57 protein-coding genes and 1 other annotated feature (2 of these 58 cut by a window edge) are annotated in these 56251 nt (G+C 49.7%); of the genes, 12 read left to right on the plus strand and 45 right to left on the minus strand.

The window, feature by feature from the left end; translation table 11 throughout:
* Positions 1-338, plus strand: partial view of a Na/Pi cotransporter family protein gene (locus tag MRBLPE1_RS21610; RefSeq protein WP_364149265.1) — the end only. The gene continues 643 nt to the left of window position 1, outside the view; 338 of the gene's 981 nt are visible here — the last part of the coding sequence; its start codon lies beyond the left edge, outside the window; the stop codon is at positions 336-338.
* Here the strand turns inward: MRBLPE1_RS21610 and MRBLPE1_RS21615 are convergent.
* From MRBLPE1_RS21615 to gpr, 18 genes are all read right to left on the minus strand, one after another.
* Positions 335-766 (minus strand): NUDIX hydrolase, encoded by a 432-nt coding sequence (locus tag MRBLPE1_RS21615; RefSeq protein ID WP_364149266.1) that lies wholly within the window; start codon positions 764-766, stop codon positions 335-337. The two genes, MRBLPE1_RS21610 and MRBLPE1_RS21615, sit on opposite strands and share 4 nt — an antisense overlap.
* Positions 767-888: 122 nt before the next feature.
* Positions 889-2280 (minus strand): tRNA (N(6)-L-threonylcarbamoyladenosine(37)-C(2))-methylthiotransferase MtaB, encoded by a 1392-nt coding sequence (gene mtaB / locus MRBLPE1_RS21620; RefSeq protein ID WP_364149267.1) that lies wholly within the window; start codon positions 2278-2280, stop codon positions 889-891.
* A 5-nt stretch (positions 2281-2285) separates the two neighbouring features.
* A complete protein-coding gene (locus MRBLPE1_RS21625) occupies positions 2286-3062 on the minus strand; it encodes an RsmE family RNA methyltransferase (RefSeq protein WP_364149268.1) in 777 nt (258 codons plus the stop codon).
* Positions 3063-3171: 109 nt separating this feature from the next.
* Positions 3172-3846, minus strand: a complete 675-nt coding sequence (locus MRBLPE1_RS21630; RefSeq protein WP_364149270.1) for a site-2 protease family protein — start codon at positions 3844-3846, stop codon at positions 3172-3174.
* Positions 3846-4844 (minus strand): 50S ribosomal protein L11 methyltransferase, encoded by a 999-nt coding sequence (prmA, locus tag MRBLPE1_RS21635; RefSeq protein WP_364149272.1) that lies wholly within the window; start codon positions 4842-4844, stop codon positions 3846-3848. Before prmA ends, MRBLPE1_RS21630 begins: the two co-directional genes overlap by 1 nt.
* 196 nt (positions 4845-5040) lie before the next feature.
* Positions 5041-5253 carry a hypothetical protein gene (locus tag MRBLPE1_RS21640; RefSeq protein WP_364149274.1) on the minus strand — a complete coding sequence of 71 codons (213 nt, stop codon included), beginning with the start codon at positions 5251-5253 and terminating at the stop codon, positions 5041-5043.
* Positions 5253-5408 (minus strand): YfhD family protein, encoded by a 156-nt coding sequence (locus MRBLPE1_RS21645; protein ID WP_364149275.1) that lies wholly within the window; start codon positions 5406-5408, stop codon positions 5253-5255. Before MRBLPE1_RS21645 ends, MRBLPE1_RS21640 begins: the two co-directional genes overlap by 1 nt.
* A gap of 109 nt (positions 5409-5517) precedes the next feature.
* On the minus strand, positions 5518-6648 hold the full coding sequence (gene dnaJ, locus MRBLPE1_RS21650) for a molecular chaperone DnaJ (RefSeq protein WP_364149277.1): 1131 nt from the start codon (positions 6646-6648) through the stop codon (positions 5518-5520).
* A gap of 104 nt (positions 6649-6752) precedes the next feature.
* Positions 6753-8582, minus strand: a complete 1830-nt coding sequence (gene dnaK, locus MRBLPE1_RS21655) for a molecular chaperone DnaK (RefSeq protein WP_364149278.1) — start codon at positions 8580-8582, stop codon at positions 6753-6755.
* A gap of 82 nt (positions 8583-8664) precedes the next feature.
* The gene (gene grpE, locus MRBLPE1_RS21660; protein ID WP_364149279.1) at positions 8665-9210 is read right to left on the minus strand and encodes a nucleotide exchange factor GrpE; all 546 of its coding nucleotides are present in this window, start codon (positions 9208-9210) and stop codon (positions 8665-8667) included.
* 58 nt (positions 9211-9268) lie between these two features.
* Entirely contained in the window at positions 9269-10294 is a 1026-nt protein-coding gene (gene hrcA, locus MRBLPE1_RS21665; protein ID WP_364149280.1) for a heat-inducible transcriptional repressor HrcA, read from the minus strand.
* Between the two features lie 260 nt (positions 10295-10554).
* Positions 10555-10830 (minus strand): hypothetical protein, encoded by a 276-nt coding sequence (locus MRBLPE1_RS21670; protein ID WP_364149282.1) that lies wholly within the window; start codon positions 10828-10830, stop codon positions 10555-10557.
* A 261-nt stretch (positions 10831-11091) separates the two neighbouring features.
* Positions 11092-11562, minus strand: a complete 471-nt coding sequence (locus MRBLPE1_RS21675; protein WP_364149284.1) for an N-acetyltransferase — start codon at positions 11560-11562, stop codon at positions 11092-11094.
* Positions 11563-11645: 83 nt separating this feature from the next.
* Entirely contained in the window at positions 11646-12815 is a 1170-nt protein-coding gene (gene hemW, locus MRBLPE1_RS21680) for a radical SAM family heme chaperone HemW (protein ID WP_364149286.1), read from the minus strand.
* Between the two features lie 131 nt (positions 12816-12946).
* Positions 12947-14764, minus strand: coding sequence for a translation elongation factor 4 (gene lepA, locus MRBLPE1_RS21685; protein ID WP_364149288.1), 1818 nt, complete (start codon positions 14762-14764; stop codon positions 12947-12949).
* 80 nt (positions 14765-14844) lie between these two features.
* The gene (locus tag MRBLPE1_RS21690; RefSeq protein WP_364149290.1) at positions 14845-15291 is read right to left on the minus strand and encodes a hypothetical protein; all 447 of its coding nucleotides are present in this window, start codon (positions 15289-15291) and stop codon (positions 14845-14847) included.
* 36 nt (positions 15292-15327) lie between these two features.
* Positions 15328-16605 carry a stage II sporulation protein P gene (gene spoIIP / locus MRBLPE1_RS21695; RefSeq protein ID WP_364149292.1) on the minus strand — a complete coding sequence of 426 codons (1278 nt, stop codon included), beginning with the start codon at positions 16603-16605 and terminating at the stop codon, positions 15328-15330.
* A 249-nt stretch (positions 16606-16854) separates the two neighbouring features.
* Positions 16855-17862: a GPR endopeptidase gene (gene gpr, locus MRBLPE1_RS21700; protein WP_364149294.1), complete on the minus strand. Its 1008-nt coding sequence runs from the start codon at positions 17860-17862 to the stop codon at positions 16855-16857.
* Between the two features lie 217 nt (positions 17863-18079).
* On the opposite strand from gpr, the gene rpsT reads away from it, so the two are divergent.
* Entirely contained in the window at positions 18080-18352 is a 273-nt protein-coding gene (rpsT, locus tag MRBLPE1_RS21705; RefSeq protein WP_053376847.1) for a 30S ribosomal protein S20, read from the plus strand.
* A 138-nt stretch (positions 18353-18490) separates the two neighbouring features.
* Here the strand turns inward: rpsT and holA are convergent, their stop codons facing one another.
* The 7 genes from holA to MRBLPE1_RS21740 form a co-directional block, all read right to left on the minus strand.
* Positions 18491-19525 (minus strand): DNA polymerase III subunit delta, encoded by a 1035-nt coding sequence (gene holA, locus MRBLPE1_RS21710; RefSeq protein ID WP_364149295.1) that lies wholly within the window; start codon positions 19523-19525, stop codon positions 18491-18493.
* Positions 19526-19768: 243 nt separating this feature from the next.
* Positions 19769-20809, minus strand: a complete 1041-nt coding sequence (locus tag MRBLPE1_RS21715) for an anti-sigma factor family protein (protein WP_364149297.1) — start codon at positions 20807-20809, stop codon at positions 19769-19771.
* A complete protein-coding gene (locus MRBLPE1_RS21720) occupies positions 20806-21354 on the minus strand; it encodes an RNA polymerase sigma factor (RefSeq protein ID WP_053376850.1) in 549 nt (182 codons plus the stop codon). The genes MRBLPE1_RS21715 and MRBLPE1_RS21720 overlap by 4 nt, the downstream gene beginning before the upstream one ends.
* Positions 21355-21740: 386 nt before the next feature.
* Positions 21741-24332, minus strand: coding sequence for a DNA internalization-related competence protein ComEC/Rec2 (locus MRBLPE1_RS21725; protein WP_364149300.1), 2592 nt, complete (start codon positions 24330-24332; stop codon positions 21741-21743).
* A gap of 114 nt (positions 24333-24446) precedes the next feature.
* Positions 24447-24977 carry a deoxycytidylate deaminase gene (locus MRBLPE1_RS21730; protein WP_364149302.1) on the minus strand — a complete coding sequence of 177 codons (531 nt, stop codon included), beginning with the start codon at positions 24975-24977 and terminating at the stop codon, positions 24447-24449.
* Positions 24978-25035: 58 nt separating this feature from the next.
* Positions 25036-26331 carry a homocysteine synthase gene (locus MRBLPE1_RS21735; RefSeq protein ID WP_364149304.1) on the minus strand — a complete coding sequence of 432 codons (1296 nt, stop codon included), beginning with the start codon at positions 26329-26331 and terminating at the stop codon, positions 25036-25038.
* 87 nt (positions 26332-26418) lie between these two features.
* A complete protein-coding gene (locus MRBLPE1_RS21740; RefSeq protein WP_364149306.1) occupies positions 26419-27003 on the minus strand; it encodes a ComEA family DNA-binding protein in 585 nt (194 codons plus the stop codon).
* 196 nt (positions 27004-27199) lie between these two features.
* Between MRBLPE1_RS21740 and comER the strand changes: the two genes are divergently transcribed.
* Positions 27200-28039, plus strand: a complete 840-nt coding sequence (gene comER, locus MRBLPE1_RS21745; RefSeq protein WP_364149308.1) for a late competence protein ComER — start codon at positions 27200-27202, stop codon at positions 28037-28039.
* A 40-nt stretch (positions 28040-28079) separates the two neighbouring features.
* Here the strand turns inward: comER and leuS are convergent, their stop codons facing one another.
* The 6 genes from leuS to MRBLPE1_RS21775 all read right to left on the minus strand — a co-directional run bounded on the left by leuS (position 28080) and on the right by MRBLPE1_RS21775 (position 34592).
* Positions 28080-30518 carry a leucine--tRNA ligase gene (gene leuS / locus MRBLPE1_RS21750; protein ID WP_364149310.1) on the minus strand — a complete coding sequence of 813 codons (2439 nt, stop codon included), beginning with the start codon at positions 30516-30518 and terminating at the stop codon, positions 28080-28082.
* An 82-nt stretch (positions 30519-30600) separates the two neighbouring features.
* Positions 30601-30846 (minus strand) — a binding site (T-box leader).
* 65 nt (positions 30847-30911) lie between these two features.
* Entirely contained in the window at positions 30912-31235 is a 324-nt protein-coding gene (locus MRBLPE1_RS21755; protein WP_364149312.1) for a hypothetical protein, read from the minus strand.
* A 146-nt stretch (positions 31236-31381) separates the two neighbouring features.
* The gene (locus MRBLPE1_RS21760; RefSeq protein ID WP_364149773.1) at positions 31382-32614 is read right to left on the minus strand and encodes a CynX/NimT family MFS transporter; all 1233 of its coding nucleotides are present in this window, start codon (positions 32612-32614) and stop codon (positions 31382-31384) included.
* A 57-nt stretch (positions 32615-32671) separates the two neighbouring features.
* A complete protein-coding gene (locus tag MRBLPE1_RS21765) occupies positions 32672-33877 on the minus strand; it encodes a GNAT family N-acetyltransferase (protein ID WP_364149314.1) in 1206 nt (401 codons plus the stop codon).
* Between the two features lie 155 nt (positions 33878-34032).
* A complete protein-coding gene (locus MRBLPE1_RS21770) occupies positions 34033-34335 on the minus strand; it encodes a hypothetical protein (RefSeq protein WP_364149316.1) in 303 nt (100 codons plus the stop codon).
* Between the two features lie 62 nt (positions 34336-34397).
* A complete protein-coding gene (locus MRBLPE1_RS21775; protein WP_364149775.1) occupies positions 34398-34592 on the minus strand; it encodes a YwbE family protein in 195 nt (64 codons plus the stop codon).
* A gap of 128 nt (positions 34593-34720) precedes the next feature.
* Here MRBLPE1_RS21775 and MRBLPE1_RS21780 point away from each other — a divergent pair, with 128 nt between their 5' ends.
* Complete coding sequence (locus MRBLPE1_RS21780) at positions 34721-36544, plus strand: DEAD/DEAH box helicase (protein ID WP_364149318.1); 1824 nt, start codon at positions 34721-34723, stop codon at positions 36542-36544.
* Positions 36545-36822: 278 nt separating this feature from the next.
* A complete protein-coding gene (locus tag MRBLPE1_RS21785; RefSeq protein ID WP_364149320.1) occupies positions 36823-36915 on the plus strand; it encodes a YjcZ family sporulation protein in 93 nt (30 codons plus the stop codon).
* A 58-nt stretch (positions 36916-36973) separates the two neighbouring features.
* Here the strand turns inward: MRBLPE1_RS21785 and MRBLPE1_RS21790 are convergent, their stop codons facing one another.
* The 3 genes from MRBLPE1_RS21790 to MRBLPE1_RS21800 form a co-directional block, all read right to left on the minus strand.
* A complete protein-coding gene (locus tag MRBLPE1_RS21790) occupies positions 36974-37771 on the minus strand; it encodes a Cof-type HAD-IIB family hydrolase (protein ID WP_364149321.1) in 798 nt (265 codons plus the stop codon).
* A 76-nt stretch (positions 37772-37847) separates the two neighbouring features.
* Positions 37848-38600, minus strand: coding sequence for a pseudouridine synthase (locus MRBLPE1_RS21795; RefSeq protein ID WP_364149323.1), 753 nt, complete (start codon positions 38598-38600; stop codon positions 37848-37850).
* A 1-nt stretch (position 38601) separates the two neighbouring features.
* Positions 38602-40260, minus strand: a complete 1659-nt coding sequence (locus MRBLPE1_RS21800) for an RsmB/NOP family class I SAM-dependent RNA methyltransferase (protein ID WP_364149325.1) — start codon at positions 40258-40260, stop codon at positions 38602-38604.
* A 140-nt stretch (positions 40261-40400) separates the two neighbouring features.
* Between MRBLPE1_RS21800 and MRBLPE1_RS21805 the strand changes: the two genes are divergently transcribed.
* Positions 40401-40916 (plus strand): thioredoxin family protein, encoded by a 516-nt coding sequence (locus tag MRBLPE1_RS21805; RefSeq protein ID WP_364149327.1) that lies wholly within the window; start codon positions 40401-40403, stop codon positions 40914-40916.
* Positions 40913-41449: a PCYCGC motif-containing (lipo)protein gene (locus tag MRBLPE1_RS21810; RefSeq protein ID WP_364149328.1), complete on the plus strand. Its 537-nt coding sequence runs from the start codon at positions 40913-40915 to the stop codon at positions 41447-41449. The genes MRBLPE1_RS21805 and MRBLPE1_RS21810 overlap by 4 nt, the downstream gene beginning before the upstream one ends.
* An 87-nt stretch (positions 41450-41536) precedes the next feature.
* Here MRBLPE1_RS21810 and MRBLPE1_RS21815 read toward each other — a convergent pair whose 3' ends face one another.
* Both MRBLPE1_RS21815 and MRBLPE1_RS21820 read right to left on the minus strand, forming a co-directional pair.
* Positions 41537-42340 (minus strand): GTP pyrophosphokinase, encoded by an 804-nt coding sequence (locus MRBLPE1_RS21815; protein WP_364149329.1) that lies wholly within the window; start codon positions 42338-42340, stop codon positions 41537-41539.
* A gap of 17 nt (positions 42341-42357) precedes the next feature.
* Positions 42358-43455 (minus strand): quinone-dependent dihydroorotate dehydrogenase, encoded by a 1098-nt coding sequence (locus MRBLPE1_RS21820; protein WP_364149331.1) that lies wholly within the window; start codon positions 43453-43455, stop codon positions 42358-42360.
* 174 nt (positions 43456-43629) lie between these two features.
* On the opposite strand from MRBLPE1_RS21820, the gene MRBLPE1_RS21825 reads away from it, so the two are divergent.
* Positions 43630-43770 carry a hypothetical protein gene (locus MRBLPE1_RS21825; RefSeq protein WP_364149333.1) on the plus strand — a complete coding sequence of 47 codons (141 nt, stop codon included), beginning with the start codon at positions 43630-43632 and terminating at the stop codon, positions 43768-43770.
* Positions 43771-43775: 5 nt separating this feature from the next.
* On the opposite strand, the gene MRBLPE1_RS21830 is transcribed toward MRBLPE1_RS21825, so the two are convergent.
* From MRBLPE1_RS21830 to MRBLPE1_RS21840, 3 genes are all read right to left on the minus strand, one after another.
* On the minus strand, positions 43776-45182 hold the full coding sequence (locus MRBLPE1_RS21830; RefSeq protein WP_364149335.1) for a L,D-transpeptidase: 1407 nt from the start codon (positions 45180-45182) through the stop codon (positions 43776-43778).
* Between the two features lie 154 nt (positions 45183-45336).
* A complete protein-coding gene (locus MRBLPE1_RS21835) occupies positions 45337-45573 on the minus strand; it encodes a ferredoxin (protein ID WP_056627358.1) in 237 nt (78 codons plus the stop codon).
* 62 nt (positions 45574-45635) lie between these two features.
* Entirely contained in the window at positions 45636-46922 is a 1287-nt protein-coding gene (locus MRBLPE1_RS21840; protein WP_364149337.1) for a DNA polymerase IV, read from the minus strand.
* Positions 46923-47124: 202 nt separating this feature from the next.
* Between MRBLPE1_RS21840 and cimA the strand changes: the two genes are divergently transcribed.
* Entirely contained in the window at positions 47125-48741 is a 1617-nt protein-coding gene (gene cimA, locus MRBLPE1_RS21845; RefSeq protein WP_364149338.1) for a citramalate synthase, read from the plus strand.
* Positions 48742-48852: 111 nt separating this feature from the next.
* On the opposite strand, the gene MRBLPE1_RS21850 is transcribed toward cimA, so the two are convergent.
* Complete coding sequence (locus MRBLPE1_RS21850) at positions 48853-49392, minus strand: TlpA family protein disulfide reductase (RefSeq protein WP_364149340.1); 540 nt, start codon at positions 49390-49392, stop codon at positions 48853-48855.
* Between the two features lie 244 nt (positions 49393-49636).
* On the opposite strand from MRBLPE1_RS21850, the gene MRBLPE1_RS21855 reads away from it, so the two are divergent.
* On the plus strand, positions 49637-50083 hold the full coding sequence (locus MRBLPE1_RS21855) for a M67 family metallopeptidase (RefSeq protein ID WP_364149341.1): 447 nt from the start codon (positions 49637-49639) through the stop codon (positions 50081-50083).
* Here the strand turns inward: MRBLPE1_RS21855 and MRBLPE1_RS21860 are convergent.
* Genes MRBLPE1_RS21860 through MRBLPE1_RS21870 form a run of 3 tightly spaced genes read right to left on the minus strand, consistent with a single transcriptional unit; the run spans position 50069 to position 53290 of the window.
* Complete coding sequence (locus MRBLPE1_RS21860; protein WP_364149343.1) at positions 50069-50803, minus strand: 3'-5' exonuclease; 735 nt, start codon at positions 50801-50803, stop codon at positions 50069-50071. The genes MRBLPE1_RS21855 and MRBLPE1_RS21860 overlap by 15 nt on opposite strands.
* Before the next feature lie 12 nt (positions 50804-50815).
* Entirely contained in the window at positions 50816-51883 is a 1068-nt protein-coding gene (locus tag MRBLPE1_RS21865) for a DUF294 nucleotidyltransferase-like domain-containing protein (protein ID WP_364149344.1), read from the minus strand.
* Between the two features lie 42 nt (positions 51884-51925).
* Complete coding sequence (locus tag MRBLPE1_RS21870; RefSeq protein ID WP_364149346.1) at positions 51926-53290, minus strand: ammonium transporter; 1365 nt, start codon at positions 53288-53290, stop codon at positions 51926-51928.
* 520 nt (positions 53291-53810) lie between these two features.
* Here MRBLPE1_RS21870 and MRBLPE1_RS21875 point away from each other — a divergent pair.
* Both MRBLPE1_RS21875 and MRBLPE1_RS21880 read left to right on the plus strand, forming a co-directional pair.
* Entirely contained in the window at positions 53811-54236 is a 426-nt protein-coding gene (locus tag MRBLPE1_RS21875; protein WP_364149348.1) for a MerR family transcriptional regulator, read from the plus strand.
* Positions 54237-54272: 36 nt separating this feature from the next.
* Positions 54273-54953, plus strand: a complete 681-nt coding sequence (locus tag MRBLPE1_RS21880) for a zinc metallopeptidase (protein WP_364149349.1) — start codon at positions 54273-54275, stop codon at positions 54951-54953.
* 82 nt (positions 54954-55035) lie between these two features.
* Here the strand turns inward: MRBLPE1_RS21880 and MRBLPE1_RS21885 are convergent, their stop codons facing one another.
* Together MRBLPE1_RS21885 and MRBLPE1_RS21890 are read right to left on the minus strand one after the other, a co-directional pair.
* Entirely contained in the window at positions 55036-55932 is an 897-nt protein-coding gene (locus MRBLPE1_RS21885) for a LysR family transcriptional regulator (protein WP_364149351.1), read from the minus strand.
* A 34-nt stretch (positions 55933-55966) separates the two neighbouring features.
* A protein-coding gene (locus tag MRBLPE1_RS21890; RefSeq protein ID WP_364149353.1) for a rhomboid family intramembrane serine protease crosses the window boundary here: on the minus strand, positions 55967-56251 show its end. The gene runs 363 nt beyond the window's last position; 285 of the gene's 648 nt are visible here — the last part of the coding sequence; its start codon lies beyond the right edge, outside the window; it ends in the stop codon at positions 55967-55969.

Consider the following 56251-nt stretch of genomic DNA (forward strand, 5'->3'; position numbering starts at 1 on the left):
GCTTCGTATCGCTCGGAGCAATGCCGATCGAGGTTGGAATCGCAGTCGTGCTAGGCGCTAATATCGGCACCTGCGCCACGGCAATTCTCGCTTCGATTGGGGGATCGAAGGCTGGTCAATACGTGGCTTTGTCGCATGTCATCCTAAATGCAGGAGGCGCCTTGCTGTTCATGCCGTTTATCGGCGAGCTGGCGAACCTCTCAGCATGGATTTCCTCATCGACTTCTGGACAAATCGCCCATACCCAAACGATATTCAACATCCTAAGCTCCTTGATTGCGCTCCCCTTCTGCTACCTTCGGGTATTTCGGAAGCTCGATCCAATCCTAAAACACTAATCCGTTTGAAGTCCCAGCAGTTGAAAAGCTCCTGCTACGATACGGTGATTGTTGTCGTAGCCGGATTGCTTTTGACGCTTCCAAGCCTCTTGCGGTTCAAACCAATCGACACCTCTGATTTCCTCTACCTGCGCTTGCAGGGAGCCGCCTACCGCCTCAACCAAATAATAATGAACCTCTTTATCGACGATTCCATGCGCATCATGCTCGTATTGATATTTGATTTGGTCAATCGGAGCGATGATTACGCCTTCAAGACCTGTTTCTTCAACGATCTCCCGCAATGCGGTTTGCTCAATGGTTTCGCCGGCCTCCATCTTGCCTTTGGGCAGAGAAACTTTGCCGTATCGATCCTGAATGAGCTGAATTTGCAGCTTTCCTTCCCCGGTGCGGCGATACACGACACCGCCTGCTGAAATTTCCTTCATGTCCGTTTCCCCCTTGCAGCATTAAATGAATAGTATATGCAGCAAAGGATTCCTCCATCGAATCCCCAAAAAAGGAATCGATGAACAAAGGAATCCCCGCATTTGTTACGTTTTAGATGAATCTACGCTCTCATAGCTTCCGGACGCTCGAGTACAAAGCTGTGCTGCTCCGCTTCGCCTGACGTTGCCGGCATTGCATCCATCACCCGGACGAGCTTTGCACGGCATTCGTTGACTCCGGCTTCCGTAATTTTGACACGGCACAGCTTGCCGATCAGCTCTTCCGTGCCGTCGAAAACAACTTGAATGTAGTTGTCCGTATAGCCCATCACAAGCCCTGTTCCCGGCGCGCCTTTATAATCACGCTCTGGAATGACATCCAATACTTGGCCAACGTATTGCTTCGCATACGCGAGCTGCATTTTCTCGGACAAGTCGATCAGCTTGTGAACGCGTTCGTTTTTCACTTCGTCATCCACCTGTTCATCCATCCGCGCAGCAGGCGTACCTGTACGCTTCGAATAAGGGAACACATGCATTTCGGCAAACTTCAGGTCTTCCATGAATCGGAAGCCTTCTTCGAACATTTCTTCCGTTTCGCCTGGGAATCCGACAATGACATCCGTCGTTATGGCTACGCCGGGCATCGCTTCATGCAGCCTTTTAATTTTTGCGGCAAACTCTGCTGTCGTGTACTTCCGGCGCATCCGTTTCAAAACGGAATCCTCGCCGGCTTGCAACGGAATATGCAGATGTCGGCACATTTTGCTGGAACGGTTTAGAACATCGATCATAGCGTCGTCGATTTGGCTGGCCTCGATCGAGCTGATGCGAATCCGCTCAAGCCCCTCTACCTTATCCAAATCCCACAGCAAGCTTGTCAAATTGTAGTTTTCCATATCATCGCCATAGCCGCCGGTATGGATACCGGTCAATACGATTTCTTTATAGCCGGAAGCAACCAGCTGCTTCGCCTGCTCCAATACGCTTTGCGGCGCACGGCTGCGCGAGAGCCCGCGTGACCAAGGAATGATGCAGAACGTGCAGAAGTTGTTGCAGCCCTCTTGGATTTTTAAGAAGGCCCGTGTGCGTTCTGAGAAATCCGGAACATCCAGCTCCTCGAAATCACGGGTCTTCATAATGTTGCGTACTGCGTTAACCGGCTTGCGGTCATCTTGGATTTGATTGACGAAGGTCATAATTTTCTCGCGGTCCTGCGTTCCGATTACGAGATCCACGCCTTCGATGGCCATAATTTCAGCTGGGGACGTCTGAGCGTAACAGCCCGTCACCGCAATGACGGCATCCGGATTGCGGCGGACAGCCCGTCTAATAATTTGACGGCTCTTCTTGTCACCCGTATTCGTTACCGTACAGGTATTGATCAAATATACATCCGCGGTCGCTTCAAAATCGACCTGCTCATAACCTTCATTTTTGAATAGCTGCCATATCGCTTCTGTGTCATAGAAGTTAACTTTGCAGCCCAGCGTATAAAATGCGACTGTTGGCATAGTTGTTACGCTCCTCCCATTTCTCCGGATTCATATAGTAAGCAGGTTAATCCTACGATCCCCGCTGTTTCCGTTCGTAATATCCGTCTGCCCAATCCGACTAATACGGCTCCTGCCGCTTCTGCTTCTGCCGCCTCACGGTCGGTGAAGCCGCCCTCGGAACCGACGATTAGCAGCACTTTCGGATTGCTGACCGCGTCGATGCGCGAAGCCCACTGTTGAACCGCCGTTCGGATACCTCTGCCATGGGCAAGATGCCCTTCACGCTCGTAGCAAAACAAAACCAGATCATACTCCGCTGCAGATTTCATTAGCTCGCGCCAGCTGTGCACCGGCTCGATGTCAGGAATACGGCTGCGATGCGCTTGTTCTGCCGCTTCCTTCGCTATTTTGCTCCAGCGTTCGATACGTTTGGCTTCCTTCTTGGCATCGTACTGCACGATCATGCGTTCCGACTGAAAAGGAATAAACGCAAAAGCGCCGATCTCCGTTCCTTTCTGAATCACAAGCTCCATCTTATCGGCTTTGGGCAAGCTCTGTGCAATGGTTACAGCCCATTCCGGTTCGCTGCCGTTATCCAGCATCTCGACAATTTCAGCCTTAATAATGGAAGGCGTTGCTTCTAAAACAGATACAAGCGCCGTACGTGACTGTCCATCGCTGACGATGAACTTATCGCCCGGTTTCGTTCGCATGACACGGACGGCATGATGCGCATCCTCGCCAACAATGCGGACTTTGGAGTCGCCAAACTGCTCCGCCGCTACAAAATATCGTTGCATTTTTGTTTTCCAACCACCCTTAAACAAATTCCATCCTTCATAATAGCATGTTTATCTTCCATAAATCTATCAGAAAGGGTTGCCAGCTCATCCGTAAACATGGCAATTTCTAGAAAAACAGTTCATAAGCCATTCTTAACGTGTTGCCCGCCATTGTGTTCCCAATCGACAAGATAGGGTCCAGCGTAACACGGCGAAGTGGCGGTATGAACACAATCAACAGGAAAATGAACATTCCCCATTGGACGTTTTGATCCATTTTATACCGAATTTTAAGCGGCATAAGATCAGAGATAATACGATATCCGTCAAGCGGCGGCAATGGAATCAGATTGAATATAAATAACAAAAAGTTATAAGAGATAAAATAACTGAAAAATCGTTGGATCGCTAGGCTTACGCCCGGTGAGCTTGATTCCATTACACCCGCTGCATCTAGCCCGACATAAATAAATACGCCAATTATCCCTAGCAATAAGTTACTTAACGGCCCTACCACCGTTACAATGATGCTCATTAATCGCGGACTGCTGAATTTACTCGGATTCACCGGAACCGGCTTTGCCCATCCGAAGCCGGCGATGAGAATTAAAAGTGTACCTAAGACGTCTAAGTGCACTCGCGGATTAAGCGTAACCCGGCCGGCATTATAGGCGGTGTCGTCACCGAATTTATAAGCACTATAGGCATGAGCGAACTCATGCACTGTAAATGCAATGATCAAGGCTAATACGATAAACGGCAAATCTTCAAGTGGAAATCGCAAAAAACTTTGCAAATCCATTAAATCACCTGCGGCTTTCTCGCTACGAATGCGATCCATTCCTCATCGCGGCGCTTCTCGATAATTTCAAAGCCTGAGCGAATCAATCCTTCTTCCACATCGGTCTCCTTGTTCTTGTAGACCCCGGAAGCAATGTAAATGCCATTCGGCTTTAGCGCGGCGTATACATCGTCAACAAAGAGCAGGATGATTTCTGCCAAAATATTTGCTACGACCAAATCGACAGGCACCGTAACCGCGGTAGAAGCCAATGCGGAGCCATTTCCTTCTCCTGTTTGGCCTTCCTTGATTACGCCGAGCAAGTCGCTCAGCCTTACTTCTACTTGCTCCGAAAGATCGTTGAGCTTAACGTTCTCAGTAGCGCTCGTTACGGCAATAGGATCAAGGTCAAGCGCAAGCACGCTTTTTGCTCCCAAACGGCAAGCGCCGATCGCGAGAATACCGGAACCCGTTCCGACATCGATGACTTCTTCTCCGCCGCGGATCACCGACTCAAGCGTCTGCAGGCATAGCGCTGTCGTAGGATGCGTGCCAGTACCGAACGCCATACCCGGATCCAGTTCAATAATCCGCTCATCCGGACCAGCCTCGTAGACTTCCCATGTCGGCTTAATCGTCAGCGTGTCCGAAATACGGAGCGGCTTGAAATACTGCTTCCATGCCGTTGCCCAATCCTCATCGTCTACCACGAGCGCCGAGTATTCTACGTTACCGGGATCGATGTCAAACTCACGAAGCTCCTCTACACGCGGCCTGATCTCTGCGATTAAGGCATCCGTATCTGTGTCTTCTCCAAAATAGCCTTTGATTATCGCTTGGCCTTCTGGAATATCATTAAGCGGAAGCTCATACCACTGCCCAAGGGACGTGTCGCGCTGCTTGTTCAAAGTTCCCGATTCTTCGATCGATACGCCTCCCGCACCGAGTTCATGCAAAAAGTTCGATATCATCTCTTGCGCTTCTTCCGTTGTCGAGATCGTAATTTCATGCCATTTCATATGTAATTTCCTCCAGTAACAATCGTAAACGGCCACTGCCGACCGCAATCGGCAAGACAAACGTTTCGCTTTAAAAACCTAACATCTATTGTACACCAGAGTAGTGCCTTTACACAAAAAAATGATACAATAGTACCGATTTTCAATTGTGATCGTGACGTCAAAGAGACTGCAGGCTTTTACGCCTGCAGTCTCTTTATTGTTCATTCAATGTGGTATTGGCATTGCCGCCTATTTGCGAGATAAGATGCAGCGCCCGTTCAGCGACGCTCTCGTCCACGGTAGCCGTCAACAAACCGCTGTCCAGCAGGCCGTTGACTTCAACCGCGCGTAAGGCTTGAAGCTTACGCCATGCTTCCTGAGCAGCACCTTCACCCTCAAAGGATGCTTGAATTTCAATTTGGCTCATTATTCCTGCTCGTTGCGCTGGTCGGCAGCAGCGGCACGCTGAGCGGCTTTGCGGTCAGCTTCGTCTGCAAGCTCCTCGGAAAACTCCACATCTTCATTTTTTCCTACAGGCAAGTTACCAAAGTTTTGCTTTTCCAAATTGTTGTTCTCTGTCATTGTTAAATTACCTCCGATGTTTGTAGATGTATGGTTTTCCTACCCGAATAGAATATGTTTGTCCGACAAAATCTATACAGGACAAAAAAAGAAAAAAAGACGTGCCGGGTTATTCACCGCGGAACGCCTTTTTCATTTTCTCAAATATAGATTCATGATGCTCTTGGTCGTTAGAGACCGCATCGCCGCTTAAACCGCCAAACTGGCGAAGCAGCTCCTTCTGGTCATCCGTTAGGCTTGTCGGCGTTACAATGGTAACCTTCACATGCTGATCGCCCTGGCCATAGCCGCGAAGCTTAGGAACACCTTTGCCTTTAAGCCTAAAGTACGTGCCGGTTTGCGTGCCTGCCGGCACCTTCAGCTTAATCTTCTCCGTTAGCGTAGGAATCTCGATTTCATCCCCAAGCGCTGCCTGAACGAAAGTTAACGGTACCTCGCAATAAATATCATCGCCTTCACGCTCGAAGAACTCATGAGGCTTCACGCGAATGACAATATACAAATCGCCTGCAGGTCCGCCGCGAAGTCCGCCTTCGCCTTCGCCCGACATCCGAATTTGCGCGCCGTCGTCTACGCCCGCTGGAATTCGGATATTGATTTTGCGTTGACGCTTCACTTTGCCGGCGCCGTGACAAGTCGTACATTTATCTTTAATTACGCGGCCCGTGCCGCTGCAATTCGTACAAGCGCGGCGGTTGACCATACGGCCGAACGGCGTATTTTGAACAACCTCCTGCTGTCCGCTGCCTTTACATACCGAACAGGTTTCCGGTTTAGTGCCCGGCTTAGCTCCGTCGCCATGACAGGTATCGCAGGTTTCTGTGCGCGGAATCGTAATTTCGGTTTCCTTGCCAAAAACGGCTTCCTTAAATTCGACAGTCATCGTATATTGCAGATCGTTACCGCGCTGCGGCGCGTTCGGGTCGCGGCGTCCGCCGCCTCCGCCGAAAAACATGTCGAAAATATCGCCAAAGCCGCCGCCGAAATCACCGCCGCCTCCGCCGCCCATGCCTTGGTTCGGATCAACATGGCCGAACCGGTCATACGTCGAGCGTTTGCCGTCATCACTTAAGACGTCGTACGCTTCCTTCACTTCCTTGAACTTTGTCTCCGCATCCGCAGCCTTGTTCACATCGGGATGAAACTCCCTCGCGAGCTTGCGGTAAGACTTTTTAATTTCGTCTGCCGAAGCGTCCTTGCCTACGCCCAGCACCTCATAATAATCGCGTTTGCTTGCCACCTGTTCTCACCTCCGCTATCTATCATATGATTCCTTGCGCATATGCGCACGAAAGGAGGTCAAAGCCAGGTAGCGCCTGTCTTTGACCTCTCGCTCGCTACACTTTATTTATTGTCGTCAACCACTTCATAATCAGCATCGACTACATTATCTTTTCCTTTAGCGGAACCTGCATCAGGCTCTGCGCCTTCGCCAGCTTGCGCTGCTTGTTCATAAAGCTTCACAGAAAGCTGTTGAACGATTTCAGTCAGCTCTTCGGCTGCTTTATTGATTTGTTCAAGATCGTCCGTCGCCAGCGCTGCGGTTACTTTTTCTTTGGCAACGTTCGCTTTTTCAATTTCAGAAGCATCTACTTTATCGCCAAGATCTTTAATCGTTTTGTCAACGGAGTAGATCAATTGGTCAGCGCTGTTTTTAGCTTCTACAAGATCGCGGCGTTTGCGGTCTTCTTCAGCGTTCAGCTCAGCATCCTTCATCATTTGATTGATTTCATCCTCGCTCAAGCCGCTTGAGGAAGTAATCGTAATTTTTTGGCTCTTGCCTGTTCCTTTATCAAGGGCAGATACGTTAACGATACCATTGGCATCGATATCGAAAGTAACCTCGATTTGCGGCACGCCGCGCGGAGCAAGAGGAATATCGTTCAATGTAAAACGGCCAAGCGTTTTGTTGCCTGCAGCCATCGAACGCTCGCCTTGCAATACGTGAATTTCAACGCCAGGCTGATTGTCCGCGTAAGTGGAGTACACTTGGGATTTGCTCGTAGGAATTGTCGTGTTGCGGTCGATCATTTTCGTGAACACGCCGCCGGCTGTTTCGATACCAAGGGACAATGGAGTTACGTCAAGCAATACAACGTCCTTCACGTCGCCAGTTAGAACGCCCGCTTGAACAGCTGCGCCAAGAGCAACAACCTCGTCCGGGTTAACGCCTTTATGCGGATCTTTGCCGATCAATTTTTTAACCGCTTCTTGTACGGCCGGAATACGAGTAGATCCGCCTACAAGCACAACTTTATCGATATCGTTAGAAGTCATGCCGGCATCGCTAAGCGCTTGGCGAGTAGGTCCAAGCGTACGCTCTACGAGTGCGGCAGCAAGCTCTTCGAATTTTGCGCGGGTAAGGCTGAGCTCCAAATGCTGCGGAACGCCGTCAACCATTGTAATAAATGGCAGCGAGATTGCAGATGTCAACGTACCGGAAAGCTCTTTTTTCGCTTTCTCAGCCGCATCTTTCAGACGTTGAACAGCCGCTTTGTCTTTGGAAAGGTCAATGCCTTGATCCTTTTTGAACTCGGCAACCAGGTGGTCGATAATAACTTGGTCAAAATCATCGCCGCCCAGCTTGTTGTCGCCGCTTGTCGCTTTAACTTCGAAGAATCCATCGCCTAGCTCAAGAATGGATACGTCAAAAGTACCGCCGCCAAGGTCATAAACAAGAATCGTTTGGTCTTCCGTTTTCTCAAGTCCGTATGCCAGTGCTGCAGCCGTTGGTTCGTTTACGATACGAAGAACTTCAAGACCGGCAATTTTACCAGCGTCTTTTGTTGCTTGGCGCTGGCTGTCGTTGAAATATGCCGGAACCGTAATTACCGCTTGCGTTACCGGTTGACCTAAGTATGCTTCCGCATCGGATTTCAATTTTTGCAAAATGATTGCAGAAATCTCTTGCGGCGTATAGTCTTTATCGTCGATTTTTTCTTTGTGATTCGTACCGATATGGCGTTTGATCGAGCTGATCGTACGATCAGGGTTTGTGATCGCTTGACGTTTTGCCGTTTCGCCGACAACACGCTCGCCATCCTTTTTGAAACCTACTACCGAAGGTGTCGTACGGTTGCCTTCCGGGTTAGGGATAACGACAGCTTCGCCGCCCTCCATTACTGCTACGCAAGAGTTTGTTGTACCAAGGTCAATACCAATTACTTTACTCATAGCTATTTTTCCTCCCAGATCCATTTGTATTTAACGGGACATCAGCTGACTGCGCCACATTATCGTATAAAATCATTGCAGCTTAGCTGCTAACTTTCACCATTGCAGGCCGCAATACCTTGTCTTTCAAGATATAGCCTTTCTGTACTTCTTCCACTACGATGCCTTCTTCATGCTCATCGGATTCGACTTGCATAATAGCTTGGTGGAACTCCGGATTGAAAGGCTCGCCGACAACGTTCATGGCTTTAAGGCCTTCCTGCTCCAGCGTCTGCTCCAATTGGCGGAAAATCATATCCACGCCTTTCGCAAGCGATTCAAAATCACCATTAACGGAGGCAGCGGCAACCGCGCGTTCAAAATTATCTACAACCGGCAGCAGCTGACCAATCAGCTTCATCGATGCGTACTGTCCGAGTTCTTCTTTTTCCTTCATTGTGCGGCGGCGGAAATTGTCGAAATCCGCTTGCGCGCGCAAGAAACGCTGCTGACTTTCTTCCGCTTGCTTCACAAGATCCGCATAACGCGTATCCTCTTCTAGGACTTCGGATGCTTGCTCTGATTGCTCAGCAGATACCACTTCTTCCGCAGCTTCAACCGCTTCATTATGTTGCTCTTTCGTACTCATGCAATCACCTCCTTAAAAATTACGAATTGAAGTTGGCACGGTTGCATCGGCATAAAAACTATTTATACCAGCGGCCGAGAAGCACCGCCATATCCTTGGAGATCATATCCAAGAGACTGATAACTTTGCCGTATTCCATTCGTGTAGGTCCAAGAATGCCGATCGTTCCCAGCGATTGGCCATCAATAGCATAGGTTGCCGTAATAAGACTGCAATCGCTAATTGCCTTATGGTCATTCTCTGTCCCGATACGTACTTGTATACCTGACGGAAGACCGGTAAACATTTTCATTATAGCCGGGGTCTCGTCAAGCAGATCCAAAATCGTTTTTACTTTGTCAACATCCTTGAACTCAGGCTGGGTAAGCATGTTTGTCGTTCCGCCGAGGAAGATCCGATGCTCATCTTCGCTCTGCAGCGCATGGTCCAGTACCTGCAGCAGCTGTTCGTAATGATCAACATGCCGTTCAAGCTCTTGCCCAACTTCGGTGTAAAGCTTTGATCTTAACCGGACAAGCGGTACGCCCACCAATTTGGTGTTCAAAATGTTAACGACCTTTTCCATATCCTCCATTTTGAGGCCGTCAGGAATCGAGATCGTCCGATTTTCAACATGTCCAGTGTTGGTTACGATAATGGCGACTGCCGAAGTTTGATCAAGCGGCACTAGTCCAAAATGCTTCAGCGTTGTGCTGAACATTTCCGGTCCAAGCAAAATGGAAGTATAATTGGTCAAATTGGATAGGATCATCGCCGTTTGCTGGATGACTTGCTCCATTTGATTCATTTTGTCCGTAACGAACGAGCGAACCATGCCAATGTCGTTTTCATCCACTTCGCTAAGCTTCACTAAATGGTCGACATAATAACGGTAGCCCTTGGTCGATGGGACACGTCCTGCCGACGTGTGCGGCTGTTCAAGGAAACCCAGCTCTTCAAGATCCGCCATTTCATTGCGAATCGTTGCGGGGCTGAACCCAACGTCGCCGCGCTTCGAAATACTGCGTGAGCCGACCGGTTCAGCCGAGCGAATATAATCATCCACAATTGCATGCAAAATCATCCTTTGTCGTTCCGTCAGCATTCGAATTCCCCCTACCTAAATGTCTTCACCGTTATTTCAGTTTACCATCGTTAGCACTCAATCGAATCGAGTGCTAATCATTACTACAAAAATACCAAACCAGCTTGTCGATTGTCAAGTCGGTTCGGCATTTTTGTACGCCTTCATTGATGGGAGCCTGCTCGTCCAAGCAGCTGCTGCCATTTTTCATGTTCCAAGCACATGCTCACACAGCATGGTCTGCATAGAAAAGGAATATCTCCTTTTCAAAAAAAGCCGCATTATACTTTATGCACTTTGCCAGCTTCGTCTACAGCAAATTTTTCTTTTCTAACCCGTTTCTCGCCTTGGTACAGCTCGACGATCCGATTCGGTGATGCCGTGTCATCTATGATTACTTTCCAGCCGTTTGTGTTTAGCAAAGCAAAGATCTCATCATACTCCATAGCCTTAAATCCGTAAAATCCGCTTAAGCCTGCCCATTTTTTCAGCAACACCGTGGTGACATGCTTCAGCTTATCTTCTACTGCAGTCAATTGGTTTTTCTTTTCGCTCATTATTATTTCTCCTCTATATTACAATAAACACCTACACTGACTATATACCAAAACGCAGCTTTTTACTATCAAGACCTATCGGGACGTATGACACTCCCGAAATCCTGGCGTTCTGCTTCTGCAACTGCTAGTATCTGCGCTAGTTGAACGGATCCCTCCCATCGAACCGCATAAAAAAACCACTTCACCATTAGCCATGCACATGAGCTAACGGGATAGTGGTAAAAAAGATAATGCCTGCTCGTACGATATTTCCTTAGTTCAGCTCAGCATTTTTAATACTGCAATCTCATCGCAAGCCAGCTGTTTCGGGCAATTCACGCAATCCTTCCATACTTTCTCCGGAAAAATTTCCTTCTCGACAACCGTAAAGCCGTTTTTCTCAAAAAAAGATACAGCATACGTTAAAGCCATGATTTTCGGAATTTGCTGCTCCTTTGCCTGCTCAATAAGCGCTTCGACCAGTTTGCTTCCGATCCCGACTCCCTTATAGCCCTCTGACATACCGAGCGAACGAATTTCCACTAAATCCTTGCCAAGTCTCGTCAGCGAGCCGCATCCGACAACTTCATCCCCGATCTCCGCCACAACGAACGTATCGATCATATACTCGAGCGCTTCCCGAGTGCGAGGCAGCATAATGCCTTTCTCCGCATAACCTTTAATGAGTTGAAATAACGTCTCGATATCATCCGAGGTCGCTTTTCTGCATACAACCTGTACTGCCTGCATTAGTACCTTCGCCTCCACCCGGTGCAAGTTCAAATTCAATATGAATAAATATACAACATAATGAATTTTTCCTCAAGTGAATTTTAGCCGGTATACCCAATAAAAGCACCAAATACATCATTGCCCAGCAGCACGCCTTTGTCAGTCAGCCGATATATCGTGTCATTCCCTATATTCTCAGCCTCAAGCAGGCCGTCATTCATTAATTTTGCAATCACATCGCCAAATTTCTGCTCCAGCGTTTGTCCCTTAAACTGGTTGGAAAAACGCGACGCCGGCACGCCTTCGAGCAGCCTGAGCCCCACCATCATCAGATCCTCCATCGCTTCAGCCTCCGGTACCTCGAATTGCTCTAAGCGGGGCAGCTTCTCAGCGGCAGCATCAATATAAGGCGTAATTCCTTTCAGATTAACGTGACGCATCCGGTTAACATAACCATGGGCACCCGCTCCCAAGCCGTAATAAGGCTCATTGCGCCAATAGGTGGAATTATGGCGGCTTTCAAAACCAGGCTTGGCGAAATTGCTGATCTCATAATGAGCGTAGCCGTTTGATTTCAACATTTCCATGAGCAAAATGAACATATTAAATTCCTCCTCCTCCGGAGGCAGAGGAAGCTCATTGCGTTCATACAGCTTATGGAACAGGGTGTTTTCTTCAACTTTCAGACTATAAATCGAATAATGCGGCAGTTCAAGCTCCATCGCTTTATTTACGCTGTCACGCAATAACTCGACCGTCTGGCCCGGCAGGCCGAACATCAAGTCGATCGATAAATTGCTGAAGCCGACGCTTCGCGCATTTTCAATGCTGCGGTAAACATCATCCACGCTGTGGATCCGTCCGATTTTTTCGAGCAAGCCGTTGTCAAAAGACTGCACGCCAAAGCTGATACGGTTGACGCCGCCTTCCTTCATCGCTGTCAGCTTGTCGATATCCGTTGTGCCCGGATTGGCTTCCATCGTAAATTCAACATTCGGTGCAAGCGGAAAATACTTGCGAACCGCCTTCAAGAATCGCTCCATTTGCGGTGGCGTCAATACGGTAGGCGTTCCGCCGCCGACAAATACCGTATCGATTTCAATAGGAGGCCATTCCGCTACAGTACGCTGCATTTCCATTTCAAGCGCATCCAGATACTGATCCACGGGCTGCCCCTTCAACACATAAGAGGTGAAGTCGCAATAGTGGCATTTATTCGTGCAAAACGGGATGTGTATATATAAAGCGCGCGGTGATTGCATAATGGTCATCGTTAGTTTTCTCCTTCAAGCGTAAACGGATGGTGCCACCGTTAAGCGGTTAGCTCGCGTCTCGCATTGAAATATTAATCAATTTCAATAGAAAAAAGGGAGAGCTGCGCCCTCCCTCATCCTCGTACGTCTTAATCCTCGCCGATTTTGAGTACCGCCATGAACGCTTCCTGCGGCACCTCTACGCTACCTACTTGTTTCATACGTTTCTTGCCTTCCTTCTGCTTCTCAAGCAGCTTCCGCTTCCGGCTGATGTCGCCGCCGTAGCATTTGGCAAGAACGTTTTTACGCATGGCTTTTACCGTTTCGCGAGAAATTACTTTATTTCCGATTGATGCCTGGATAGGCACCTCGAACATTTGGCGCGGGATCAGCTCTTTCAGTTTTTCGCAAATTACTTTGCCGCGTTGGTATGCACGGTCACGATGAACGATAACGGACAATGCATCGACCTGTTCATTGTTCAGCATAATATCCATTTTCACCAGGTTGGATCTGCGATAACCGCTGATCTCGTAGTCGAATGAAGCATAACCCTTCGTGCTTGATTTCAACTGGTCGAAGAAATCATATACGATTTCGGAAAGCGGAACGTTGTAAGTAAGCGTAACGCGGTTCGTATCCAAATATTCCATGTTGACGAATTCGCCGCGCTTGTTCTGGCAAAGCTCCATAATCGCTCCAACATAATCGTTCGGCACGATAATGGCTGCTTTCACAAACGGCTCCTCTACGTAATCGAGCTTTCCGGCTTCCGGATAATTCGATGGATTATCGATCTCCATCGTTTCGCCGTTCGTCAGCGTAATTTTGTAAATAACGCTTGGCGCGGTCGTAATGAGCGGAATATTGAACTCCCGTTCGATTCGTTCTTGAATAATTTCCATGTGGAGCAGGCCAAGGAAACCGCAGCGGTAGCCAAAGCCGAGCGCCGTCGAAGATTCTGGTTCATATCTGAGCGAGGCATCGTTAAGCTCCAGCTTCTCGAGCGCATCCCGCAAATCGTTATAATCCTGCGTTTCAATCGGGTACAGTCCGCAGAATACCATCGGGTTGATCTGACGGTAGCCCGGCAAGCGCTCCGGTGCAGGACGCTTCGCTTCGGTTACGGTATCGCCGACACGCGTATCCTTAACATTCTTGATGCCTGCAACGACAAAACCTACATCGCCGACCGCAAGCTCCTTCACGATCGACATGCGCGGCATGAAGGCTCCTACCTCTATTACCTCGAACTCGGCTCCTGTTGCCATGAAACGAATTTTCGAGCCGGCTCTGATGCTGCCGTCCATAACCCGAACATAGACGATAACGCCCTTGTACGGATCATAGTGGGAATCGAAAATAAGCGCTTTAAGCGGCTGGTCCGGATCACCGGTCGGCGAAGGCATCTTAGCGACTACCTGCTCCAAAATTTCTTTGATGCCGATACCGGCTTTTGCAGAGGCAAGCACCGCATCGCTTGCGTCAAGACCGATGACATCCTCGATTTCCTGTTTTACCCGTTCAGGCTCTGCGCTCGGCAAATCGATCTTGTTGATCACCGGAACGATCTCCAGGTTGTTATCAAGAGCCAAATAAACATTCGCCAGCGTTTGAGCCTCGATACCTTGCGCCGCGTCAACAACGAGCAGCGCGCCTTCGCAAGCCGCCAAACTTCGGGAAACCTCGTATGTAAAATCGACGTGTCCAGGCGTATCGATCAGGTTGAGTATATACTCAATGCCGTCATCCGCAATATAAGCAAGACGAACGGCTTGCAGCTTGATGGTAATCCCGCGCTCCCGCTCCAGATCCATCTGGTCAAGCACTTGCTCTTGCATCTCGCGTGAAGTTAGCGCACCGGTAAATTCTAAGATCCGGTCAGCAAGCGTCGATTTTCCGTGGTCTATATGCGCGATAATGGAAAAATTCCTAATTCTCTTTTGTCGGTCACGTACGTCAGTCATGCCTAACCCCCACAATTTCCAATAATGCTAATCATTCCTCCTATTATATCAGTTAAGGGGAATACCAGCAATGTTCATTATCACTTGGTTAAGCCGTCAAAGATCGAAACGACCATCCGGATGCCTTCGCTTGACATATTTTGGAGCAATCCGGATGTCGAATCCGCTATGCGGTTCACTGCAGGCTGATCATCCTGGAGCGGTACGCCCGGCAAGCGCTCATTCACATCAGATGTATTTTCGGCAGTCTCGGACGAATTTTCGGAATCTCCCCGCGAGGCCATTTTCTTTAACTCTTCGAGCTCTTTTTCAAGCTCGGCTATTTTTTTCTGCTGTTCCGTCTCGAATGACTCTTCCGGATTCGGATTCACGGTTACTTCAGGCTGTATGTTTTCCGTATATTCGTCGGCATCTTCAACCGGTCCGTAGATCCTTTCAATGCCATGCGATGACATATCGATGCCGTACATGACGATGATCGCCAAAGCGCCTCCGAGCACCGTCCATTTCAGCGCATTTCGTTTCATCTGCTCACCGTTCCTTTCTTGATATGATAATTAAGGTTAGCTGGCTTTCCCCTTGCTTGCCGACGCCTTTTCTTCCTCCCAGTAAATGTCCGAAATAACTTCCGCGAGCGCATCCGCCGTCCGGTAAGATTCCGCGAGCGTATTGTCTACGCCGCCTACCTCGATCAACACGTTGTCCTCGGCAAGCGACTGATTATATTCCGCGTTGCCCGAAGCGGCAGTTTTCCCCCAAATTCCGCGTGATATGCCCGGATATTTTTTATCCAAGGCTTCATGGATTTTGGTTGCGAATGCTTCGTTTTTCTCCCAATTCGGGTTTTTATGCCCGATGATAAAATAGACCTGCGCATAGCTTTTCCCGTTTATATCGATCGTCGTATATTTTCTTTTTTGCGAATCGCGGTGCAAATCGAAGAAAAACTTCAAATCCTTGCTGCTCGCAATCGCTTCCTTAATCGTTTTCATCGAATATTTATAGGATAATTCCCATCTGTAATTTTTTATGGCCGTAGGGTAATCCGTATCGGAATGCTGCGCGCCTACACCGTTTTCCTCCAGCTTATCCGCCAGTCGCTTGCCGACTAACGTTATGTTTTTGGTGCTTGAATTAGGGTCCTTCGATTTATCGGTCAGCTCGGGATACCAGGATTCGCGATTATGGGAGTGATATACGAATACCACCTTTGAACCGCCCGTCGTCGGTTTTTCCTCTGCCCCTTTATCTCCCGGGTCGTTGCCGCTGTCATCCGATTCAGCCGGCTTATCCGATGGAACAGGCGTTTGACCGGGCTCCTTGTCCGGATTCGACCCGTCGTTTGAAACCTCGGTTCCATCCCCCTCATCCAGCCCTCCAATCGGATCATAGGTAATCGGAGCATTGTCCTCCGGCCCTACCGCGGTATCTGTCCCGATGCCTTTACGAATGAGAAAAGCGTCATTCGCGCTCAAGCCGGGCAATTCGCCCGCAAGCAAGCTCATCGGATCGTTAGGATTAATATCCGTCAAAGCCCTCATCAGCAAGGAACTGATCTGCTTCGTCGTAAAGGACTCGGTTTCGCGGCTGCTTTGGAAAGCAGGCATTTCCATCTCTAGCATATCCCCAAAAAACCCGCTGGATACTGCGGCAGCGAATCCTTTCATCGAATTAACCGGCGATGCTGTGGTTTGCTGATGCGCCATACCCGCAATGCCCAGCATGACAAAAAATACCATGGAGCAAAAAGAGAGCAACGCGAACGTACGTCCCGTCACCAGCAAATGTCTCATTCGTTTACTTTCTCTTCCAAAATCAAGCAGCATGATCTTTCGTTTCATAAGCTGTCATACCTCCCGCTTCTTTGTAACAGTGGCCTCAATTACTATTAATCTATGAGAGTGACAGAGTTCATAGAACCACGCCCGGATGAATGAATCGGAAGTAATAGATTCGGTCATCCTAGTTGAAAACGGGTTTTGCTAGGGACAATTATGATCTGAAGATAGATTCACCCTTCAAAGCCGTACAAAATAAAAAGGACTGTCCGCAAGCTTTGTCAGCTTGCAGACAGTCCAGCGATGCATTTTTTAATGGGTATAAGCAGCAACATTGTTCGTATCTACGGCCTCGTGAAGCGAAGCGTTAAGACCGCTTGCGATGATATTGGCTATATCCTCGATGAATTCATCGATCTCCTTAGGCGTAACCAAAAGATCATGGCCAAGCGGGCTAAGCACTTCTTTTACCAGCTGCAGCCGTTCGTTTTCCTCCATCTGGTTAACCAAGCCTAAAATATGATCGGTATTGGCGTTTTGTTTGTTAAAATGGCTGCTCATCATTTCAAGCGTGTTATTCACGATAGTCGAAGCATACACAACCGTCGGTACGCCGATCGCAATGACCGGAACGCCTAAAATTTCTTTTGTCAGCCCTTTTCGTTTATTGCCGATCCCCGATCCCGGATGAATGCCCGTATCCGCAATTTGAATCGTCGTATTCACCCGTTCAACGGCCTTGGATGCAAGCGCATCGACGGCAATGACAAGATCCGGCTTCGTTTTCTCCACGATGCCGTGCACGATCTCGCTGGACTCTATACCCGTGATGCCCAGCACGCCAGGCGCCACCGCGCTTACAGGGCGATAGCCTGGCGCTACTTGATCGGGCATGAGCTCGAAATAATGACGGGTAACCATAACATTCTCAACGACGATCGGCCCCAGCGCATCCGGCGTAACATTCCAGTTGCCCAAGCCAACGATAAGGACCCTCGCGTTTTTATTGATAGACAGCCTTTCGAGGAATGCTTCAAAATGCTTCGCGAACTGCGTCGCTACGCGATCTTGCAAGCCGGTATCTCCGTTACGCAGGCCCGGCACCTCTATCGTTACATAATGACCTTGCATTTTGCCGATTGCCGCAGATCCTTGCTCGTTTTGTACATGCAGCTGCGTTATCGTGATGCCGTCATCCTCGGTTGTTTCAGATTGTATGCCGGGTATCGGACCGCCTCGCGGCGCTTCCGCCATTTCTTTCGCCTCAAGGGCCAAATCCGTCCTAACATTGTATTTCTGCAAATCAAGCTCTTTCTCCACTGCTCATTCTCCCTTCAAGCGCATGTGCTGAAGTTATTGTTTGCAGATGGTTTATTTTCATACTCTCGAAAGCACCTTTGGACTTCCGCAAGCTTGTTTCGATGCCGCGAGTACTGCTATTGCTTTTTGGGCATTGGCATGATAATATATTTTAAGTTGTGTTGTCTAGGTTTATTATGTCTATAAACCGCTGTAAACAGTTTAGGAGGTGAATTCCATGCCAAATATTAAATCCGCGATTAAACGCGTTAAAACAAGTGAAAAGCGTCGTGCTTTGAATGCATCCCAAAAATCCGCACTTCGTTCGGCCGTTAAATCTGCTGACCAAGCTATCGCTGGCACTGATGTAGATGCTGCTAAAGCAGCTCTTATCGCTGCAACGAAAAAATTGGACAAAGCAGCAACTAAAGGCCTGATTCATAAAAATGCGGCTTCCCGCAAAAAATCTCGTCTTGCGAAAAGACTTAATGCCCTTTCGGCTCAAGCCTAAGCAGGATAACCGCTTAAACGGCTAAAGCATCCTTCGGACGAGTTAGCATGTTTGGCGCAAAAGAAAGCTTCACCAACCTTTACGGGACGGTGAGGCTTTTTTTTATGCCAAAATATAAATAAAGCATGGAAATAAGCGCTAAGCGCCCTTTTCCATGCCGAGTGATAATAAATAAAGCTCCAAACCGAGCGTTTTGTCAATGGCTCCGGTTTTCATTTGATAGTCGAGATCAGCCAGCGATGCCAGCAGCCTGCCGAGCCTAGGCACTTGGAACTTGCGGCTCTTCTCCGCAGCCAGCTTGACTGCATACGGATGCAAGCCTAATTGACCAGCCATTTGCTGAGGGGAATATTGATGCTGCTCCAGCTCTTTGATCTGCAGCATGATTCTAAGCTGCCTGGCGATCAGCGCCGCAATTTTTATCGGCTCCTCGCGGCGAACCAGCAGCTCTCTGTACAGCCGGATAGCCTTGTCGATACGAAGCTCAGCTATCGCATCCACCAGCGCAAAGACATCCTCCTCAACGGTTGCCGCTGTCATCAGCGCAGCCGTCTCCACATCGATTGTACCGCCTGAGCCTGCGTGCAAGCACAGCTTGTCCACTTCTTGCGACAGCTGCTGCATATTTGCTCCCGCGCGAGAGAGCAGCAGATCGGCCGCATCAGGTGACATCGTTCTTTTCTGGTCCGCTGCCCGCTTGATCATCCACTGCTTCAGCTGAGCCGCATCCAGCTCGGGAAAAGGGACCAATGCATTGCGGTCCTTCAGCGTCTTAACGAGCTTCCGCCGCTCATCCAGTTTCTCTGCATTAACGGAAATGACAATGATCGAAGTCTCCGAAGGATACTCCATATATTGAATCAGCTTCTCGGGCCGATGCTCAAGCTTGCCGCCTTCCTTGCCGCCGGCGCACATAACGGTCGCGTCACGAATCAAGATCAGCTTGCGCTGTACAAAGAATGGCGATGTCTCCGCTTCGAGGACCGCCTCTTCTATCGACGTTTCTGCCGTATCGAATTTCACGATCCCAAGCTCGCGTTCCTCAGGCGAAAACATCGCTTCGGTCAGCATCGTTATAAAATGCTGCACGCGGTAGCGATCCTTGCCATATAACACATAAATCGGACGGAAGCGCCCGCCTTTGATTTCCTTTAATGCTTCCTTAGCATCCATACTTTCACCTCATTGCGAGTATGTACATTTAAACGGCAACAAAGGGATGAGCCGTTTATAGGCTTCATCCCTTTGCCGAACATCTATATAAACATTCGCAGGCAGGTCCATGGTACCGCCCTGCGGATGGTCATACGACGTTATGGCTTCATCGCAGACACTCTCTATGCTAATACTATACGCAATAGCGGATGAAAGTGTGCGAATTCCTCATAAAATAATGGCAATTTGTTAAACTTTTCTTTAATGCGCCGCCTTCTGCTCGGTCAGCGTTGAAAGATCAATCTCATACTTCTCGATTGCCCCATTCTCGACATGCACCTCGTAGGTCAGCTTCGAGCTGTCCTCGGACCATATCAAATTAAGCAGCTCGCCATTTTTACGCGGCGATTCGAACACAAGGGATTGGTCGGTTTGCGCGGCCACCTTAACCTTAAAATCATCTGCTGCAGCGCCATATTTACCATCTGGAGAAATAACGGCGGATTCAGAGGCAATTCCATATTTCTCGTCGACTGAATCGCCTGCAAAGCCCTGCGACGAATTTGTTCCGCCGTCAACAGCAAGGTCTTTGTCTTGTACATCGGCACTCTCACTCTCAGCCACACTGCCGCTGTCCGAGCTGCCGCCGCCTGCGCTGCTTGTGCCAGGATCACTTGTTGAGGAAATCGAGTTTTTCATCGTTTCAGCCGGTTCTTTGGTTGTTGTTTCCTCGTCATTATCTTGCGTTTCCATTGTTTCCGTACGAACTTCCGACGATCCGGACCCGTCATCTTTGGAGAGGGTACGGAGCGAGGCGCTTTCCGGCACTTCGCTCGCTGAATCTGCTGCTGCATTATTCGATGTATCCGCAGCAAATTTAATTGCTGCAAAGTCAGGCATTGCTCCCGGCTTATACGTTACTAAAAACAAGCCTGCCACAATTCCGGCTGCGATCACGCCGCTCATGACTCGCATGGAAGGCCAGCGGCGTTCACGCTTCACGCGGCGCGGAGCCGCTTCCTCTGTTTCCACCGTTTCCTGCAGCCCGGCAGGCTGCACCGCATCCTGCTGGTTAAACAGTTCGATCCGCTCTAGCTGAGGCATAATGGCGTCCACCAAGCTATAGCTCGGCATTACTTTTGGCAAACTGGTAAGTTCGGCGGATAATAGCTGTAACCGCTCAAACATGGCTGCACAGTCCGGACACTGTCTAGTATGGCTCATCAAGACTTCAATCTCGTTATTATCGAGATCGTCATCTAGCTGTCTTTGCATTAATTCCATCACCTCTTGACAATTCATCCCCGGACACCACCTTTCTGATAATCATGGAGTAACGTCTGCAGCTGTTGCCTAGCTCTGAATAAATAAGATTTTACCGTATTGAGCGGCAAATCAAGCGAATCTGCAATTTCATTGTAAGAGAAATCCTGCAAATAACGAAGGACGACTACCGCGCGATGATGCTCAGGAAGCTTGTCGATCGCGGCTTGAATGTCTTTCACGGCATAAGCAGACATTACCTCGTCCTCCACGTTCTGTTTTTCGTGGAAAACCATGTCGTGCTCATCTATCGAGACGGTCGGTTTATTTCTCCGAAACTTATCAATGCAAATATTGGTTACAATACGCTGAATCCATGTTTTAAATTGCGCTTTTTCTTCGTACGAGCCTATCTTGGTGTAGATCCGAATGAGTGCCTCTTGCGCTGCATCCAAAGCATCCTGTTCGTTATTCAATATATAATAGGCTGTCCGATAAACATGCGTTTCAATCTCTCGCAATAGAGTAATTAAAGCGTCGCGATCTCCCGACTGAGCGGCTCTTATGAGCTCTGGCTCCACCACGAAGGATCCCCCTCTCTTGCAACCATTCTGACGAACTGGTTGCGGTAAAAGTTGCAGTTGAATAAGAAATATTACTTTATTTTTTTTAGTAACAATTGCCAATTAATCATTTGTCCTCTAGCGGAACAAGCTCTCTATTATTTTTCTGGAATAAAATAACAAAAAATATCAATTCTCGCTAATCGGGAGTTCCGAAATGAACTCCACATTAAAGGATACCAAATTTCCAGTACCTCGTATATAGAAAGCGAATGAATACGGTGGAATGCGCTGCTCCGTCAATCTGGCAATAATAAAGGACGGCCAGCGGACGTTGTTCTGTAATATCCATAAATGTATACCTGCAGCAACCGTATGCGCAAGCTCTCGAATTCTTCCAATTCTTATTATTCTTTTATATATGAGAGCAAAGCTTGATCCGTCACCGTAAAACGAACCTCGCCGTCGACGTCCGTCCGCCAAATCTCTGTACCCTGTTTGGCTAACCTTGACAAAACATCAGGATTCGGATGTCCGTAGCTATTCGTTGCGCCGACGGAAGCGACGGCCCCGCTTGGCTTCCAGTAAGCCAACCAAGCCTCGCTGGTTGAAAACCTGCTGCCGTGATGCGCGACCTTCATGACCGATACGGGTTTCCGCTCGGAGGAAAGCAATGGGCTCTTATTTTGCTCATTGCGAATGATCGCTTTTTCCGTTTCCGAATTTATGTCTCCCGAGAACAGAAAGGTCGATTGATAGAGCTGCACGGTCATGACTACGCTCTTTTCATTTTGTTCCTCTAGCGCGGCGACCTTTTCCGGTGAGGCGCCGTCAGCCAAAGGCCATATGATGCTGATCTCGGTATTTTTGTCCGGCTGATGCATCATGCCTGCCCTGACGCTGTACAATGGTATACGCAAAGAGACTGCCTGCTTCAAAAGCTGTTGCGCGTCATCGGATTCCTTCACCGTGCCATTCCACCATATGCTGCGAACGGGTATCGTATCCAGCACCGCTTTTAAGCCGCGGATATGATCACTGTCCAGATGCGAAATGACGAGAATATCGATTTCCTGCACGCCTCGTTTCATGAGAAGCGGGACAAGCACCTTCCGCCCGACCTCGAACGGATCGCTGCGCTCTCTCCACTCCTCGCCAGGCTTCCGGTAGGTGAGCGTGCCTCCCCCGTCGATCAAGATATGCTTGCCTCCAGGCGTCCGGATATGTATGGCATCCCCTTGCCCGACGTCAATAAAGCTTACGGATGCTTGTTTATTGAATAAATCAGGCTTATAGACGTAGAAGAGCATCGCCGACAGGAGGATCAGAAGCGCAAAGATGCAAGTGCTTAGCTTTTTATTGCCCGCCTGTGCGAATTCGTAGGTTGTTATGATTCCAAGCGGCTGCGTCTGCTCCAAATCTAAAGCTGCTTCGAGATAGCGCGCTGTTCGGCGGTCCGTCCAGAGATTAACCAACCGAAATAACGCTCCAAGAATAGTAAGCCAAGCAGCAACCCACCAGATCGGCGGCGTAGCCCATATCGTTCGCAGCGAATCCACCCGGGACAGGTGATCGACAAGCGCAAAGGTCCAGTCATTTGCATAATGCGAGGCAAAGGCAAGCAGCTTTCCGCCAGCCTCCCACGGTATGGCAAGCAAAAGGGCAACGGCCCCAAGCGGCATCACGACAAAACTAATGAAGGGAACGAGCACAAAATTCGCAAGCATAGATAACATATGAAACTGATTGAAATAATAGATCGTGACTGGAAAAGACACAAGCTGGGCAACAAGCGTAACCGCGAACAAATCCAGCAGCGAGCCGCCCTTTCTCCACTTCGGCATCGCTTTCCGTACGGGCTGAACGCCTATAACCAAACCAATCGTCACGATAAACGAGAGCTGGAAGCTTACGTTTTCAATAAAGAAAGGATCGTAAGCCAGCATAAGAACAGCTGCAGCCGCAAGAAGATGCATGCCGTCCTTCAGCTTCCCAAGGCGTGCGGCAAGCAAGCCCAAAACCGCCATTAAACCCGCGCGGATGACGGAGGGCGAGGCCCCTGCCAAGAGCACGTACAGCGGAACCGAAACCATCAGCAGCAGCAGAATACGCTCGCGGCTCATCCGCGCAAAGCGAAGCAAGCCTCCAAGCGCGTATAGAAATACCGCGACATGGAGACCGGATATGGCCAATATATGCGTAAGTCCCAGCCGCGAAAATTGCTGGAATTGTTCGGGGTCGAGGTCCTCGCGAATTCCGAGGACGAGCCCCTTCATGTACCCGGACTGCGCAGACGGGTAGAGCTTATCCATCCGCGCGCCTAGGCAGGCGCGCGCGTTATCGACGCGGCCGAGCAGCGCGGCCGCGGTCCATTGGGGGCCCGCCGCCGCTTCGACGGCGGCGGTGCCCTGCACCTTTAGCAGCCAGTGGATCCTCTGGCTGCTCAGGTAGCGGCGGTAATCGAATCCGCCGCTATTGGATGCGCCGGCCGGCCGCGTCAGCTCGCCGGCCAAGCGCACGCGGTCGCCGCGCTGCCACGCCGCGGCGATGGCCTGCTCCGGCTGCACGGCGAGCCGGACATGCACAACCAACCGCTCGCGCAACTCTCGCGAGGCGGCTTCACCCTCCACGTGGATGCGGTCCGCCGCCACGCGAAACATCACGCGGTCGCCGTCGATCTCCACCGCCGACATGATCGTGCCGACCGCTTCCGCCGCATACGCCGCTCGCGGCCCATCCGCCTCGGCGGCGGCGAGCAGCGCCGGCAGCTCGGTCACGTTGCGGGCATCCGCCCACAACCGCTGCCCTGCGGCAAGGCTTACTGCAAGCGCGCAGGCTCCCGCGAGCTGCCAACTCGCCAGCCGGCACAGCACGGCTGCCGTCCCGAGCAGCGCAGCCGCGCCCGCCGCAAGCAAAACGCCGCGGCTGCTGAAACCCGCAGCCGCGGCGCTCCCCCCTACAAAGCAAATCGCAAACCAAATCAAAGGACGTCGATTCATCCCCAGCTCCCCTTCTTTCACTTTTCTGTCTGCAAAAAAAAAGAACCTCCGACGCATCCAAAGATGCATTCGAAGGTTCCTCCTCCACTGTGTATGAAATTGTTACTGCTAATGCTAAGACGTTACTACCATATGCGCCTGGGCCGGCGGGTCGAATTGCTCCAAACAACGGAAGACGATGCCTTTCTGTTTCATGAGATGGATCACCTTTTCGCTGTCCTTCGGGTAGCTGCGATGATAAACGATTTCGATCACGCCGCTGTTCGCCAGCATGTTCGCGCAAGTCCAGCAGGGCTGATCGGTTACGTAAACGGTAGAGCCCTCGCGGTCGGCACGGTCCGTGAACAGCAGCAGGTTTTGCTCCGCATGGATCGTACGGATGCAGCGCTGCTTCTTAAAAGGCTGTTCCTTGCCGTCGACCAACTTCATCTCGACCTCCTCCGAAATCATGCAACCTGCCTCAAGACAATCCTGCACGCCCATCGGCGCTCCGTTATAAGCGGTTCCGAGCAGCTTTTTCCCTTGGACGAGAACGGCTCCGACATGCCTGCGCGGACAACGCGAGCGCGTCGAAACCATATAGGCGATATCCATAAAATAAGTGTCCCAGTCTTTGCGGACGGCATCTTGCGTTTGGGTATTCATCAATCTAACTTCCTTTCTCATGCTGTTTCTGATGCTCTAGCTGCATCGATCGATTTGATTAGCCTTGTTGGCTGGCCGCTAAGGCTTGGCTGAGATCCGCCAAGATATCTTCAATTCCTTCTGTACCGATGGATAGGCGAATCATTCCCGGAGAAACGCCCGCACTCGTTTGCTGCTCCTCCGACAACTGCAGATGCGTCGTGCTTGCCGGATGGATGATAAGCGACTTAGAATCGCCGACATTTGCAAGATGAGAGAACAATTCAACCGAGTTGATCACTTTTTTACCGGCTTCAATGCCGCCTTTAATTCCGAAAGTCATAATGGCCCCCTTGCCCTTCGGCAAATATTTTCGGGCAAGGTCATAAGAAGGGTGGCTTGCAAGCCCTGGGTAATTCACCCATTCGACCGCTTCATGGGCTTCCAAAAACTCAGCTACCTTCTGCGCATTGGAGCTGTGGCGTTCCATCCGCAGATGAAGCGTTTCAAGGCCCTGGAGTAACAAGAAGGAATTGAAAGGCGAGATTGCGGCCCCCATGTCGCGAAGCAATTGCACGCGGGCTTTGATAATGTAGGCAATCGGTCCAACCGCATCCGTATATACAACGCCGTTGTAGCTTGGATCCGGTTCGGTCAAGCCCGGGAACTTCCCGCTTGCTTTCCAGTCGAACTTCCCGCCGTCTACAATGATACCGCCGATTGATGTGCCGTGTCCGCCGATAAACTTGGTTGCCGAATGGACAACGATATCCGCGCCATGCTCGATAGGTCTGCAGAGGTAAGGGCTTGGGAATGTATTATCCACGATAAACGGGATTCCGTTCTCGTGCGCGATCGCGGCGACGGCTTGAATATCGATCACGTCGCCCTTCGGATTCCCGATGGTTTCCGCGTAAACGGCTTTCGTGCGCTCGTTAATCGCGGCGCGGAAATTTTCCGGATTGGACGGGTCTACGAATCTAACCGTAATGCCCAGCTTCGCAAGCGAAATCGAAAATAAATTGTAGGTGCCTCCGTACAAGCTGGTCGCGGATACGATTTCATCGCCCGCACCGGCAATATTCAGTATGGCGTATGTAATAGCCGATTGGCCAGAAGCAACCGCAAGGGCTGCCGGAGCGCCCTCCAGCTCCGCTACGCGTTTCTCAAAAACATCCGAGGTCGGGTTCATGATTCTAGAGTAGATATTGCCGAATTCCTGCAGCGCGAATAAATTTGCGGCATGATCCGTATCTCTGAATCCGTAAGATGTCGTCTGGTATATAGGCACCGCGCGCGACAACGTAGTTGGATCAATTTGCTGACCTCCGTGGACGGATAGCGTATCAAGAGAAAGCTTGCGTTGTTCTGACATTTTCTCGACTCCTTCTACTTTATGAATGTTTGATAAAATAATGGCAAGCGCTGGATTATTCGCCCGCTTCCTTCCATTCTCTCACAATTATGGACGGGCTACAATGCCATCTTGCATGGCTTGCAGCAATTTTTCGCCAATTCCCTTGACCCGCAGCAGATCGTCTACCGAAGCATATTTACCATTTTTATCTCTATCTTCAATAATAGCCTGCGCTTTTGCAGGGCCTATTCCCTTCAATGCGTCAAGCTCCGCCGCCGTCGCGCGATTGATGTCGAGCTTGCCTGTTTCATTCGCTTCCGATTCTGCTTCGGGGTCTATAGCATCTGAGGGGATCGCTTCAGCGCCTGCCGTATCCGCTTCTAAAACGGCCTCTTTTTCCGGCTGCGCTGGTTTTTGGGTCGGCGTTTCGGAATGGCCAACCCTGTCAGATTTATCGTCTGCGCCAGACGTTGATTTCAATATATTCGCTTGACGCCCGACGGTCCCTTCCTCTGACTCCTCCAGTGCTGATATCGCTTCTTCTACAGCCTCGTTTAAAGGTGCCCAGTTTCCGGTATCGCTGCGCTTTGGCTCAAAAAAAGCCGCAGCAAGCAGAACAACCGCCGTAACGATAAAGAGAGAAGCAGCTAAGAGCTGTTTGTTAGATAAGCGCTTTTCAGCTGATTTCATTTCAATTGACCCTCCCCATGCAATCGACAATTTATTTGGAAACCGGTGACATATAAAACAAGTCTTTATGAATAAGGTAAGAGAGCAACCGAAAAGATTTAAATGATTGATTTTGACTCGGGATTTGCTGCGCTTGGCCTAGTTTCAATCGCTCTTAGCTGGTCATGCACGCGCCAAACCTATAGGAGGGTTCAGCATGAATGTCGGATTTATCGGGACGGGCACGATGGGAAGCCTGCTTATTGAAGCACTGATAGCATCAGGTGCATTATCGCCAACACAAATTGCCGTAAGCAACCGCACCTTTGCAAAAGCGCAAGCTTTGGCCAACCGGTATTCCGGCATGAAAGCCGAGTTTACGAATGCTGCGGCTGCCTGCGGCTGCGATATTGTTTTTTTGTGCGTCAAGCCTTTGGAATTCAAAAAAGCGGTGGATGATATTAAACCCGTCATAAGACCGAATCAAATCGTCGTCTCCATTACTAGTCCCGTGCTCATCTCCCATCTGGAAGGCGAGCTGGATTGCAAAATCGCGAAAGTGATTCCAAGCATTACGAATCATGTTTGGAGCGGAGCATCGCTGTGCATCTATGGCCAATCGGTTGATGAAGACGATAAAACGCTGCTGGAGGATTTGTTATCCCATATCAGCCAGCCGCTTCGAATAGATGAAAGCTTCACAAGAATCGTCTCCGATTTATCGAGCTGCGGGCCCGCGTTCATTTCCTTTCTGCTTGAACAATTTGTTGACGCGGCCGTCGAGGAAACAGGCATCGGACGCGAAGAAGCGCTGCGCGTAGCAAGCGCAATGCTCTTGGGCACGGGTTTGCTGTTGACCGAAGGAGGCATGACGCCAGCGGAGGTTCAGGAAAGAGTTGCCGTCCCCGGTGGAATAACGGCCAAAGCGCTTAACATGCTCCGCCGAGAGACCGATGGTGTGTTTAACCAGTTGATCCGCACAACCCATGATAAGTTCAAAGAAGATTTAGCCAAGGTTTCGAGCGCCTTTATAGGCGAAGAGGTGAACGGTCAATAGCTGTTCTTCAGCTAAATCCCGTTCACCTCTTCAATTTGCATTAATTTGCAACGATGTTCACTAGCTTGCCTTTAACCGCAATCACCTTGCGGATCGTTTTACCGGCAATCAGCTCTTGTACTTTTTCAAGTTCCTTCGCCAAGCTTTCCATTTCGGCAACGTCCATGTCTGCCGCGATGGAAACGCGGTCCGCGATTTTTCCATTCACTTGAACGACGATCTCTACCTCTTGATCGACGGTCCAAGCCTCATCGAAGGTCGGGAACGCAGCGTACGTAAGCGAATCCGTGCGCCCAAGCTTTTCCCAGAGCTCTTCCGCAATATGCGGGGCAATTGGCGAAAGCAATTGAACGAATTGCTCCATTGCAGCTTTCGGCAGCACTTCTGTTTTGTAGGCTTCATTGACAAAAATCATCAGCTGGCTGATTACGGTATTGAAGCGCAAAGCCTCATAATCCTCCGTAATTTTCTTAATGGAACGATGCCACGTACGCTTGAAAGCATCGCTTGTATCGCCGTCTCCGATTTTGGCGTTAAGGCTGCCGTCCTCGTTGACGAACAAACGCCATACGCGGCTGAGGAAACGATAGGTTCCTTCGACTCCGTTTGTGTTCCATGGCTTCGTCGCTTCAAGCGGACCCATAAACATTTCGTACATACGCAAAGTGTCTGCCCCGAACTCATTTACGATATCGTCCGGATTTATGACATTACCGCGCGACTTGGACATTTTCTCGTTGTTGTTGCCAAGAATCATCCCTTGGTTAACCAGCTTATGGAACGGCTCTTTCGTATCAACCACGCCGATATCATAGAGCACCTTATGCCAGAAACGGGCATAGAGAAGATGCAGCACGGCATGCTCGGCTCCGCCGATGTACAAGTCAACAGGAAGCCATTCCTTCTGTTTCTCTGGCGAACAAAGCTGTTCATTGTTCTTCGGATCTATAAAACGCAAATAGTACCAGCAGCTTCCAGCCCATTGCGGCATCGTATTCGTCTCGCGGCGAGCCTTCATGCCGGTCTCGGGGTCAATCGTGTTTACCCAATCCGTAACCACTGCAAGCGGGGATTCACCCGTGCCTGATGGTTTAATCGCATCGACATCAGGCAGCAAGAGCGGCAGCTGGTCCTCCGGAACGGTCTTCATCGTGCCGTCTTCCAAGTGGATAATCGGAATCGGCTCGCCCCAATAGCGTTGACGGCTGAACAGCCAATCGCGCAGGCGATACGTAATTTTGCCTTTGCCTTTACCTGACGCATCCAAATGCTCGATCATTTTGGCGATCGCTTCCTCATTCGTCAAACCGTCCAGGAAATCGGAATTGATATGTTTGCCGTCTCCGGCGTAAGCTTCCTTCGCGATGTCGCCGCCTTGCACGACTTCTACGATCGGCAGATCAAATTGCTTTGCGAACTCCCAGTCACGCGCATCGTGGCCCGGCACCGCCATAATCGCGCCTGTGCCGTAACCGGCTAATACGTAATCCGCAATCCAGATCGGCGTTTTTACGCCGTTTACCGGATTAATGGCATAAGCGCCGGTGAACACGCCTGATTTGTCCTTCGCCAAATCCGTCCGCTCCAGGTCGCTTTTGCGCGCAGCAGCCTCTTGATAAGCTTCAACCGCCGCTTTTTGCCCCTCGGAAACGATCTTCGCAACCAACTCATGCTCCGGCGCCAATACGCAGTAGGTTGCCCCGAACAAAGTATCCGGACGAGTGGTGAACACCACCAATGAAGAGTCATGTCCGTCAATCTCGAACGTAACCTCCGCACCCTTCGATTTTCCGATCCAGTTCCGCTGCATATCCTTAATGCTCTCTGACCAGTCCAGTTCTTCCAAATCATCCAATAGACGATCGGCGTATTCGGTAATTTTCAAGATCCATTGGCGCATCGGTTTGCGGACAACCGGGTGGTTTCCGCGCTCGCTGAGGCCGTTAATGACCTCTTCGTTAGCAAGAACCGTTCCGAGCGCCTCGCACCAGTTAACGGATACCTCCGCCACGTAAGCTAGGCCGCGGTTATACAATTGAATGAAAATCCATTGCGTCCATTTGTAGTATTCCGGATCCGTCGTGCTGATCTCGCGGTCCCAATCGTAGGAGAACCCGAGCGATTTGATTTGCCTGCGGAAATTATCGATATTTTTGAACGTGATGTCGCGCGGATGCTGGCCGGTATCAAGCGCATGCTGCTCTGCCGGCAAGCCGAATGCATCCCAGCCCATCGGATGAAGCACGTTGTAGCCCTTCATTCTCTTGTAGCGGGACACGATATCCGTAGCCGTATAGCCCTCCGGATGGCCGACATGCAAACCTGCGCCTGACGGGTAAGGAAACATATCCAACGCGTAAAACTTCGGCTTCCCTGCGTCCTCCGTCGTTTGGAATGTCTTGTTCTTATCCCAGAATTGCTGCCATTTCGGTTCGACAACAAGCGGATTATAGCCGTGAAATTGCTGTTCTTGACTCATTTGATGATATCCTCCTAAGTAAATGTGCTGTATGCCGCCAGCTGCATAAAAAACATAAAACCTCCCGCCCCTAGCGATAATCGCTAGGGACGAGAGGTTGTTCTCCCGTGGTACCACCCTAGTTAGCGGCAGGCATGCTTTGCCTTACGCTCACTTGTCGCCCTTATCGCAGGCCAAACGGTGCTCTTCTCCATACGATAAGCCTATCGCAGGATCATTCGCACAGCTCCAAGGCGAGCTTCATTTCGCAGCAGGTCCGGCTTCCACCCTAAACGCCGGCTCTCTAAGCCTTGCCATCGAAATTACTGTTCCTCTTCAACGCTCCATATGCATAAAATTGGTTAGTTTCGATTATAAAGATCAAGCGGTTCGGTGTCAAGAGATCCGTCCCCGCTAGATGCGCGATGCTCCGCCCTGGCGGCCCATCGTCACGATTCTTACGAGAAGCGCGAGCAGCAGGCTGTGTATGGCAATTCCAACGAGCGCATTGCCAAATCCCGAAATAACGATGAGCAGCCAGAGTGCAAACGGCGGAAGCTGAATTAAAAACAACAAGCCCAGGCCGATAGACCATTTGCTCCAAAACCGTACCGCATTTTGCTCGGATCCGCTCTCCGTTTCCATGAAGGCATAGCTAAACCCCAAACCGTTCAAGTATAAAATGCCTGTGATAATCGATAATGTTCCTACGAGCACAATCAGCCCTTTTTTCCCCATTCGGCTTCATCCCTCTCAAGTCAGCTTAGTTTCCCCTACTTTGAAAGAACATGAATTCCGCTGGGAAAGCGTCGGAATAGTCGGGGCATCCTCCTATACGAATGCTATCCAAATATTGTTGCGCTTAACCTTCATTTGATTTGCTTTTATTCCCATATCTCGGAGGGCAAATATTTATTTGCGCCTGCGCCCCAGCCAATTATGCCAAAAATCACGGTGACGACCGCCAGCATCGCCAGTGAAACAATCCAATTATGGGTTCGGTCATGAATAAAACCGAATAACAGAGGTCCGGCAGCGGCAAGCAAATAGCCAATGGACTGCGCCAAGCCTGACAGCTGCGCCGATTGCTCCGTACTGCGTGTCCGAAGCACGAAGAACATAACGGCCAGGCTAAAGCCTGATCCCCCTGCTATTCCAAGCAAGATCATGCAAACCGGAATCAGCGCAGAGCTTCCTATTAACAAACCTAGATATCCAATCAACAGAAGCGCTGCCGTTAATACGGCAAGCCCGCGTTGACTGGCTTGCTTTCCCGCGATCACCGGAATGATAAAGGTCGCAGGCAAGCTTACGAACTGAAGCAGCGACAGCATCCAGCCTGCATCGGCATGACTCATGCCTCGATCAAATAAGATTTCAGGCAGCCATGAAATATTGACATAAAAACAAAACGATTGCAGACCCATAAACAAAGTGACCTGCCATACCAAAGCAGAGCCCAGCATGCTTGGCCTTTTCACTCTGTCCCCTGTTTTTTTCAAATGCCTAATTCGGGTGATCGGACGCGTTTGCGGCAGCCACGATGCAGTCGCAATGAGCGCAATCAACGACCAGAAAGCGAGCATCCCTTGCCAACCGAAGCCAAGCTGCTCCGCGATCGGAATGCTGAAACCCGAGGCTAGCGCTGCCCCTAAATTCATAACGACCGAATATAAACCCGTCATCATGCCGACAGAGGTTGGAAAATCCCGTTTGATCAAGCTCGGCAGCAGGACATTTGCCGCCGCAATCGCCATGCCAAGCAGTACGGTTCCTGCAAACAAAGCCGCTGCGAATGGAAGCGAGCGGATGACGATCGCGCCCGTCAGGATAACCATGGCAAGAAATAAGGTGTTTTCCATGCTGATTCGCTGCGCGAAGCGCGGAGCCAGCGGAGAAACGAGCGCGAAAGCGAGCAGCGGCAGCGTCGTCAGCAGTCCGGTCATGGCGCTCGATAACCCGAAAGAAGATTGAATATCCGAGACGATCGGCCCTACGGCCGTAATGGAGGCCCGCAAATTAGCGGCGATCAGCAGGATGCCAAGCAGAAGCAGCCACGAGCCTGTTAAAGCAACCGGCCGCGCGGACGCCGCGGATGTCCCTTTTCCGTTATTCATTTTCACTAAATAATCCTTCTTTCTCATGCTGTTCATTCTATGTTGTTAAGCTTCCATTTAACGGCCTATAACATTCGATACGCGATACCAGTATTCATACTTTGCGGAGTAGCCGATCTTGTCATACAGGGCATTTGCCGGTTTATTATTTTTGACGACAAGCAAATACCCCTCCGCCGCCCCCTGTTCCTTCCCCCATTGCAGCAAATGCAATACAAGTTGCTCGCCAAAGCCCCTATTCCGTTTACCTGAATCCGTAATAATATCGTAAAGCCCCACCCAGCCATCCTCGATGACTGCATATCCGCATGCAACCGGTATGCCGTTTTCATGCAGGGTCGCGAAGCATTTTTGCAGCGGCGATTGCAAAAGCATTTTACGGGTAGCGGTCCGGTGCTCGTCTGTTAATCCGCTAAAAATCGATTGGGCATCCAGCCAGCTTTCTGAGAGCTCGTTCTCGAGCCATACATCCGCAAAACTAGGCGTTTGGACGTCGCTTAAGTGTATGGTCTTTACGATTGTCTCATCGACCAGCTCATAACCGCGCGAGGCCAGCTCCTCGTCAAGCCCTGCAGGTTGGCTGAACGGCGTGATTTTAAAAACCGTACGAAGGTTTTGACCCGCATACCGTTCCTCGCATTCGCGAATTTTAGCGTCCAGCTCTAAGGTATGTCCGTACAGCGGATTAACCGAGTTGGATCGCTTGGTATATCCCTCCGCAAAACGCAGCAGCCACCCGTCATATACGACCGTTTGCAGAGCCGGCCAACCATTCAAGCTCATTTCCTCGATCCTTAAATGCAAAAGCCGTTTTATCGGCAGGATATGATGCTGGTCATGCCAAATAAAATCCTTTAAATACTGCGGCGTCTGGAACGGATGCCCGTCCGCGTCCTCATAAGCGCCTTCGTATCGCTCGACCGAAAACCGGCCTATCGCGAGAATGATCCGTTCACGGCTATGTATCGCTTGAGCTGTCAGTTCTATCCTCGAGGTGTTCTTTCCGTAGTCTTTCGCCATTTCATTAAACTCATCATAGTCCAGATGTTTAACGGTGAGCGGCAGGCCCGCTTCCGCTTTTGCGATCGCCTCTTCGTAAAAATAATCGTCCCACCGCTTTATATGGGCGACAACCTCGCGTACCGACCATTTCCCTGAGGCGACGCTCTGATTCCAAAAGCGATCATCATATTTACCCAGATCGGCTGCAAAAGCCATCCATTCCCCGAAGCTTTGCAGAAGCTGCTCTTTTTCAGTAGCCATTCTTGTTCCCTCTCTCTTTAAGGAAGTAAACGCATTTTTGCTTTCCTTTCATCATAATAGATGCTTCGTTTACGGGCGAGAGGATTTTTCGAACGAACAACAAGAAAAAAGCTGCTCTATGAGCAGCCGGCAATATCTATAATCCGCGCGTTTGCCTACTGCAAGCCGAAGCGTTCAAGCTGCTCCAGCTGGCTCGACCGCCGCAATACCTCGCCCTGCTTCGGGCCATGCAAGTCGAAATGGGGATACTCGGATCGGGCATGGATATAACGGGGGTTGAGTCCGTTATCCAGACACCAGCGCGAGAGTTTCTCCATATCGGAGCAGCCAACCTTTGTCACGGTCCGCATGTTCGGAAACCTGGGGTCTAGCCAATAATGCGTAAGAAATGCAATTTCTCCGCGCGCAACTGCCGCCTTCCAGTCATCCATCTCTTTTCTTTTTATGCCGAATGCCATCTTACACGCTCCTTAACGCTTAGAATTACAAGGCTCGTCATATAGGACCGCTCAAAGAATCATTACGCAAAAATGTTTTTGACTCTGCCTACCTGGCCATCGGCGAGCCTTACTTTGATACCGTGGGGATGCTTGGGAGCATTCGTGAGAATATCTTTTACGACGCCCCGTGTAAGCTTGCCGGTGCGTTGGTCCTGTTTTAATACGATATCTACCTGCAGGCCCGGCCTTATTGCCGAGCGCTCTGTTCCATTCATCATTACCATTCCTCTGCTGCTCATAATATTGGCTTCTAGCATAGCATATGCAAAGTAAAGATGCACAATATAAGGACAGCTGTTATACTTAACATCAAACGATGTTTACGAAAAGAGGAAATGTATTAATGTCTAACGCATTTAATGCTTTGGGTATCATTCCCAAGCTTAGCGAACTGCTTCACCATGATGGTATTACCGAACCGACTCCGGTTCAAAAGCAAGCAATCCCTCTCCTGCTAAATGGACAGGACGTCATTGCGCAAGCGCAAACGGGCACCGGCAAAACGATTGCTTTTGCGCTGCCTATTTTGCAACGAATTAACATAGAAAAAGAACAAGTACAGGCCCTCATTCTAACGCCGACTAGGGAGCTTGCCATACAAATAACGAGCGAGCTCAAAAAACTCGTTCCTGCTGTGGGCGTTAGCGTGCTCGCCGCTTACGGCGGTCAAGATGTCGATGCTCAAATCCGCAAGCTGCAGCGTTCCCCGCATATCGTAGTCGCTACGCCGGGCCGCCTGATCGATCATATGAAGCGCGAAACGGTCAGCTTGGGCAAGCTGCAAATGCTTGTTCTCGATGAAGCCGACCAAATGCTTCACATGGGATTCCTGCCCGATGTGGAGAGCATCATTTCGCAAACGCCGAAAGCGCGCCAAACGATGCTGTTCTCCGCGACGATGCCTGATGCCATTCGTAAGCTGGCAGCGGATTACATGAAAACGCCTGTGGATATCCGCGTTCGGAGCACGAACGTGACACTGGACAGCATTACGCAGATCGTCTACGAGACGACGGACCGAAGCAAGCAGCAAACGCTTGTTCATTTGCTGGAGCGCCATCAGCCGTATCTAGCGGTTATTTTTTGCCGGACGAAGGTTCGCGCCAAGAAATTGAATAAAGAGCTCCAAGAAATCGGCATTGAATCGGATGAGCTGCACGGCGATTTGACGCAAGCCAAGCGCGAGCAGGTCATGAAGCGCTTTAGAGACGCCCGCTTGCAGGTACTAGTTGCGACTGACGTTGCGGCTCGCGGACTCGATGTGGAAGGCGTCACGCATGTGTATAACTACGACGTTCCGCAGGACGGCGAGCTTTATATCCATCGCATCGGCAGAACCGGCCGCGCCGGTCAGGAAGGTGCCGCGATTACGCTCGCAACGCCTTATGACAAAAACCACCTTCTGCTCATCGAGCAGAGCATTAACGCCAAGCTTACGCGTCGGGCCATTGACAGCGAAGGCAATGAAACTTCCATCCGGGCGCAATCCGGCGGCGATCGTCCTGAGAAAAGCCGGGGAGCAGCCGGCAGGACCGGAACCCGCAGCGCAAGCGGCAAGCCTGCAGAAGGCGGCCGTCGCGGACGGGACCGCTCCGGTCAATCCGATCGCAATGCCAAGCCAGGCGGACGCAGAGGCCAGCGCGAGAGCTTCCGTCCTGCTGCATCCGGCAAACGCACTGGAAGAACAGCTGATGTACGGGGTGAGGTTGCCGAAACGGCCGGTGTCACTTCCGGTTGGTCCGCTCGCCGCGGGGAACGCTTCGATAATGACGGCGCGGCGCGCGGCGACGATCGCACAAGCACCCGCAGCAGCGCGCCACGCGGCGGCGAACGATCTGCAAATCGCGGCGGCGCAGCTCGCGGCGGCGAACGCTCCGAAAGCCGCGGCGGCGTAAACCGCAGCAGCGGCTTTGGAAGCCCGCGCGGCGCTGAGCACGCTGCCGGACGTGCTCCTTCGACGGTCGACAGCCCGTGGGAAGCCGCTCGCAATGATGCCAAAGCAAGCAATAACCGCGGCGCTGTCCGCGGCAATGCCCAAGCTGGCGGCCGCGGAGGCCAACGCGGCAACTCTTCAGCAGGCGGTCGCAGCAGTGCCCCTTCCAGCGGACGCAGCAGTACGCGTGGCGGAAGTTCCTCCAACAAGCCGCGCGGCGGGCGCAATCGTTAACTCTTAATAAAAGTGGTTCTGGTAGAATGTTAATCATTCTGCCGGAACCACTTTTTTTTGATGCAAGACATTTCCCCCTCCCTAACATTTGGCGGAACGGCAGCCGTCACGGTCTTCTGCTCAAATTAACGGAGTAAATGCCTAATATTCGGTAAACCGAGACAAACGTCCAATCGATACGGGACATTTTTCATATACTGCAGTATACCGAACGATGGGAGATTAAGTTCGATCCGAATCGCCCGGGGGCCGGAAATTTTATATTAGGGGGAATTGGCATGTCCGGTGTACATGGAGGTTTTACGTCAGTAGGCGTAATTTTGGTATTGTTCATTCTTCTGGTAATCATATCTAGATCCGTTCTTATCTAAATCCGCGTGAAACCATACTAAAAACCGTCTGAGCGTATGCCCAGACGGTTTTTTGCGGTTAACGCCAGGCGTATTCTCGCAGCGCCTTGGCGACGCCGTCCTCGCTGTTCGAATAAGCGACCGCATTTGCAGCCCGCTTAACCTCTTCCGGAGAATTGCCCATCGCAATGCCCATACCTGCAAATTGCAGCATGGTTATATCGTTATAATAATTGCCGATCGCCAAAATGCGGCTGCGTTCGATGCCTCTGATTTCCGCAAGCTGCTGCAGCGCCCTTCCCTTATTGGCTTCCAAATGGTGAACATCGATAAAATAGTCACCGCTGCGTATGGAATGAAGCTGCTTGGGCCACCCCGCCCATTCAGCCTGTACGATATCCATCTTTTCTTTGCTTCCAAACACCGTGAATTTCACAAGCCCGTTTGGCAATCCGAGCCGAAAATCTTGAACTAAAGGCTTGGCTTGATAATGTCCATACATAACCTCTGCTTCAGGAGTCATGCTCTCAACCATCATCTCAAACGCCGTGTTCAAATCAAAGTGAATGCCATTATCGCGGCAATAGCTTACGAAGCCGAGCAAATGCTCCGGAATCATTGCAAACTCATGTACGATGGAACGGTCGTTCGAATTAATGGTGGCTGCGCCATTATGCGTAATTACGGTACCGCTAAGCCCAAGCTCCTTGAGTATGGGAAGCGCACCAGATGGTCCCCTGCCCGTGCATAAAACAATTTGGGCGCCTCGGCTAGCAGCCTCATTTACCGAATCCAGAATCGCCTCCGTGAGCACGTGGTCATCCGTTAACAGTGTTCCGTCTACATCTAAAGCAATTAGGTCATATTGCAAACTCATAACCGCTCCACTCCTATCCCTATCTCTTTCTCTCTTTCTATCTGGTTATTATACAGGCTCTTGTTATTAAATAGAATTACTCAGCCGATTTCCTATGCGAACGCAGGAGCTCGACTTCCTCTTCGGACAATTCCCGGTAAGAGCCCTCAGCAAGCAATTCATCCAGCTTAAGCGGCCCCATCGAAACTCTTTTCAAATGGACGACCTGCTTGCCGACAGCTTCAAACATTCTTTTTACTTGGTGAAACTTACCTTCCATGATCGTAAGCGATATGCTTGAATAGATCCCGTCTTCCCGCTGCTCGCGGCCGCTAATATGCAGCTCGGCTGGCATCGTAACGTAACCGTCATCCAATGTCACTCCGGATTTGAAAAACTGCTTGTCTTCTTCTGCTACATCCCCTGACACCAGTGCCTCGTATGTTTTAGCCACATGCTTGCGCGGAGACAACAGCTCATGCGCCAGCTGTCCGTCATTCGTGAGCAGCAGCAGGCCGACCGTATCTTTGTCGAGCCTCCCGACTGGAAACGGATCACGCAGCCGGTCCTGCGGCTCAAGCAAATCGATAACCGTACGCTCGCGTCCGTCCTCCGTTGCCGAAATAACGCCTTGCGGCTTGTTCATCATAAAATATACGACTTCCCGGTAAACAACAGGAACACCGTCAAAAGTAACCTCCGTCGCTTCCGGATCGACAACTAGCCCGCTGTCCTTGATAACCCGGCCGTCTACCTCAACCATCCCGAGCTTAACCGCTCTTTTAATTTCGCTGCGCGTGCCATGCCCCATATGCGCGAGCAGCTTGTCTACCCGTATTTTTTTGCCCATGCTACATCCATCTCCATCCTGCAGGAAGCTCATTTTTAATCATGCCTCCTGCATATTTCCCCCATCCAATCGGATAGCCGTCCGTGCAAACCAGTATATATCCATTGGCAGGCGCCCCGTCTTGCACTTTGATTTCCGTTTCCTCAACGAATAAGGTTTCGCCTTTGAGGAAGCGGAGCGTCTGCTCATTATCCGAACTCCAATCCACGGCACGAACCGCCGTGTCAAAGGTTAAGCCCATTGCGAGCGGATGCGACGGCACAAATCGGGCGCGTGCCGCTTCGCCGACATACCAGCCTGCTCTCACGACGCGTAAACCGTTTAACGCTGGAAGCTCGTCAGGCTGAATATAAACGCGTGATCCGTAAGCCACCGCATGTCCCGGCCAGGTTAATGCATTTGTCGCAAATTGTCCGGCAAATTGATGCCAAAGCTCCACGGGGTCCATTTCGACCGGTTCTTGAGCAGCGAGACCGTCCCGGCCGTTAGCTGAAGCACGTTTGGCAGCAGGTCGATCTGTTCCTGCGCTTGCCCAATCCATTCTCGTTTGGCGTTTACCCGCCCGCCTTTCCTCTCTGTGATCCGCTTTTCTCTCATGCCGATTGCCGCTGCTCTTCGAAGCTTCCCGTTTCAGGGCCCCGCCAGCGGGTCGCGTGTCGGGTCGTACCGGAGAAGAAGCCGCAGCTAGAATCCTTTCCGCAGGCTCAGACATCCTTTCTCCGCTGCGTACAAGCACAGCCGCATAATGCCCTTCTCCCTCAATGAGATGCGGCCACAGCCTTACCGTGCCGCTGATGCTTTGCAGGCGCTCTGGGCCAAGCGGCGCGGCTTCAGCCGCTAAATCGGCACGGCCGGGTGTCCAACCAAAACGATGCGGCACAGGTGCTATATAGAAATCGGGATGATCGGCCAGAAAACATGCGATTTGCTGTTCATTCTCTTCAGGCGAGAAGGTACAAGTCGAATATACGATACGCCCTCCGGGCGCCAGCATCGCTGCCGCATGCTTCAGAATGTCATGCTGCATGACCGAGCACCGTTCGATCGAATGTTTCTCCCATTCCGCAATCATCGACTCATCCTTGCGGAACATGCCTTCTCCGGAGCACGGCGCATCGACGAGAATGCGGTCGAACCATTCCGGGAATACAGCCGCGATGGCTGCAGGCTCCTCGTTAAGCACGACTGCATTGCGGACACCGGCAAGCTCGATATTTTTAGCCAATGCCTTCGTTCTTTCCTTAGCATTGTCATTGGTAACCAATACGCCAATTCCTTGCAGCTTTCCGGCAATCTGAGTCGACTTCCCGCCAGGAGCTGCGCATAGGTCCAGCACGCGATGGCCGGGCATGATGTCCAGCAGCTCAACGGGCGCCATTGCACTCGGCTCTTGAATATAATACAAGCCTGCATGATAATGCGGATGTTTGCCGGGACGCTCGCCTTCCTCGTAATACACGCCATCCGGCGCCCAAGGAATCGGCCGCAGCTTTCCCTTCATCGAGCTAAGCTTCTTCCATTGTTCGACATCAAGCTTTAATCGGTTGATTCTCAAGCCATATACTCTCGGAGCATCATAGGAAGACATAAATTCGTCATATTCGTCTCCTAGCAGCTTTTCCATTTTTTCCGTGAAATTACGCGGCAAATTGCCGTTCATGCTCAGTTCCTCCTGCCAATTATCGTCGATGTCCATGCACTTACATACTCATATGGCTTTGTTATATAATATATTTAAGTAAGAACAAGCCTTTTGTCGGGTTTGTCCGCCATAATCCTGTTTCGGAGGTATTCGCACACATGAAAAAGAAAAGCAAAGTCAAAATGATCTACGTTTATATCGGAATCGTTGTACTATTATTCGGTTTTATTTTCATTCTTAACAACAGCGGCAAGGTCAATGCGCTGTATGGCAAGCCCGTATCACAATTGAATCCGGAAACGCGCAAGCAGCTTGACGATCCTAACTACCAGAATATCATATTACCGGACGTATTGGACAAGAAGGTTGCCGATAAGGAAGATTTCTTCGTCTACTTATTCGCTTCCGACTGCCCGCATTGTCAGAAAACGACACCTCAGCTTATGCCTTTGGTGGACGAGCTGGGCATAGATTTGCCGCAGTTTAACCTAAGAGAGTTCCCTTCATATTTCAATAAGTATAACGTGGAATATACGCCTACCCTTGCTTATTTCAAAGACGGCGTACAGGTCGACAAGCTCGAGGGCGGTCTTGCCGAAGAAGGAGCTACAGGCTACAGCATAGAAGATTTCAGGGCGTTCTTTAACAAATATTCGGGAGCTGAAACCAAATGATGAAACGTCAGCGCCTTTCGGACGAACAAATCGCAGAGGAGCAAAAAAGCTCGCGCATTCGCGGATTTGTATATGCCATGATGCTTGCATTCGCTGTCATTACATTGCTCACCGCATGCGGCTTGGCGGATGACGATAAAGCGGGCGCTGAGCATCAACACGGTTCAGAAACATGGCAAACGACAGCTTCCTATGACGAGATGCCAGCCTTTCTCTCCGATTACACGCCGCATACCAGCGAGCTTTATCAAGCGGTACATGACCACGCTGACATCATGAGCGGAATTACCTGTTATTGCGGATGTGCAGAAGGCGTTGAGGTTGAAAACCCGCATGATTCCCTTCTACGCTGTTACGTTGCAGAGCATCCCGCGGACGAGGGCAGCGTAACCTGGACGAATCACAGCACCAGCTGCGGCATTTGCAAGAAAGAGATGGAAGAGGTCATCGCTTTAAGCAAGCAAGGCAAGACGACCGCTGAGATACGGGCTGCGATAGACGACCTATACAAGCCAAATAAATCCATCGACTAGTCCTGCCGATTGACAAAAAATAAAAGAAGGGGCTGTGCAAAGTGTCTAATTAGACCTTTGCACAGCCCCTTCTTTGTTTTCTATGAATTAACCTTGGCTGCCTTTTTTGGCTTTCGCGATTGCCGCTTGAATATCGAGCGAAAGCTGATTCAGCTCATGGTAATCTTCTTTCTCGAACTTTTCGTTGAACTTCATTTGAAACTGCGCCGCTTCGCGAACCCGGTGATAGAAATATAAGTCTTGAATGCCCTTTAACACCTTCGAGACCACATTGGACTGTTCCTCGAATTCCGTTTGCGCATCCAAAATTTCTTTGCGGATGCTGGTCATTTCCGTATCGAGCTGCGATGCGGCTTCCGCAGCTTTTTTGAGACGATTGCGCACATCCTCCGGCAAGCTTTCTTTAAATTTATAATTCAAGGAATGCTCGATCGTCGCCCAAAAATTCATCGCCAGCGTTCGGATTTGAATCTCGGCAAGCACGATCTTGTATCCGAGCGCGGTTTGGACCGGGTATTCGACAATCATATGGTAGCTGCGGTAGCCGCTGTCTTTGAAATTCGTGATATAGTCCTTCTCGTACACGAGTGAAAGATCCTTGCGCGTACGTATCAAACCAGCCACGCGATGAATGTCATCTACAAATTGGCACATAATACGAATTCCCGCAATGTCCTCAATTCCCGTATCCAGCTGATCCGAAGGGACATTCAGGCGTTTCGCTTTCTCCAAGATGCTTGATATTCGCTTAACCCGGCCGGTGACAAATTCTATAGGCGCATAAGCTTCTCTTATCTTCAATTCAACCCGCATTGTCTTAAACTTCACTTTAAGTTCTTCAACCGCTTGTTCATAAGGCTGTAAAAAAAGATTCCAGTCTCTACCGTCCATCCGGCCGCCTCCTGTTCTTAAACGTGATCTGCGCCAACTGCCTCGGCAATATTTCGGTAGCCATCTTTGCGTAAACATTCCTTCAAACCGTTCGTCAATTCACGGAGCAATCCAGGGCCTTTGTAGATAAGCGCCGTGTAGATTTCAACCAAGGAGGCTCCTGCGCGGATTTTATCGTATGCATCTTGTGCCGTAAAAATGCCGCCGGATCCAATAATCGGCAGCTGCCCGCCGGTTTGGCGGTAAACGGCGCGAATCACCTCGGTCGAACGCTCACGCAGTGGCTTGCCGCTGAGCCCGCCCGCTTCGCCAGCATTCGAATGCTGAAGCCCGGTGCGGGATAAGGTTGTATTCGTAGCGATTATCCCCGATACGCCGCTCTCCATAATGGAAGCAACGGTGAGCTCCAGCTGCTCATTCGTCATGTCTGGCGCGATTTTGACAAGAACAGGTTTGGCTTTTGCACCTACTTTCGCCGCTTGCGTGTTTATTTCCTTTTTTACGGCGCTAAGCAAATTTCTCAGCTCTTCACCGTGCTGCAGATCGCGCAGATCAGGGGTGTTTGGCGAGCTGATATTGACGACGAAGAAATCTCCATATGTATACAAATCCCGAATGCAGGTTTGATAATCCTCATGGGCCAACTCATTCGGAGTCGTTTTGTTTTTACCGATATTAACGGCAATCGGAATCCGGTTTATTTTGCGTCGCGACAGCTTCTCTGCCATAGCTGCCGTTCCCTCATTGTTAAAACCCATCCGATTGATGAGCGCTTCATCAGGGGGAAGACGGAACAATCTAGGCTGTTCGTTACCGGCTTGTCCTTTTGGAGTCACGGTGCCAACCTCGGCGAAGCCAAAGCCTACGCTTGAGAAACCGTCTGCCGCTTTGCCGTTTTTGTCTAGGCCGGCAGCAAGCCCTACCGGGTGCGGAAAACGCAATCCGAACAGCTCAGTCGCAAGCTCGGGCGACTCCGCTACGCCGTACATAGCATGCATGAGCCCGTTTAATCCAGGCACTGTCCCTCCTGCGGCTAAGCCGTCAATAACGAGATGATGGGCCTTTTCCGGGTCCATTCGAAAAAATATCGGCTTTAAAATTGAAGAATAAAGCAACTTACTCACTCCGATCTCAGATGTATGTTCTACCTGACAGTTTATCTTTTTTGCGGCAAAAAGAAAAGAGCCTGCACCCAAGGCGCAAGCATCCGTTATATTGCGGCTTGTCTAGAAAACGATTACAATGAGATCATATTCCTTATCATTTTGAAATAGAGAGGTTGATAGTCGATGAGTTCACCCAAAAGAAAGCCTGCAACAATGAAAGCGAAGCCGAAGGAAGAGGTAAACAAGAAAGCGCTCATTTGGATCGGCTCTATCGTCGGCGTAATTATCGTTGCGGTGGCGTTGCTTTTAGTTTTCACTTCGTAAGACTCTTACGTCAACCATTTATAAACTTTCGCGGGATTGGTTTCATTCTGGCGCGGTTCCAGCCTAAAGCGTTCTGCTGGTATCTGCTGTTCGGTTGGAAGCGTCCCGTTTTTTATATGCACAACGGTTCCGAGCGGTACCATATCATAAAGCTCCTCGACATCTGCCTTGCCCATCCGAACGCAGCCCAGCGAATCATCCTTGCCCAAGCTGCTTGGCTCATCGGTTCCATGAATGGCATATAAGGTATTCGAGAGCGTCATGCCGCGGCTTCCGAAATCTCCATCTTCGCGTCCGTTTGGATTTTTGACCTTTTCGCTGATATAAAAGCTTCCCTCGGGCGTTTCTTCTCCTCCAAGACCTACCTGGTAGCTGCGCACGATGATATCGCCTTGAACGACGGCAAGCCTGTGAGTCGATTTATCCACAACGATCGTAAGCGGCCGGCTCCATTCTTGATCTAAAATCCCATTGCTGCCTACGATCGTGTTAGTACTCGGCTTACTCTCGTTATCTTTTTCCGCTGCCGGCTGACTGCCCTCATCATCCGTTTGACCAGAAGCTCCGCCGCTTTGGTCAGGGCGCACGCTCTTGAGCTTCTTCAGAACAAGCGGAAACATGGCTTGCATGCCTTCTCGTTCTCCGGCGATCACATTATTCGGGTAAGGCTGGATCAAGTCATTCAGCCACTCCGGCCATTTTTTGTATTTCTTCTTATATTGGTAGATAGCGCTTGCGAGCGTCCAGTGCGTCTCCTGCTGCTCTCGCCAGTCCATATAACGTGCAGTGGCTTCAGCAGTATCGGACGGCTCACACGAGCAGGCAAGCCGATCAAACATCGTCACATTTAGCTTTCCGTTTCCATTATCCTTCTCCACGGACATTAGCAGTCTTGTGTTCCCAATCCATTTGCGCCAGCCCTTATCCGCTTCCAGCCTAGCCGCGATGGTGAATGGAGGAGCTTCGTTTCCTGCAGCCACTAAACGATTCCAGGCAATGCCAATCGGATTCAATTCTTTTTGAGGAACCAATACGATGCCTAGAGGAAGGCTATAATCCTGCGCAACCGGTGGAGGTTCTAGATCCTTGTTATTATTCATAGCGCCGTTCGCCGGCACTAACACGGCTACGAGCAGCAGTAAAGCCGCTAATGCTGCGGTTCTGCGGACAAGCCTTTTTTTCTTTTGCCGCGATCCCCATTCTCTGAGCATCTGCAGATGATTTTCCGATAACGGGTGGCTCTCATGTTCAAACGCATCGTAAACCTCGCCCGCCTGCAAAAAACAATAATTCGCTTTGCCTTCTTTTCCGGCGAGCAAATATTGCTTGCCAAGCAAATACCACCCCATTTGGTTACCGGGGTGCTGCTTTACAAATTGCTTCAAATAGAATAGATCTTCTGGAGAGACCATCCTCCATCCTCCCAACTTATGGTATGTTCTCTATATCGGCAGGATGGAAGCCGGTTTGTATCCCTTCTGTTTTTTTGCTATGCGCGCATAAAGCAAAAAAAGCTCCCCATCGCAGCGAGAGCTTGCGAGGAAGAGCTTTTCTCCGGTTACTGATTTAGTAATTAAATGGAACATCTGCAATCTTGATGGAATCTGTTGGACAGCCGTCAGCCGCATCCTGCAAATCATCAAACAAATCTTCCGGAATCTCAGTATTGCCTTTGTTTCCGTCCGCTTTATAAATAACTTCCGCAAGGCCTTCATCATCGTAGTCATAAATGTCAGGAGCGGTTGCTCCGCAAGCTCCACAAGCGATGCACGTATCTTTTTCAACCCAAGTAAACTTACCCATGGAAATTCCCTCCCAAATAAATATAAATATACGGAATAATCTCGTCTCTGAACAGTCAAGCTTCATTCATCAATATATAACAAACTATCATCCTTTTGCAAGGATGTGCCGCGAATTCGTTTATTCCTAATTAAGGTTGAAGGGTCGTCGCCAAGCATTCCCGCCGTCAGTACTGCGTCCTCTCCGTATTTGTCGCGGAGCCGGTCCATCGCTTTGGTTAACGCTTCTTTTCGAGGCTGCTGCTCGTAGCTGAACAAATCAAGCTGCAGGGCCGTGTCGTCCAGCGGCGTGAGATTTTGCAGCGTGATGCCCAGCAGGCGAATCGGCTCGCCGATTTTCCAATGCTTCTCAAACAGCCTGCAGGCTTCCCTGTAAAACACATCCGCTTCCTGCGTCGGGGCTGTCAGCGTATGAGAACGGGTAATCGTAGTCATGTCCGGCTTGCGGATCGTAATTTGAACCGTTGTTGCAACCAGCTTCTGCCTTCGAAGCCTTCTTCCCGTCTGATCGGCTAAATTGAGCAGTACCCTGAATACATCCTCGCGTGCGGTCAAATCATGCGGAAGCGTCGTTGTATGTCCGATTGATTTATTCCGCTCCCTGTTCGGATTAACCTCGCCGTGGTCAATGCCGTGCGCAGCGGATTTCATCCACGAGCCTATGACGCCAAAATGTTTATTCAGCATGTATTCATCGGCAGCCGCCAGCTGCCCAATCGTCCGTATGTTGAGTTTCGCGAGCTTTTCGGCCGTTTTTTTCCCTATACCGAACAGCGTATCGCAGGATTTATCCCATAGAACATGTTTAACGTCTCGAATCCGTAAAACGGTCAGACCGTTTGGCTTCTTCATATCCGACGCCATCTTCGCAAGCAGCTTGTTGGGAGCCAAACCGATCGAGCACGGAAGCGTCCATTCCGACTGGATGCGCTTCTGAAGGGAGGATGCGATTTCCAGCGGCGTTCCAAACATTTTGGATCCCGTAATATCCATATAACACTCATCGATCGATACCGCTTCCACAAGAGGCGTGTACTGCCTGGCGATGGCCATAAATCCCTGGGAGTATTTACGGTAAAGCGTGAAATCAGGCTTTATTAATATAAGCTCAGGACACAGCTGAAGTGCCTGTCTCACCGTCATTCCCGTTTTGATTCCCCTGCTCCTTGCCGCATACGAGCAGGTAACTAGTATACCCTTTCGCTGCTCCACGCTGCCGGATACCGCCGTTGGCTTATTTTTGTATTTCTCTGGCTCTTCGGCCTCATGGACGGAGCAATAAAATGCATTCATATCTAAATGGATAATAACGCGGCCTTTAGCCGGATAATGTTCATTTGTATTTGTCATAATCGAGTTAAACACCGCCTAATGTAAGCAATAAGCGAACATAAGTTTGATCCACCCAAGCATACAATTCTAGTAGGGTCAAGTCAACGACGGCTGGTCCCTTCGCAAAAATTACTTTTTTCCCCTCTACTTTCGCGAAGACAAGTGTTATAATAATAAATTATGATTTGAAAAGGCAATCTATAAAGGAGGCGTCCCGTTAATGACAACCAACATTTCCATATTTGATACGACGCTGCGTGACGGTACTCAAGGAGAAGGCATCAGCCTGTCAGCGGATGACAAATTAAAAATCGCCCAGAAGCTCGACGCGTTGGGCGTTCATTATATTGAAGGCGGCAATCCAGGAAGCAACAGCAAGGATATCGAGTTTTTCCAACGGATCAAAGCATTCAACCTTAACGCCAAAATCACCGCATTCGGCAGCACACGCCGCAAGAACAGTTTGGCTGAGCTGGATGCAAGCCTCGTCCGCATCGCCGAATCGGGGGTTCCGGCAGCTACGCTTGTAGGCAAGTCATGGGACTTTCACGTACATACGGCCCTGCAAACGACGTTAGAAGAAAATCTTTCGATGATTTATGATTCGGTCGCTTTTTTAAAGCAAAACGGGATGGAAGCCTTGTTCGATGCCGAGCATTTTTTCGACGGCTACAAGAACAATCCGGAATACGCCCTGTCCGTTTTGAAGAAAGCGCAAGAAGCAGGAGCGAACTGGCTCGTCCTCTGCGATACGAACGGCGGTACGCTGCCGGGTGAAATTCATGAAATCGTAACCCGCGTCAGACAAGAACTAATCACGCCGATCGGTATTCATACGCATAACGATTGCGAGCTGGCTGTCGCTAACTCCCTTGCGGCCGTACAAGCCGGCGCGCGTCAGGTGCAGGGTACGATCAACGGCTACGGCGAACGGTGCGGTAATGCAAATCTTTGCTCGATCATACCGAATCTGCAAATTAAAATGAACTACGATGTATTGCCCGAAGAGAAGCTTCGCGTTCTCACCAGCACGGCACGGTATGTTAGCGAAATCGCTAATGTCCATATGCCTGTTGGCCAAGCTTATGTCGGCAATGCAGCCTTCGCGCATAAAGGCGGCATCCATGTCTCCGCCATTATGAAGGACTCCAAAACCTATGAGCACATCCAGCCTGAGCTTGTCGGCAACAAGCAGCGCATTCTTGTTTCTGAGCTCGCGGGACAAAGCAATATTATTTCCAAAGCCAAAGAGCTCGGTCTTGACGTTAACGCAAATAACGATAAAACGAAGCTCATTATGGATCAAATCAAAGACTTGGAACATCAAGGCTACCAATTCGAAGGCGCAGACGCTTCTCTCGAACTCCTGCTTCGCGAAGCATTCGGCGGTGAAGTTAAGGAAGTTTTCAAGGTTGAATCGTTCAAAATGCTGGTTGAAAAAACAAACGGTCAAATGATTTCCGAGGCTATCGTCAAAATTAACGTTGGCGGACAGCAGGTTTATACAGCCGCTGAAGGCAATGGTCCCGTTAATGCGCTCGATAACGCCCTACGCAAGGCGCTGGTGCAGTTTTATCCCAAGATTGAAAGCATACATCTATCCGACTATAAAGTTCGCGTCATCGACGAGAAGGACGCTACAGCTGCTAAGGTTCGCGTTCTTATCGAGTCAACGGGACTTGATAACACATGGAGCACAGTTGGCGTTTCCAATAACGTCATCGAAGCCAGCTGGGAAGCACTCGTCGACAGCATCCGTTACGCGCTGCTTAACATGGTTAAGGTCGATAACGCGCATACCGATCCGCTTGACCGCATCGGGCTTGTAAATCATTAATAAAAAAGGGTTGGCGGGACATCACCATGTGATAGCCCGCCAACCCTTTATTTATATGAATTTATAACGATTCACGCCTTGGGAATGCTGCAGTCGCCCGTTTACGCTCGGTTACATCCACTTTTCAATCAACCGCTGCCATTCTTCATAAGTAATGACCCCGTTAATACGCTCTCTTATAACGCCTTCTCCGTCAATAAGGAAGGTTGTCGGGAACGTATCGACTTTATACTGCTTCGTTACTTCACCCACCCGGTCCATCAATATCGGGAATGTAAACTCATGCTCATTCACAAATTCCCTGGCAGCCCGTTCTTTATCGTATTTGGTTGCGTTAACGCCGTACAGCTGAATGGCGTCGCCGTATTCTTCATGCAAGCGCTGCAGGTCGGGTGCTTCAAGCTCACAAGGCCCGCACCAGGATGCCCAAAAATTAACGAAGGTAAGCTTGCCCTGCTGCCCTCCGACTTCGTAAGACTGCTCGTCAAGGGCAGGCAGCTTGAAAGCTGAAGCTTCGTATCCTGCCTTCGGTTTGAAGTCCCCTGCCGGTGCCGCCAGCGTAACGGAGCCCGTTTCATCATTTTTATATTGGAATACAGCTAATCCCGCAAAAAGCAGCGCAATGGTAAAAAGAGCAATAACGCGTTTCATGACGTACCTTCCTTCTCTCGCAATATCATTTTACTTGTATGGCTCCATGGTATCATGCACCGTAGCGAAGCTCAAGGCACGAGGCATATTAGCCATAAAAACGTCACGTTTAACGGTATGCTGCGTTTTGTGCTTGTCCTATTATCGGTAATTGACGGATCATTCATACACATTACATCGCCATTAGCGCTCTAGGAACAATTTCGTTATACTTCATTTATAGGGATGACAAGGAGGCGTAAATATGGAAGCGCAGCAAACGAAAAGCATAATTACAAAAGCCGCATATGATTTGCTAATCGGAATTTGTAAAAACGCTTTGCCTATGGAGGCCTGCGGGATCTTAGCAAGCAGTGAAGGCATATTGCGTGACGAAGACCCTTACATCATTGATACGGTCATTCCGATTACCAATAAGCATATCGATCCGACTCATTCGTTTACCTTTGACCCGGCTGAATGGACTTCCGCTTATTACGCAATGCAAAAAAACCGACAAAAGCTTGTCGGCTTGTTTCATTCCCATCCGCGCACGGAAGCCATACCATCTTCTAGCGATTCTGAAGGCTTTCTGCCAGCATCAGAGTTATCCTATTGGATTGTCTCATTAAGAAGCAGCGAAACGCCTCACGTACAGCCCTATCGCCGTTCAGAAGGGGCATTCATTCCATTGGAGCTAGTGCTTACTTAGATAAGCGTACAAATCACCCAGCGTCGTAATATTTCTCTCCAGTATGCGGGCTAGGTAGTTTTGCCATAACTTGGCCGTCATAATCGAATCCTGCAGCGCATGATGCCGTTCCGTGATCGGAATACAGCAGCTTATCAGCAGCTCATCCAAGCTGTATCCTTCCAGGTTCGGCTCCAACCACTTTGCTACCATCATCGTATCGAGCACACGGTGGTTTAAATTAATTTTAGAGGTTCTCCATAATGCCGCGTTTAAAAACTGCTTGTCGTGACCTGAAGCGTGGGCGACAAGCAGCCTCCTGCCGACAAACTCCATAAAATCGTGAAGCACCTGCATTAAGTCCGGAGCATCCTGCACCATTTCATTTGTTATGCCCGTCAGTTCCACAATGGCTTTCGGAATTTTACGTTTAGGATTCACGAGGCTGTAGAATGTTTCGTTCTCAACGATTTCGCCGCCTCGCAGCAATACGGCTCCAAACGAAATGATTTCATCGCCGTTATTCGGATAGAAGCCCGTTGTCTCCAGATCGAATACGATGACCTCGAGCTCTTTAAGCGGCATGTCAAACATGGATTGCTTACGCTGTTCTTTATTGACATTACGAATAAACGCCATTTGCTGCGCATTTTGCGAGCCTAGCATAGAAGCGATGGCAGGCGTAAATCCTCCCATTTTGTATAGGTGCCACATACGACCGACGCCTTTTTGTTCCTTCATTTCCCCACCGCCTTAAGTAAGCCTGCCCATTGTTTGCTTAAAAACCGCTCTTTGCAGTTTCTTGCCCAGGCGCAAGCTACTCTTTAATTCATCAGTCATTTCCTTGGTCAATTTACGGCTCGATATCTTGCCATTATTCGCATATAACCCGTCCGATTTCTGTTCGGTTGTCATTAATCGGAGCCGCAGAAGCAACCGAAAAGCCTGGTCGTAAATCGCAGCGTCCTTTTCAGACATCCTTCCGGCTAGAACCAGCTTCTTGATTCTCTCTAAGGTTGCCGTTTCACGGATACCTACCTGAATGGATAAAAGCCTTATAGAATTGACCATTGGAATATAAGCGCCGTATTTGATATCAAGGCTTCCTGCATCTACGCCATATTGCTCCTTGAGAAGCTGGCCAAAAAAGCCAAGGAGTACTTTATGCCGCAAAGTATTGTCTAACATTCGCTTCAAAATGATTGGATGGTTCAGCATGTCGGTAAAATACAAGTCCTTGAGTTCTTCAACCAGCCCAAAGTCCCCATATACGCCGCGGCCATCCGCTATGATAAGCAAATATCGAACAGACTCCCATGCCGGTTCTTCAAACCAATGATCCAGTTTGCTGCCCCATTCGGAGAGAGATAAACACCAATCCTGGTTGCTGCTAAGCACATTCCCCTCGCACGGAGGGTAACCCGTTTGCTGAAGATTTTGAACAATGATCTCACTAAGCTCTTTAAAATAACTCTTCACTTCTGCTGAATCAGCCACTGGATCCCGATAGACAATTCCGCTGTCTTGATCGCTCGACAAAGTCTGCTCTTTCCGACCGCCGCTCCCGAACAATAAATACGCGTAAGGCACGGGGGGAGAACCCTTCCCCAACCGTGCCATTTCCGCTTCTGCGAGGACAATCGTGCGTTGTATTACCGCATCGTGCACCTCATTCAATTGTTCGTTAAATTGTTCGACGGGACGCGTGGGGAGAAGAGCTTCCATATGCTCGTGTATCTGATCCCGCAAGTTTCGCAGCCCTTCCGCATGATCGGCTGAACCAATCTGCTTGAGCAGCTGCACTCGCACCGGATCACTCATGCGATGCCCTCTCCCTTCGGTCAGTCCATCATGGTTATTGGATTATCCTTGAAAGTTTTGACCTGTTTTTTTCATTTGCTCAGGATAACCATAAGCCCCATGCTCACTTAGGTCAAGACCAATGATTTCTTGCTCTTCCGTAACGCGGAAGCCCATGATCAGCTTCATAACGCCAAGGATCAGGAATGATGCCGCAAGCACGAAAGCACCAACAACGACAACAGATTCAAATTGAACCCACAGCTGCTTCCAGCTGCCAGTGTCGATCAAGCCGCCAGTACCTACGCCGACTTTATCAGCGAGCTCTTGTGTAGCGAAGATACCGTTGGCAAGCGTACCCCACACACCGGCTGCACCGTGAACGGACAAAGCATAAATTGGATCGTCGACTTTAATTTTCTCGAAGAACTTCACGCTGTAGAATACAAGTACGCCGGCAACCAGACCGATAACTACCGCAGCCCAAGGAGCAACGTATGCGCAAGATGCGGTTATCGCAACAAGACCTGCAAGAGTACCGTTCAGCATCGATGTAATATCGGCTTTACCTGTAACAGCCCATGAAATAAGAAGTGCTGCCACGCCGCCCGCGCCTGCTCCGAGCATCGTATTAAATGCTACGTATCCGAAGAATCCGTCACCGATAGCTACTGTGCTACCTGCGTTAAATCCAAACCAACCAACCCATAGAAGCAAAACGGAAAGTGCAGTGAAAACTTGGTTATGACCCAAAATTTCGTTTGCCGAGCCGTCTTTATTGAATTTACCGATACGCGGTTTCAGTAATACTGTCGCTGCGAATGCAGCCAACGCTCCTGTTAAGTGAACAACCGTGGAGCCCGCGAAATCTTGCGCTCCGTCTTCAGCAAGCCAGCCGCCGCCCCAGATCCAGTGAGCTACTACCGGGTATATAATCGCAGTGAAAAATAATGTAAATACGATGTATGAGGATAGCTTAGCTCTTTCTGCAAAACCGCCCCATGCGATAGAAAGCGATACTGCTGCAAATGCTAGTTGGAACAAGAAGAACACCGTGCTTGGATAATTTTCACCTTCACCTGCAGTAATGGAAGGATCAAAGAAGAAGCTGCCCCAACCGATTAGTGCATTAATGCCGCTGTCGCCGCCAAAAGTAATGCCGTAACCGAATGCCCAATAAATAAGTGCAGCTAAGCCAGTTGTGAAAATCGTTTTGCCGGCAACATGGCCTGCGTTTTTCATCCGTGTCGAGCCTGTTTCAAGAAGAATGAATCCGCCTTGCATTAGTAGAACGAGAATAAATGAGAGCATAACCCATAGCGAGTTTAAACCCATGTTCAACGTTGCGGCGGAAGGATCCTCAGCAAACGCCATTACCGGAAACAATAAGGTGAAGATTCCTAAAGCTAATAATGTTTTCTTAATCATTGCGACCACTCCCTAAGTGTTATGTTTCCTTACATGAGAGGAAAGACTTAATGTCATTATAGTCAGTAGTGCTCAATTTGACAATACGTTTTATCTAATTTTACAAAAAAAATCAAACGTTCGGCATAAAATCTAACACGAACGTTAAGTTTTTGAACAAATCGCTCCCTAAATTACCCATTGGGCCTGTTTATTCTTCGCATTTTCACTTTTTATAGGCATTGATTCCTATTTCAAGGAATCCATTTTTATCCCAACCGGCTCTCTTTTTGATTCATGTCACCATTCCAAGTGTTATATAGTAGAAGTAAATATACTTTTCCTTCGCATAAACGGTAGATACGGGTATTTGTCGAACAGCCATGTAACACGTTTGACTGTATGGTTACTTTCCTATTATCATTAGAGGTACAACGGTTAGCCCGTTTCCATAAGATGGCGTTAGTAAAATGTACTATAATAGAAGATAATTATGGTTTAGTGAAATTACATGCATTTTTAACGAATGGAGGATTTTAAAATGTATCGAATCGGAGAACTATCGAAGCTGGCGCATATCAGTCCAAGAACGATTGATTATTATACTTCAATTGGTCTAATAGAGCCTGCGGAGCGTTCCGCCAAAAACTATCGCCTCTATTCAGACGAAACCTTGCAGCGCTTGGAACGTATTGAACAGATGAAAAAAGATAAATATACATTAGATGAGATCAAAGCCACCATTGAAAGCTGGAAAAAGATCACGCCAGAGGAGCAGGTATCTCGCAAGCTAACGGATTTGCAGCATCATATAAGCCAGCTGGAGCGCGAAGTGAAGGAGCTTGAGCCAGTCATAAAGAATCTCAAGCCGCGGCAAGCGAACCACCTTTACACGCGGCTCATGCCTCAAACCGCCGCTTGTATCGAGGCACTTATGCTTCTGATCAACAAAAGCTCTCTCATGTAGCGGAGAATCTCATCACTTAAATGGAGGGATGACTCAATGACTTTTATCTACATTTTAATCATACTCGCTTTTATTTTAACGATTTGGGCTCAATTCCGGGTCAAAGGAACATTCAAAAAATGGACATCGGTACACGCGAATAGCGGTTTAACCGGTTACCAGGCAGCGAGGCGCATGCTCGACTCAAGCGGTCTGCATGATGTGCCTATCGAGCCGGTGCGCGGCACGCTCACCGATCATTACGATCCGATACATCGCGTTGTCCGGCTGTCTGAGCCGGTATACTACGAAAATTCAATCTCAGCCGTCTCCGTTGCCTGTCACGAGGTCGGTCACGCCATACAACATGCCGAACATTATCCGATGCTTGTCTTGCGCCACCGCATCTTTCCAATCGTGAATTTCGCATCCGGCGTTGCTCCTTTCCTTTTTATTGCCGGCATTCTTTTCTCGGCATTGAATTTGATCGGACTCGGCATTATCTTCTTCTCGGTCGCGGTTGCATTTCAGGTCATTACGCTTCCCGTCGAGTTCAATGCCAGCAATCGCGCCAGAGATATCATGATTTCCGAAGGATTCATCACCAACGACGAAGAACGCGGAGTCGCGAAGGTGCTTAACGCAGCAGCATTAACCTATGTAGCAGCGGCGCTCTTGTCCTTGCTGGAGCTTGTCAGATACATCTTAATCTTTGTAGGCGGCAGCCGGCAGGAATAATAACCGTACACAAAAAGGAGCTGTTCCCGATCAGTCTGCAAAGACCGAGCGGAACAGCTCCTTTTCTATTTCAATGATCGAATTATTCGATCGTATTATGAAAATAACGAAGCAGAAAACCATGGAACACCTTCGCGACTAACGGAAGCTTCTCATTCGAGCGCCGTATAAGCCCGATTGTACGCGTCACTTGCGGCTGGGTTACACGAACCTTTGTCGGCTGCAAGGGCCCCGTATAATGGAGGGCCATTTCAGGCAGCAGACTTACGCCCATTCCCGCGGCAACCAACCCCCTAATCGTATCCGTCTCTTCTCCTTCGAATCCAATTCTAGGCTTGAAGCCGGCTTCCTGGCATGCATCCCAGACGATCGGCCTCAAAGAGTAGCCTTCGCTAAACAGCACGAAGGTTTCATGCTCCAGCTCCTTCAGTTCAATCGCTTCCCTGTCGGACAAATGGTGCCCCGGAGGCAGAATAGCATACAGTTCCTCCGTTAGCAGCACCTCTCCGCAAACGAATTCATGTTCATTCGGAAATGGAGATATAAATGCCAAATCAATTTCACCTTTGACCATATCGCGAATTAGCGAGGGATACATCCCCTGCTTAAATCTAAATTTTACATTCGGATGCAGTTTGCGAAAAGCCGCAACTACTTGCGGTATTAATGAAATCCCTAAGCTGTGGGGAAAGCCCAGTCTGATCTCGCCTTTCTCCGGGTCGAGAAACTCATGTATTTCAACAACTGCGCGCTCAAGGTCAGCCAGAATGACTTCAGCGCGCTTCAGGAAAAGCTGGCCGACTGGCGTTAGTTGGAGGTTCCTGCCCTTTTGAACGAATAATTTGACGCCAAGCTCTTCTTCGAGCTGATGGATCTGGCGGCTGACCGCCGATTGCGCTACATGCAATTCTTCCGCTGCTTGCGTAACATGCTCTTTTTTTGCTACCTTTACAAAATAATGAAGCTGACGAAGTTCCATACCGGTTAGTTTCTCTCCCGTACATACATAGTTTTCATGATAGGCGCTGTTTTTTTCGTGTTCTTATTCGGTCAAACACATTATAAAGCAGAAAGCCGGTTAGAGCACCCCCTATATGTGCCCATAGATCAATACTTGGCACAAGGAAAGAATAGATTACGCCAAATATCAATATGGTATATACCGTTTTACGCGAGCCCTCATCAAGCTGCTGCTTTCGGAATAAGGATATGAATAGAAACGCGCCGTAGACGCCATAAATTGCCCCTGAGGCTCCTACTCCTACATGGTTGTATAGATCACCTTCCACCACGTTGAC

Source organism: Paenibacillus sp. LPE1-1-1.1, assembly GCF_040676435.1.
In the GTDB taxonomy this organism is placed as follows: domain Bacteria; phylum Bacillota; class Bacilli; order Paenibacillales; family Paenibacillaceae; genus Pristimantibacillus.

What these genes read in the sequence shown, in the direction of transcription:
- MRBLPE1_RS21615 (WP_364149266.1), bottom strand. Translation starts at nt 766, where the DNA reads ATGAAGGAAATTTCAGCAGGCGGTGTCGTGTATCGCCGCACCGGGGAA.
- mtaB (WP_364149267.1), bottom strand. Translation starts at nt 2,280, where the DNA reads ATGCCAACAGTCGCATTTTATACGCTGGGCTGCAAAGTTAACTTCTAT.
- MRBLPE1_RS21625 (WP_364149268.1), bottom strand. Translation starts at nt 3,062, where the DNA reads ATGCAACGATATTTTGTAGCGGCGGAGCAGTTTGGCGACTCCAAAGTC.
- MRBLPE1_RS21630 (WP_364149270.1), bottom strand. Translation starts at nt 3,846, where the DNA reads ATGGATTTGCAAAGTTTTTTGCGATTTCCACTTGAAGATTTGCCGTTT.
- prmA (WP_364149272.1), bottom strand. Translation starts at nt 4,844, where the DNA reads ATGAAATGGCATGAAATTACGATCTCGACAACGGAAGAAGCGCAAGAG.
- MRBLPE1_RS21640 (WP_364149274.1), bottom strand. Translation starts at nt 5,253, where the DNA reads ATGAGCCAAATTGAAATTCAAGCATCCTTTGAGGGTGAAGGTGCTGCT.
- MRBLPE1_RS21645 (WP_364149275.1), bottom strand. Translation starts at nt 5,408, where the DNA reads ATGACAGAGAACAACAATTTGGAAAAGCAAAACTTTGGTAACTTGCCT.
- dnaK (WP_364149278.1), bottom strand. Translation starts at nt 8,582, where the DNA reads ATGAGTAAAGTAATTGGTATTGACCTTGGTACAACAAACTCTTGCGTA.
- grpE (WP_364149279.1), bottom strand. Translation starts at nt 9,210, where the DNA reads ATGAGTACGAAAGAGCAACATAATGAAGCGGTTGAAGCTGCGGAAGAA.
- hrcA (WP_364149280.1), bottom strand. Translation starts at nt 10,294, where the DNA reads ATGCTGACGGAACGACAAAGGATGATTTTGCATGCAATTGTGGATGAT.
- MRBLPE1_RS21670 (WP_364149282.1), bottom strand. Translation starts at nt 10,830, where the DNA reads ATGAGCGAAAAGAAAAACCAATTGACTGCAGTAGAAGATAAGCTGAAG.
- MRBLPE1_RS21675 (WP_364149284.1), bottom strand. Translation starts at nt 11,562, where the DNA reads ATGCAGGCAGTACAGGTTGTATGCAGAAAAGCGACCTCGGATGATATC.
- hemW (WP_364149286.1), bottom strand. Translation starts at nt 12,815, where the DNA reads ATGACCATTATGCAATCACCGCGCGCTTTATATATACACATCCCGTTT.
- lepA (WP_364149288.1), bottom strand. Translation starts at nt 14,764, where the DNA reads ATGACTGACGTACGTGACCGACAAAAGAGAATTAGGAATTTTTCCATT.
- MRBLPE1_RS21690 (WP_364149290.1), bottom strand. Translation starts at nt 15,291, where the DNA reads ATGAAACGAAATGCGCTGAAATGGACGGTGCTCGGAGGCGCTTTGGCG.
- spoIIP (WP_364149292.1), bottom strand. Translation starts at nt 16,605, where the DNA reads ATGAAACGAAAGATCATGCTGCTTGATTTTGGAAGAGAAAGTAAACGA.
- rpsT (WP_053376847.1), top strand. Translation starts at nt 18,080, where the DNA reads ATGCCAAATATTAAATCCGCGATTAAACGCGTTAAAACAAGTGAAAAG.
- holA (WP_364149295.1), bottom strand. Translation starts at nt 19,525, where the DNA reads ATGGATGCTAAGGAAGCATTAAAGGAAATCAAAGGCGGGCGCTTCCGT.
- MRBLPE1_RS21715 (WP_364149297.1), bottom strand. Translation starts at nt 20,809, where the DNA reads ATGAATTGTCAAGAGGTGATGGAATTAATGCAAAGACAGCTAGATGAC.
- MRBLPE1_RS21725 (WP_364149300.1), bottom strand. Translation starts at nt 24,332, where the DNA reads ATGAATCGACGTCCTTTGATTTGGTTTGCGATTTGCTTTGTAGGGGGG.
- MRBLPE1_RS21730 (WP_364149302.1), bottom strand. Translation starts at nt 24,977, where the DNA reads ATGAATACCCAAACGCAAGATGCCGTCCGCAAAGACTGGGACACTTAT.
- MRBLPE1_RS21735 (WP_364149304.1), bottom strand. Translation starts at nt 26,331, where the DNA reads ATGTCAGAACAACGCAAGCTTTCTCTTGATACGCTATCCGTCCACGGA.
- MRBLPE1_RS21740 (WP_364149306.1), bottom strand. Translation starts at nt 27,003, where the DNA reads ATGAAATCAGCTGAAAAGCGCTTATCTAACAAACAGCTCTTAGCTGCT.
- comER (WP_364149308.1), top strand. Translation starts at nt 27,200, where the DNA reads ATGAATGTCGGATTTATCGGGACGGGCACGATGGGAAGCCTGCTTATT.
- leuS (WP_364149310.1), bottom strand. Translation starts at nt 30,518, where the DNA reads ATGAGTCAAGAACAGCAATTTCACGGCTATAATCCGCTTGTTGTCGAA.
- MRBLPE1_RS21755 (WP_364149312.1), bottom strand. Translation starts at nt 31,235, where the DNA reads ATGGGGAAAAAAGGGCTGATTGTGCTCGTAGGAACATTATCGATTATC.
- MRBLPE1_RS21760 (WP_364149773.1), bottom strand. Translation starts at nt 32,614, where the DNA reads ATGAATAACGGAAAAGGGACATCCGCGGCGTCCGCGCGGCCGGTTGCT.
- MRBLPE1_RS21765 (WP_364149314.1), bottom strand. Translation starts at nt 33,877, where the DNA reads ATGGCTACTGAAAAAGAGCAGCTTCTGCAAAGCTTCGGGGAATGGATG.
- MRBLPE1_RS21770 (WP_364149316.1), bottom strand. Translation starts at nt 34,335, where the DNA reads ATGGCATTCGGCATAAAAAGAAAAGAGATGGATGACTGGAAGGCGGCA.
- MRBLPE1_RS21775 (WP_364149775.1), bottom strand. Translation starts at nt 34,592, where the DNA reads ATGAATGGAACAGAGCGCTCGGCAATAAGGCCGGGCCTGCAGGTAGAT.
- MRBLPE1_RS21780 (WP_364149318.1), top strand. Translation starts at nt 34,721, where the DNA reads ATGTCTAACGCATTTAATGCTTTGGGTATCATTCCCAAGCTTAGCGAA.
- MRBLPE1_RS21785 (WP_364149320.1), top strand. Translation starts at nt 36,823, where the DNA reads ATGTCCGGTGTACATGGAGGTTTTACGTCAGTAGGCGTAATTTTGGTA.
- MRBLPE1_RS21790 (WP_364149321.1), bottom strand. Translation starts at nt 37,771, where the DNA reads ATGAGTTTGCAATATGACCTAATTGCTTTAGATGTAGACGGAACACTG.
- MRBLPE1_RS21795 (WP_364149323.1), bottom strand. Translation starts at nt 38,600, where the DNA reads ATGGGCAAAAAAATACGGGTAGACAAGCTGCTCGCGCATATGGGGCAT.
- MRBLPE1_RS21800 (WP_364149325.1), bottom strand. Translation starts at nt 40,260, where the DNA reads ATGAACGGCAATTTGCCGCGTAATTTCACGGAAAAAATGGAAAAGCTG.
- MRBLPE1_RS21805 (WP_364149327.1), top strand. Translation starts at nt 40,401, where the DNA reads ATGAAAAAGAAAAGCAAAGTCAAAATGATCTACGTTTATATCGGAATC.
- MRBLPE1_RS21810 (WP_364149328.1), top strand. Translation starts at nt 40,913, where the DNA reads ATGATGAAACGTCAGCGCCTTTCGGACGAACAAATCGCAGAGGAGCAA.
- MRBLPE1_RS21815 (WP_364149329.1), bottom strand. Translation starts at nt 42,340, where the DNA reads ATGGACGGTAGAGACTGGAATCTTTTTTTACAGCCTTATGAACAAGCG.
- MRBLPE1_RS21825 (WP_364149333.1), top strand. Translation starts at nt 43,630, where the DNA reads ATGAGTTCACCCAAAAGAAAGCCTGCAACAATGAAAGCGAAGCCGAAG.
- MRBLPE1_RS21830 (WP_364149335.1), bottom strand. Translation starts at nt 45,182, where the DNA reads ATGGTCTCTCCAGAAGATCTATTCTATTTGAAGCAATTTGTAAAGCAG.
- MRBLPE1_RS21835 (WP_056627358.1), bottom strand. Translation starts at nt 45,573, where the DNA reads ATGGGTAAGTTTACTTGGGTTGAAAAAGATACGTGCATCGCTTGTGGA.
- MRBLPE1_RS21840 (WP_364149337.1), bottom strand. Translation starts at nt 46,922, where the DNA reads ATGACAAATACAAATGAACATTATCCGGCTAAAGGCCGCGTTATTATC.
- cimA (WP_364149338.1), top strand. Translation starts at nt 47,125, where the DNA reads ATGACAACCAACATTTCCATATTTGATACGACGCTGCGTGACGGTACT.
- MRBLPE1_RS21850 (WP_364149340.1), bottom strand. Translation starts at nt 49,392, where the DNA reads ATGAAACGCGTTATTGCTCTTTTTACCATTGCGCTGCTTTTTGCGGGA.
- MRBLPE1_RS21855 (WP_364149341.1), top strand. Translation starts at nt 49,637, where the DNA reads ATGGAAGCGCAGCAAACGAAAAGCATAATTACAAAAGCCGCATATGAT.
- MRBLPE1_RS21860 (WP_364149343.1), bottom strand. Translation starts at nt 50,803, where the DNA reads ATGAAGGAACAAAAAGGCGTCGGTCGTATGTGGCACCTATACAAAATG.
- MRBLPE1_RS21865 (WP_364149344.1), bottom strand. Translation starts at nt 51,883, where the DNA reads ATGAGTGATCCGGTGCGAGTGCAGCTGCTCAAGCAGATTGGTTCAGCC.
- MRBLPE1_RS21870 (WP_364149346.1), bottom strand. Translation starts at nt 53,290, where the DNA reads ATGATTAAGAAAACATTATTAGCTTTAGGAATCTTCACCTTATTGTTT.
- MRBLPE1_RS21875 (WP_364149348.1), top strand. Translation starts at nt 53,811, where the DNA reads ATGTATCGAATCGGAGAACTATCGAAGCTGGCGCATATCAGTCCAAGA.
- MRBLPE1_RS21880 (WP_364149349.1), top strand. Translation starts at nt 54,273, where the DNA reads ATGACTTTTATCTACATTTTAATCATACTCGCTTTTATTTTAACGATT.
- MRBLPE1_RS21885 (WP_364149351.1), bottom strand. Translation starts at nt 55,932, where the DNA reads ATGGAACTTCGTCAGCTTCATTATTTTGTAAAGGTAGCAAAAAAAGAG.